Consider the following 57,671-nt stretch of genomic DNA (forward strand, 5'->3'; position numbering starts at 1 on the left):
GTATGGGGTTACGATGGAGGAAGGCGGGGTTTCCAAACTCGTATCTGTCAAGCTGGATAGTGACGAAGCTGAGATTGCCTGATAGCAAATAACATACTTTCAAATCAACGGAGGGAACCTATGAGCTTCTTTAGAAAATTAAAGGAAAGCATTGCAAGCAAAACGGAATCTGTCACAAAACAGTTCAAGGATGGACTGGAAAAAACAAGAAAAGGCTTTGTTGAAAAAGTAACGGATTTGATGATTCGCCGCAAAAAAATTGATGAGGAGTTTTATGAGGAACTGGAAGAAATTCTGATCGGAGCGGACGTAGGTGTCAATACGGTTATGAACCTCATTGAAGACCTGCGGGAAGAAGTAAAAAAACGCAAAATCGAGGATGCATCCGAGCTTCAGCCTGTATTGTCGGAAAAGCTATCCGAGCTGCTGCGAGGCAATGACAACAGTCAGCTCCAAATGAGTTCTAATGGAATTACAGTTATTCTATTCGTCGGGGTCAACGGTGTCGGCAAAACAACAACGATCGGCAAGCTGGCTCATCGTTTTAAACAGGAAGGTAAAAAAGTGATGCTGGCTGCCGGAGATACGTTCCGTGCCGGTGCGATTGAACAGCTGGAGGTATGGGGGCAACGGGCAGGTGTTGAGGTCATTAAGCAGCAATCCGGTTCCGACCCGGCTGCGGTTATGTTTGATGCCGTACAGGCTGCAAAGCAGCGTCAGGTAGATGTTTTGCTGTGTGATACTGCTGGACGTCTTCAGAATAAAAGCAATCTGATGGAGGAGCTGAACAAAATTTTTCGTGTTATCCAGCGTGAAATCCCAGACGCTCCTCATGAAGTGCTGCTGGTACTCGATGCCACGACCGGACAAAATGCACTTAACCAAGCCAAGCTGTTTGGAGAGAAAAGCGGCGTAACCGGACTGGTGCTGACGAAGTTGGATGGTACAGCGAAGGGTGGGATTGTTGTGGCAATCCGCCAAGAACTGAATTTGCCTGTTAAACTGGTGGGCCTAGGTGAAAAAGTGGATGATCTTCAGCCGTTTGATTCCGAGCAATTCGTCCACGCATTGTTTGCGGGCTTGATTCAGGAAGAGACTGGTGAAGCAACTGCTGCTGGCGAGGAAGAGCAGCGCTAATTTAGAGCGTGCAGGCTGGCGCGGGAATTTTGGAGGACGCATTGTAATCGTCTAGCTTATCAGGTTCGGGGCTTGGACTGGTCCTTCTGCTGTTCGAGATGGTGGATATATATATCGTCGAGATATATAATTAGAGCAATGGGTCTGTCGATGCCGGATATATATTTTTGTATATAAAATATCTTACGAAAGCGTGGGTGAAGAACTGATGGCGAACACCTATACTTATTCCCGACGGGAGGAAGTAGCCAACGCGATTACACATGGAATTGGAGTCGTTTTAAGTGTGGCGGCACTTGTGCTGCTCATTGTTTTTGCCAGCTTAAAAGGGACTGCTTGGCATGTGGTCAGCTTTACGATTTACGGGATAACAATGCTGCTGTTGTACACCAATTCCACGTTGCTTCATAGCCTGCGGGAAGGGAAATTGAAGGATTTGTTCGAAATATTCGATCATTCCTGCATTTACCTGTTCATTGCGGGCAGCTATACTCCGTTTATGCTCGTTGCACTGCGAGGGACTTTGGGCTGGACGCTGTTTGGAGTGGTTTGGGGAATCGCTTTGGTCGGTGTGCTGTTCAAGGCGTTCTTCACCAAACGCTTTCTGTTCATGTCTACCGTGTTTTACATTGTAATGGGCTGGCTTATTATCATTGCCTGGAATCCTCTGGTAGCGGTAGTTCCCGCGGCAGGGATGACGTTATTGTTCGTAGGTGGTCTTCTGTACACGCTGGGCACGATTTTCTATGTGTGGCGTGCATTTCCGTATCATCATGCAATCTGGCATCTGTTTGTTTTGGCAGGCAGCACACTTCATTTTCTAGCTGTTCTGCTGTATCTTACTCCAGTCAGGGTTTAAGAAATAGAGGAAAAAAGTCGATCCATAATTCTGTTTAAGAGTTGTGGAACGGCTTTTTTTTATATGACAAGGGATAACGCTTGACATCTTCTTTTCTTTTATGTATCATAAGGAACGTTGAAAAGAACTGTAAAGTGTTTTTCCTTGACGATGGAGGTAATGGAGGTATCGGTGATGAGTCAGGAGAATCGGCTGGAAAAAACAAACCGAATTAACCGACTGTTTGACTTCTATGAACCTCTCCTTACGGAGAAGCAACAGATGTTTTTGAAATATTACTTCCATGATGATTTTTCTCTGGGAGAAATTGCTTCGGAATTTGAAATTAGCCGTCAGGCAGTGTATGAGCATATTAAACGTGCCGAACAGGTACTTGAAATGTATGAGGAAAAGCTTGGATTGCTGAGTAAGCATGAACGCAGAAGCCAAGATCTGAAAGAACTAAACACGGCATTGCATGAGGCATTCGGTAAGATGGGCGAGGTCCATGAAGGCACTCTGCAGCATGTTCGTCAAATTATAAATCGCCTGCAGGAATTGTAGGTTATATAAATGAGTAGATAAACAACCCTGGTAGACAAGGAGGTGCGAAAGTATGGCATTTGAAGGATTATCGACACGCTTGCAAAATGTATTCAGTAAACTGCGCGGCAAGGGGAAAGTGTCTGAGGATGATGTAGCTCAGGCGATGCGTGAAGTGCGATTGGCTTTGCTTGAGGCGGACGTTAACTTCAAGGTTGTAAAGGACTTTATTGCCAAGGTGAAAGAGAAGTCCATCGGTAAGGAAGTAATGGACAGCTTTACGCCAGGCATGGTCATTATTGACATCGTGAACAAGGAACTGACCGAGTTGATGGGTGGTAGCCAGGCCAAGCTTGCCAAAGCAAACAAACCGCCTACAGTCATTATGATGGTGGGTCTCCAGGGTGCAGGTAAAACGACGACGTCCGGTAAACTAGCGAAGCTGCTGCAAAAGCAAAATCATCGTCCGTTGCTTGTAGCTGGTGATATTTATAGACCGGCCGCGATCAAGCAGCTCCAAATTTTGGGTGAGCAGATCAATGCCCCTGTATTTACTCTCGGAGATCAGACAAGCCCCGTCGAAATTGCAAAGCAGGGTTTGCAGCATGCTAAGGATAACGGTAACGATTACGTTATTATAGATACTGCTGGTCGTCTTCATGTTGATGAAGAGCTTATGGAAGAGCTGCGCCAGATTCATGCTAACGTCAAGCCAGACGAAGTTCTGCTCGTGGTAGACAGCATGACGGGGCAGGACGCGGTTAACGTTGCAGAGCACTTTAACAGCAGTCTGGAGCTAACAGGGGTTGTACTGACGAAGTTGGATGGTGACACCCGTGGTGGTGCGGCCTTGTCAGTTAAGGCTGTGACTGGCTGCCCGATCAAGTTTGCTACATTGGGTGAAAAGCTGGATGCGATGGAGCCCTTTCATCCGGAACGGATGGCTTCACGGATTTTGGGTATGGGCGATATGTTGTCCCTGATTGAAAAAGCGCAATCCAATATCGACGCTGACAAGGCGAAGGAAATGGAACGGAAAATGCGCAATGCCGAGTTTACTTTTGAAGATTTTCTGGAGCAGATGGATCAGGTTAAAAAGCTAGGCCCGATTGACCAGATTCTTGATATGATTCCCGGCATGGGTAATATGAAGCAAATGAAAGATGTCAAAGTGGATGACAAACAGATGGGCCGTATTGAGGCTATCGTGCATTCAATGACTACACAAGAAAAGCAAAATCCGGACATGATCAATCATAGTCGGCGCAAACGGATTTCTGTAGGCAGTGGAACATCGCTGGCTGAGGTAAATCGTCTGATCAAACAATTTGACGAAATGCGCCGTATGATGAAGCAGTTCTCAGATATGATGGGGCCTAAAGGTGGCAAAAACAAGGCTCTTAAGCAGTTGAAGGGTATGGGTAAAGGCTTGAAGTTTCCATTTCGTTAAGGCTTTGCGGCCGTTGGCATTATGGATAACAATATACAGTCTACTTTTTGAAGGAGGTGAATTTTCGTGGCAGTTCGTATTCGTCTGAAACGTATGGGTGCACATAAAGCTCCTTTCTATCGCGTCGTGGTATCTGATTCCCGTTCCCCGCGTGACGGTCGTTTTATCGAAGAAATCGGTTATTACAACCCTATTACAGTACCAGCGGTTGTAAAAATTGATGAAGATAAAGCGCTGAAATGGTTGCAAGATGGTGCACAAGCATCCGACACAGTCCGCAACTTGCTTAGCAAAGCGGGCGTGATGAAAAAGTTTCATGAGCTTAAACAACAGAAATAAGGTGCTGATTCGGAGGGTCAATTATGGAAGAATTAGTGATAATCATTGCTAAGGCTTTAGTCGATCATCCGGAAGATGTAACCGTGAAGACCTTGGAGAAGGATCGGCTTGTTGTATATGAGCTTAGTGTACATCCTGAGGATGTAGGCAAAATCATTGGCAAGCAAGGTCGCATCGCCAAGGCGCTTCGCACTGTGGTTGCATCAGCAGCCGTTAAGATGGATAAACGGGTTACCGTAGACATCATATCTTAAAGATATACGAAAGTGGGTTAGGATGTATGTCCTAACCCTTTTTCGTACATGATGAAGATGATATGGAGCGGACCGATTACATGCAGGAGGAACATGATGCAGCAATTGTTTAATGTCGGGAAAATTGTGAATACCCATGGAATTCGCGGCGAGCTTAAAATATTAGCGACAACTGACTTTCTAGAGGATCGTTTTGCCAAAGGTAGCGAGCTATTGATTGTTCCGGCGGATGGTAAAGCACCGATTCCCGTAACTGTCGAGACAGCGCGTTTTCAAAAAAATATAGTCATCGTCAAATTTAAGGAATATCACAATATCAATGATGTTGAAAAATATAAAGGTACTTTGTTGAAAGTATCTGCTGAACGTCTAGGTGAGCTGGAAGAAAATGAATTCTATTTTCATGAAGTTATCGGCCTGGAAGTCATTACAGAAGACGGAGAAAAGCTTGGTGTGGTCAAAGAAATTTTGACTCCGGGAGCCAATGATGTATGGGTAGTCAAAATGCCTAGTGGTAAGGAACTGTTACTGCCGTATATAGAGAGTGTTATTTTGAATGTAAACGTGCGCGAAAAACAGGCTACGGTACGGTTGATGGAAGGACTGCTGTAAATGCGGGTGGATGTGCTGACCCTGTTTCCTGAAATGTTTGATGGTGTATTTAGTGCAAGTATTTTGGGGAAAGCAAGGGATAAGGGAATAGTTTCACTACAAGCGATTAATTTTCGCCAGTATGCCGGAAACAGGCATGGACAGGTAGATGATACGCCTTATGGCGGTGGGGGAGGCATGGTATTGAAGCCTGACCCTATTTTTGCCGCGGTGGAAGCGCTGTTGGATGAATCAGAGCGTTCCATATTAGAGGGTGCCGATGAAGTCGTCCATAATGAAAAAAACGATGCGAACGCTGATTTGAAAGCTCCGCGTATCATTTTGATGTGTCCACAAGGAGAGACCTTTACGCAAAAGAAAGCGGAGGAACTGGCCAAAGAGGACCATCTTATTTTTATATGTGGACATTACGAGGGGTATGATGAGCGGATTCGCGAACATCTGGTGACTGATGAGCTTTCTATCGGCGATTATGTACTGACTGGTGGAGAACTGCCGGCGATGGTCGTTATTGATAGTGTGACACGGCTGCTACCGGGAGTGCTGGGCAATGAAACAAGTGCAATTACAGACTCATTTAGCACGGGACTGTTAGAGTACCCGCATTATACCCGGCCTGCAGAGTTTAGGGGCTGGAAAGTACCTGATGTGCTGCTGTCTGGACATCACGTTAATATTGATGCCTGGAGACGACAGGAGGCATTGCGCCGTACGGTCGAACGCCGACCTGACCTGCTGGAGAAGGCTGAACTGACAGGCAAGGAGCGCGAGTGGATTGAGGAGCAGTGCAAACCGGACTGTTCTGGGAACAAGCGTTAAAGCGCTTTAGCCATCAGTGGATTTGAAAGTAGGTAGTGACCTGTTCTATAATGAAGTCAATTAAATAAAATGTTTGGTCAAATCCCTTTTTGTTGTTGCAATGCGGTAACCTCCATGATACAATAAATCTGTTGTGTGTAATACGGTGGTCCTCTGTGGATGATGAAGGAAACGGATGTGTTTCCAGAAGAAGCATGAACACCTGTACGGAAGGAGGGAGTCATAGATGAATATCGTCCAAGCGATCACTGAAGAACAACTTCGTAAAGATATGCCTAATTTTCGTCCTGGTGACACTTTGAAAGTGCACGTGAAAGTTATCGAGGGAACTCGTGAGCGTATCCAGTTGTTTGAAGGTGTAGTAATTAAACGCCGTGGTGGTGGAATCAGTGAGACTTTTACAGTTCGTAAAATTTCTTACGGTGTAGGTGTGGAAAGAACTTTCCCGCTTCATTCCCCAAAAATCGATAAAATCGAAGTGGCTCGCCGTGGTAAAGTGCGTCGTGCGAAGCTTTATTATCTTCGTGAACTGCGCGGTAAAGCAGCGAGAATTAAAGAAATTCGTCGTTAATACAACGAATAACGAAAGGGGCTTGGTTACAAGCTCCTTTCGTTTTTTCTACGTACATAGGGAACTGTGGATTATTGACCGTAAAGAGAGGACAGTGAGCTATGGAGCAGGAAGTAGGACAAGGAACTGTACAGCAGCCAACCGATCAGGATGGTACGCCCAAACGTAAACCAAAAAATGAGATTTTTGAGTGGCTCAAGGCCATTATTATTGCGTTAGTGCTTGTCTTTTTAATCCGTTGGCTTCTCTTTAAGCCGTTTATTGTGGATGGACCGTCGATGCAGCCTAACTTTCATACCGGAGAACGCGTCATTGTAAATGAGATTTTGTATGATTTCCGTGCCCCTAAGCCGGGTGAAGTGATTGTGTTCCATGTTCCGGAAGAAGGAAGAGACTTCATTAAGCGCGTCATTGCCGTTGCGGGTGATACGGTCAAGGTAGAAGGTGACACGATTACAGTGAATGGTAAGCCAATTCAGGAACCTTATCTCAAGGCTCCTTTAGCAGAAGCGCATCAAAATGGTGAGCTTTACAACAAGTTTACCAATTTTCCAAATGAGAAGTTTAAGAATGGAAAAGTTCCAGAAGGGCATATTTTTGTTATGGGCGATAACCGTTCCAATAGCACAGACAGTCGGATGATTGGATATATTGATTTGAAGGAAGTCGTGGGCCGGGCTGACGTTATTTTCTGGCCAGCGAAGGATATGCAGTGGATTAACCACTAAACTAACTAATATGCAGCACAGCTGCCGTAATTCCAGCTAACGCCTAAAAGGTTAATGCTGGAGTTACGATCAATGAGGTGATGACGGTGACGATTCAATGGTTTCCTGGTCATATGACCAGAGCGCGCCGCCAAATTGAAGCAAAATTAAAGCTGATTGATTTGGTAATTGAGTTGATTGATGCTCGATTGCCGCTTTCCAGCCGAAATCCAATGATTGATGATATTTTGCAGGGGAAGCCGCGAATGATTATTTTGAATAAGGCAGATTTGGCAGACCCGGTAGTATCGCAGCAGTGGATTGCCTACTTTAAGGAGCAGGGGCATATAGCCTTTCAGGTGGATGCTACGACAGGGACAGGGATGAAGGAAATCCCGGTTCAGGCCAAGCTGTTACTTAAGGAAAAAATAGATCGGCAGATTTCCAAAGGAATGAATCCGCGTCCTATGCGTGCTTTGATTGTCGGTATTCCGAATGTCGGCAAATCGACACTAATCAATCGAATGGCAGGACGTAATATTGCAGCTACGGGTGATCGCCCGGGGGTAACGAAGGCACAGCAGTGGATCAAGACCGGAGAAATTGAGTTGCTGGATACACCGGGTATTTTGTGGCCTAAATTTGAGGATCAGAATGTCGGCTATCGTCTGGCAGTTACAGGAGCGATCAAGGAAGAAATTCTCAACGTAGAGGATATTGCCTTTTTCGCCACAAAATATCTTGTTCAATATTATTGGGATGCCATGGCAGAGCGTTTTGAACTTACCGAACCTCCTGAAGATACAGAAAATCCTGATGATGTTGTCAGTGTTATGGAAGCCATCGGACGTAAACGTGGCTGTATTGTTAGTGGCGGACGTGTAGATCTCGAAAAGGCGTCAAAAATTATTTTACGTGAGCTGCGTGCAGGGAAGCTGGGACGTTTCAGTTTGGAAGCTCCTTACTGATTGTGGTCGGTGTGCCCGAAACAGAACATAGTAAATTGCGGCAAGGAAGAACCTTCCCCATCTCTCCGGAGAGGAGGAAGGTTTTTTTGGTATGTGGCATAAATGAAGCGTTAAACTACATATAGATGGGCAGGTATTGAATGTGGAAGACAAAGAGGTAGTGGTGAAGGATATGCTGAACTATGAAAAAAAGTGCTGGGAGCAGTCCTGCGAGCGAATCGCTGGTATTGACGAGGTAGGTCGAGGATGTTTGTTCGGGGATGTTGTGGCTGCAGCCGTTATTTTACCAGTAGGTGAGTTGCTGGAGGGTGTAGATGATTCGAAAAAACTGACGGACAAAAAGAGAGAAGCATACTACGAGCTCATTATGGAGAAAGCCATTGCTATAGGAGTAGGCTATGTAGATTCGCGGACGATTGATGAGATCAATATTAAACAGGCAGCTCGTTTGGCCATGAAGCAGGCTATTGAAGCTTTATCTGTATCTCCTGATTATTTACTTGTGGATGCTGAAAAGGTGGATGTCCCCATTCCTCAGCTGTCCATTATTAAGGGAGATGCGAATAGTCAATCTATTGCGGCGGCTTCTATCATTGCGAAGGTTACCCGTGATCGGCTGTGCAAAGGCGAATGGGATGCAAAATATCCTGAATACGGAATTGGCATACATAAGGGCTACGCTACCAAGTTGCATAGGGAACAGATATTGGCACTAGGACCTACGGAGATGCATAGACGCAGTTTTTTGGGCAATTTGCTTACAGAGCAGCCAACGCTGTTTGATCTGTGAAGCCTTATTATGAAACGGAACTATGCCGATATAATGTATACCCAATAAAATAGGCCCTTTAGATAGAGGGATAAAGGGGAGGAGGGGCGATATGAACATCGGATCAGTATTTCGTGGATTACTTGGTGATGTGAAGGCGGGAGAGGTCAAAAAGCTCGATATGCAGCCAGGCCAAGTCGTGAGGGGCGTCGTATTAAAGGTGTCTGAGGACGGCGGTGAGGCTGTGCTGCAAATACAAGGCTCTCAAGTCAGAGCAAAGCTGGAAACCCCTCTTCAGCCTGGACAGACCACAACATTTCAGGTACAACCGGCTTCCCCCAGTGGAATGACGGTACTTAAGCCTTTGAACGATGCAGCTAATGCACCACAGCAAACCGTAGCTCTCGCCGATGTATTGGAATCGGTAGGATTGCTGGATACAGCTCAGAATAGAGCACTTATCCAGGCCATGCAAAAAAATGGTGTACCACTGACATCGGAAAATGCAGCTTCTTTGCAAAACGCTTTAGTGAAGCAGCCTGGTAACGTACAACCGGGAACGTTTGTACAGGCAGCAGCCGTTGCTTTTCAGCGGGGACTTCCATTGACGGCAGAAAGCATTAATGGCCTGCGCCAAGCGATGTTTGGTCCTCCTTTAAATGATCTGCTGTCATCATTGGAGCAGGAGCTCGACACGGTATTAAAGCAGCTGGGACAGGGAGCATCATCTATAGACCAGACAGCTAGAGAAGCAACAGCGATAAAGGGTGCTGACCGAGCATCAGCTAGTCCGGCAGGCACCTCTACCATTGGGGTTGTAGTTACGCCGGAAGGTCAAGCGCCTGCATTATCCAAGGACACCTCTGCTCCTGTAAAACAGGGAGAAGCTGGACAAGCAGCAGGAGGCAAGGAGTTGCTGAAAGGGACACAGGCAGCCAACCTTGTTGTTGCTGCTGCGGGGAATGAAGCGAATGCTTTGGCTACAGAGCCGGATGCTCCGACCAGGGATGCATTTGGAGCCCTAGGGACTGCTCCAGAAGAAGCGGAGGCAGCCAATGGGCGTGGAGCGACAGCGGCTTCGGACACTGCCACAAATGCGTCTGAATCGGGCGCTGACGCATTAAGCGGCTCCCGTGCCAGAGCGGAGCAGGGGCAGCAAGCTGCCACGACAAGCACGCAGCTTAAGGATGCTAATGGCGCTCCAAGGGCGGCAACGACAGAGTCTGCCGGGGCGAAGCCAGCGACAACCGCTATACCAGCTGAACGCGCAGCTGCACAGCCGGCTGATGGCCCTGTGCCGCAATCCACGGCGGGCAACGGGGCTGCGACGGAGGCGCCGCTCCAGCGGCTGCACACGCTGCTGCAAGAGCTGCGTGCAGCGGTCCCACCCGCGCTAGGCACGGCCGCGCCGGAGCAGCCCGCACCGGAGGCGTCGCAGCTGGCGGCGAGCGCTCCGCGGGCTACAGACACCGTGGCTTCGCAGCCAGCGGCGTCTGTAGCTTCCAGCACGCAGCTCACCCCCACGGAGGACCCGTGGGTGGGCCGCGTGCTAAAGCTGCTCGGTGCAGAGCACGAGCAGCAAGTTCACCGCGCGGCTGCGCAGCCCGCGCAAGGAACGGCGGCACGCTTGGAGCCGCCGGAGGGAGCGCCGCAGCCACTGCCGGGGTTAACGGCTGCGGCAGGCGGCGCGGTGTCAGCAGATGCAGACACCGTAAAAGGGGCGCTGCTCCAGCTGATGAGCAGCGATGACCTGCCGCCCGCTTTGAAAGAGGCGGCCCAGCAGGTCGTACAGCACCTGACAGGTCAGCAGTTGCTGCTAAATACAGACCGGACGGCTCCTTTTGCACAAGTACACATGTTTATTCCGTTTGTCGGACCGGACGGTCGTGAAACAGCTGCAGTTCAGATTCAGTCTCGTCGTGGCAAACGGGGGGAGCTGGATTCATCCAACTGTCGTCTTTGGTTTGATTTGGACATGAAGGGGCTTGGACCGACGTTAGTGGATGTACAAGTCGTGGACCGGATTGTGAGTCTCAAGCTCCATAATGATCAGGAGTGGGCCGCTTCGCTGTTAACCAGCGGGCGTGAATCCATAAATGCGGCGCTGGAGTCATTAGGATACCAGCTTCTATCGCTTCGTACCGAGCCTATGCCCATCAGAACTGAACCGGACAGTCCCGTCTCTTCCGAGGTACAAAGCTATGTACCCCAGCCGTATAAAGGAGTCGATCTTAAAATATGAAAGAGTCGTTGGAAGCTCCCTCTCCTTCCAGGAAGAAGGCGGTCGCTCTTAAATATACGCCCGGTGAGAACGAAGCACCGCTTGTCGTTGCCAAGGGGAGCGGCCGCATTGCAGATAGCATTTTAGAAAAAGCCAAAGAGCATGGTGTTCCCGTACAGGAGGATGCTGCGCTGGTTGAGGTATTGTCCAAGCTTGATTTGGACGAACAAATTCCTGCGGAGCTCTATCAGTTGGTAGCAGAAGTGCTTACCTATATATACCAAATGGATAGGCTTGCTCCGAGGGATGATGGGTGATGGGAAATGAAATGAGGGCCGGAGGCAAGGATCAGCGAAAAGCTAGAGGAACGATGGGTGAACAAGCAGCGGCTTTATTTTTGGAAGACCTGGGTTACCATATCATAGCGCGTAATTGGCGTTGCCGAAGCGGTGAACTGGATTTGATTGCCAAGCAGGAGGACACATTTGTATTTATTGAAGTACGTAGTCGAAGCAGCTCCAAATATGGAACCCCAGCAGAATCGGTCACCGCACGTAAAATAACCCAGGTTCGCCAAACAGCCGCTGTATATTTATATATGAATGGGATTGGAGATGCTCCAATCCGTTTTGATATGCTGGCTGTACGATTGACCGAGGAAGCGGCTGTTGTTACGGACCATTTCATTGATGCGTTCTAAAATGCGTTCTAAAAGGGGCGAGAACCTTATTATAAGGTTAACAGGCGAACTTGAAATTCCATATATACAGGTTGACAGAAAGGAAAGCTAGCGGTATATTTTATTGATAATGGTTATCATTTTCATAATCTAATGGATATCTGAAAGTTGTATCTATGAAGGAGGATATACGTGACAAAGCAGGCTTTTAGTGAACATGTCATAGATGTAATTCAGGAACGCCGCACAATTAAAAAATTCAAAGCTGATTCCATTCCGGTGGACACCATCCAAGAACTGCTGGACATCGCTGTATGGGCTCCTAATCATAAAATGCGTGAGCCGTGGCGTTTTTTGCTGTTTGCTGGTAAAGGGCGGAAAAAGCTTGCAGAAGCTATCGCGGCCGATGTGGGTAAGGATAACAAGTTTGAGAGCGGTATTTTGCACAACCCCATTCAGCTTTTAGTTGTGCTGGAAGAAGATCCGCGTCAGGCGGTTTGGGATGAGGATTTTGCAGCGGTCAGCGCTCTTGTGCAAAACTTTATGCTTGCTGCATGGAGTAAGGGAATCGGAACGTTTTGGGTGACAAAACCATTTTTGTATTCGCCTAAATTCCGTGAACCCTTGGGAATTCAACCGGGTGAAAAGGTTATCGGGATGATCTATGCAGGCTATCCTGAGGTTATCCCTGAACCAAGACCACGTACATCGGCAGCTGATAAGCTGACCCTGTTTGACAAATAATCTGTGGTCAGATAATCTTAATTAAGACTTATAAAAGCCTGCTTTGGAATTGAATTTTGGAACATTATATTTGCAATGAATGAAAATTTGGAAGCACCTTTTTTCATATATGCAATGATTCCTATTTGGGAGACATTTCAATATGAGGAGAGGTGCTTTTTTGTTATGTATGGAAAACTGCACGGAGCTTGTTTGTATGGAATAGATGGTGTTCTGATTGAGGTAGAGACGGATTTGTCCAATGGCTTGCCACAGACTGCCATTATCGGATTGCCGGATTCGGCGATTCGGGAGGCAGTGGAGCGTGTGCGAGCAGCAATCAAAAACTGCGGCTTCAAATATCCGTCCCAGCGTGTAACGATTAATTTAGCCCCTGCTGATTTGCGTAAGGAAGGCTCGGCTTTCGATCTTGCTATCGCTCTAGGGTTGCTGACAACCAGTGGACAGGTTGCTTTACCCGTAGGGGAAAGGACGTTATTTATTGGTGAGCTGGCGTTGGATGGTAGCATTCGTCCTGTGAACGGGGTGCTGTCCATGGTTGATCTTGCTAAGCGAGAAGGGTTCCATTCGGTGCTGCTTCCTGAGGAAAATGCGAGAGAGGCCCGTCTGATCACGGATATACGTATTTACGCTATTCGTCATCTGACAGACCTCATCCCGGTTAAAGATCATGAACAAAGCACTGTCGGGGGCCAAGCGACTGATCTAAGTTCTCATTCTGTACCTCATCCAGCTTACGATCAGGATATGAACGAAGTCACGAATCAAATGACAGATCAAGCCTCTAAAACAGCTATGAACCACATTGCGAAGTCTAGTCCAGAAAAGCCTACAGTCAGACAACAGGTGATAATTCATTCCTATGACCATTTAACTCAGGCAGAGCATGTATCGCTGCGTGAGGAACAAGAGATCCTCAGCAATATGGAGGATTATAGCGATGTGCTTGGCCAGCTACACGCCAAACGTGCGTTGGTTATCGCTGCGGCTGGAATGCATAATATCATTCTTATGGGACCACCAGGTGCCGGAAAAACGATGCTTATCCGCAGGCTGCCGTCCATCCTGCCGCCCTTGACTGAAAAGGAGGCGCTAGAAGTGACCAAAATATATAGTGCCGCCGGGAAGTGGAAGGAGTCATCGCCCCATCTGATGAACATTCGACCCTTCCGTTCTCCTCATCATACGATTTCTGCTGCTGGATTGGTGGGAGGTGGAGGTATCCCAAAGCCGGGAGAAATCAGCCTTGCCCACCGGGGAATTTTATTTCTGGATGAGCTGCCTGAGTTTAGCCGCCATGTACTAGAGGTGCTGCGTCAGCCGTTGGAGGACCGCAATGTTACAATCAGTCGATCACGTGCTGTTTTTAAATATCCGGCGCATTTTTTACTTGCCGCCTCCTTAAATCCATGTCACTGTGGCTTTTTCGGCAGTGAAATGGAACATCAGCGTTGTACCTGTTCACCTTCTGCGGTAGCCCGCTACCGTTCGCGTATTTCCGGTCCGCTATTGGATCGGATTGATCTTCAGCTTGAAGTATCGCAGCCGAAGGATTGGCGGGAGGAAAAAGAATCGTTGTCGTCGGCAGAAATGCGAAGGCAGGTGCTGGCTGCACAAGCGATACAAATCCGCAGATACGGCAAGCTTTCTTTTTCATGGAATAGTGAGTTGTCGGGGCAGATGCTGCGTAAATATGCGGTATTGGAACAGAGCGCGGCTGAGCTGCTAAATCAGACGATGGATGCACTTGGTTTAAGTATGCGTGCATATGATCGAATTCTCAAGCTGTCTCGTACCATTGCGGACTTAAATGAGTCAGAAAAAATCAAAGCCTCGCATGTTGCCGAAGCTATTCAATATCGGAATATGGACAGGGCAAGCGCTGGTATTACCGAGGACTAATATGAAATAAAGTGGTTGCACTCCATCATTTTTTAAATAAACAACTTTGCATGTCGAATTGGAGAAATATAAGGGCAAAAAAAAGCTCCAGACGCAAAGTTCTGGAGAAGTAAAAAAAATTATGACAATGTGATTATACTATAAGTATATCAAATTCGTATATACGATTATGCATCATCTACCATGTTACTTGATGGAAAAAACATTAGCTATGAGCCCTCTGATGAGCAGGCAGCCGAAAGGATAAAAAGCCTCTCAACCGGGAACGGCTAAGAGGCTGTGCTGTGAATTCGTTTATTCATAATATTGAATCAACTAGAGAAGAAACTGGCCTCCTGCTCAATAAAATCTCAATTACAGGACGTTCAGCTTCACTTCAATATTTCCGCGGGTAGCGCGGGAGTATGGACATTGGTCATGTGCGCCTTCTACCAGTTTTACTGCTGTCTCATGGTCTACACCTTTAACCAGTACGTCAAGATTTACTCCAATACCGAAGCCGCCGTCTTCCACTTTACCGAATTGGACTGTAGCTGTTACTTCGGTACCTTCGTGCTTAACACGTTGCATACGGGCAACCATATTTAAAGCACTGTCAAAGCAGGCGGAGTACCCTGCCGCGAACAATTGCTCCGGATTTGTTCCTGCACCGCCTGCGCCACCCATTTCTTTTGGCGTATCAATATTTAAACGAAGTTCAGGAGAGGAAGACTCAATATATCCGTTACGGCCACCAACCGCTTTTACTGTTGTTTCATACATTTTTTGTTGAATGGTCATCATAATCCAATCACTGCCTCTCGCTCAATTTATATTTTGCACAATTTAGTTTAACAAAATAATTATTACTTGTAAAGTATTTTGTGCAATTAGCATGTATTTTGCTATATAATGTGTTAAAATAGTGACGAAAGTAGGTGATCTTACAACATGGACCATAACCATAATGAAGGTGCAGCATTAAAACTTGATAATCAGTTATGTTTTGCCATATATGCGTGCTCCAGAGAGATTACGAAGCTGTACCAGCCCTATCTGGATAAGCTTGGTGTGACGTATTCACAATATTTGGTGCTCATCGTGCTCTGGGAGCGTGAAGAATGTACTGTGAAGGAATTGGGTGAAGCGTTGTACCTGGATTCCGGCACACTGACTCCGCTATTAAAGAGATTGCAAAACGCCGGGCTGATTGATCGCAAGCGTTCGACTCAGGATGAGCGAAAAGTGCTGATTTCTTTGACGACAGAGGGAAGTGCATTGCGAGAAAAAGCTCTATCTGTACCGGGATGTATTCAGGAAAAAACGAATATGACCCACGATCAATTTGGTTCGCTTCTACTGCAGTTCAATGATCTGTTGGATCGTGTCCATCAGGCGAATGCGAAAATTGAAAAATCATAGTAGGCACTTTCAGTTACAATTAAAATCTGATTGCATAAGTCGAGCTTAGCTGAAAGAAAGAATGCCTGATAAAATAAAGTGCCTCTCAATGGTGGATGAGTAACCATTTTGAGAGGTCCTTTTTTGTGTACCGTTATATTAAAATGTTTAAAAATAAATACCCATTAATATCCAAACATTCGATTTTGGGAATGATAATGATATCAAAATACTGTAATTCATAAGGTTAAATTATAAGGAAAGCGTTTTAAAAACATGTTACAATGATGTAGGTTTAGTATAGATTTCCTTGTGAACCACCCTTGTTGCAGTCATGTTGATAGGAGGATTCCAGAATGAATATCCATGAATATCAGGGTAAAGAAGTATTAAAGCAGTACGGAGTGGCTGTACCGAATGGCAAGGTTGCCTATACGGTGGAAGAAGCCGTAGCCGCGGCAGAAGCGCTTGGAAGCGCTGTTACGGTGGTAAAAGCACAAATTCATGCTGGTGGACGTGGTAAAGCGGGTGGCGTGAAGGTAGCCAAAGGCTTGGATGAGGTGCGAACATTTGCCTCTGAAATTTTGGGGAAGGTGCTGGTGACGCATCAGACCGGACCTGAAGGTAAAGAGGTCAAACGCCTTTTGATAGAGGAAGGCTGCGATATTCGCAAAGAATACTACGTCGGTGTTGTTGTAGATCGTACAACCGGACGTATCGTGATCATGGCCTCGGAAGAAGGCGGTACGGAAATCGAAGAGGTAGCTGCGGCTACTCCGGAGAAGATTTTTAAAGCAGTCGTTGACCCAGCGATTGGGCTTCAAGTGTATCAGGCCCGGAAGCTGGCTTATGACATTAACATTCCTAATGAGCTGGTAAACAAAGCAGTCAAGTTTATGCTGGCATTGTACGAGGCTTTTGTGGACAAGGACTGTTCGATTGCAGAAATTAATCCTCTAGTCGTTACAGGTGATGGGAATGTAATGGCGCTGGATGCCAAACTGAATTTCGATTCTAATGCGTTGTTCCGCCACAAGGATATTTTGGAGTTGCGTGATTTGGATGAAGAGGATGAAAAGGAGATTGAGGCATCCAAATACGATCTGAGCTATATCGCCCTCGACGGAAATATTGGCTGTATGGTCAATGGTGCTGGCTTGGCGATGGCAACGATGGATATTATTAAATATTACGGTGGCGATCCTGCCAACTTCCTGGACGTAGGGGGCGGTGCGACGACGGAAAAGGTCACCGAAGCGTTTAAAATCATTTTGGCCGATCCGAAGGTAAAAGGTATTTTCGTGAACATTTTCGGCGGAATTATGCAGTGTGACATTATTGCGAACGGTGTTGTGGAGGCTGCCAAGCAATTGGGGCTGACTCGTCCGCTTGTTGTCCGTCTTGAAGGGACGAATGTCGGGTTGGGCAAACAGATTTTAGCGGAATCCGGGTTGAATATCGTGGCAGCTGATTCCATGGCGGATGGCGCACAAAAAATCGTTGAACTTGTTCAATAGCCTGTTTGCATTCCGATATGCCGAATAAACGATAGGGGATGTGAAGATCGTGAGTATTTTGGTCGATAAGCATACAAAGGTGATTACACAGGGGATTACGGGAAAAACGGCGTTGTTTCACGCTAAGGGTGCGCTTGATTATGGCACACAGATGGTAGGAGGCACCTCTCCGGGTAAAGGCGGCACTGAGGTGGAAATTACACTGGAGAATGGACAACAGGTCAAGTTGCCGGTGTTTAACACAGTGAGCGAAGCAAAGGAAGCTACGGGTGCAACTGCGAGCGTTATTTACGTACCGCCGGCTTTTGCAGCGGATTCCATTTTGGAAGCCGTGGATGCGGAACTAGATCTCGTCATATGTATTACCGAGGGCATCCCGGTGCTGGATATGATCAAGGTCAAACGTTTTATGGAAGGTAAAAAGACTGTTCTGATTGGCCCGAACTGTCCTGGTGTTATTACGCCGGGTGAGTGTAAAATCGGCATCATGCCTGGTTACATCCATCTGCCAGGACATGTAGGTGTTGTGTCACGTAGTGGTACATTGACCTACGAGGCAGTGCATCAGCTGACAACCCGGGGCATAGGACAATCTTCCGCGGTTGGTATTGGCGGTGATCCTGTGAAAGGCTCTGAATTCATTGATATTTTGCAACGCTTCAATGAGGACCCCAAAACTCATGCTGTTATTATGATCGGGGAAATCGGTGGTACTGCCGAGGAGGAAGCTGCCGAGTGGATTCGGGATAATATGACAAAGCCGGTGGTTGGTTTTATCGGCGGTGTGACTGCACCTCCGGGCAAACGAATGGGGCACGCTGGTGCCATAATTTCCGGTGGGAAAGGGACAGCCAAGGAGAAGATTGCTACACTTGAAGCCTGCGGGATCAAGGTGGCACCGACTCCCTCCGAAATGGGCTCGACGCTGGTTAGTGTGCTGGAGGCACGTGGAATTTTAAATTTGTGTACGACACATTAAATCGTGTTTCTTCATTAATATGCGGGCTGTAAAACACATCGAAATTTGTTGCCTGCTAGTGTATAATGAAGGAAAGGTAAGCAACCTTTTTGTCTTCTGAAACAGGGGATGAAAAGGTTGCTTTTTTTTGCGTTGAGACAGGCTTGCAAGGGAAACGCTTGCAAAATGATTCAATGTGCCACAAAATAAGGGAGGGTTCACTCTTCCCGTGAATGGGGGAACCGCAGGTTGGAAGAAAGATGGCTTTTGGTAGGTTTACATGAACTAGAGGGAATCGGAAGGAAAACAATTCAGCGTATTTGGTCGAGTGATTATCGACTGCACGAGCTGCTGGATTTTAGTGAGCAGAAATGGATGGAGATAGGATTAAGTTCTGCTCAGGCTCGACTAGCGGCACAGTGTTACAACGAAGAATGGGTTCATGAACGATATCAGCAAGTTCAATCCGGTGATATTGGAACGATAACTTATGTAGACGAGGATTATCCCTTATTAATGAAGGAAATGATTGACCCACCTTGGGTAATGTATACAAAAGGGGATAAATCACTTTTGCATACGTGCGCTGTAGCCATGGTAGGAACCCGCGTTCCTACTGCTTATGGACGCAGAGCAGCGGAGATACTAACAGAGGGATTGTGTAATGCTGGGATTACGGTGGTTAGTGGATTGGCGAGAGGAATCGACAGTATTTGCCATGAAACAGCGCTGCGCCGGGGAGGAAACACAATTGGCGTGCTTGGAACAGCGATAGATCAAATTTATCCGCCCCAAAATGCGTCTTTATTTGCAGAAATGGCAAGCAGAGGCTTGATCGTATCCGAGTATCCACCAGGCACAAGGTCGCATCCGGGAATGTTTCCGCAGCGTAACCGGATTATTGCCGGCTTGACGAAGGGGACGCTTGTCGTCGAAGCAGATGCAAGAAGTGGCTCTCTGATTACAGCGGACGCTGCACTGGAGGCAAATCGAGATGTGTTTGCTGTTCCCGGACCGATTACGTCACCGAAGAGTAGAGGGACGCTGAATCTGATTAAGCAAGGGGCCAAAACGGTCACTGAAGCTTCGGATATTATCGAAGAGTATGCAGCAGATTTGCGTACAAGTGATGTTTCTTCATACAATAGAGAGCAGGGCCTCAATGCAAGTGAGATCTCGAAAGCACCAGAAAGTGAAACTCCCGAGGAGAATCGTGTCGTGCTGTTGCTGGAGCAGGGGACCATGACACTGGATGAACTGCTTGAAGCCACTACATGGGATTTTGGACTTTTACACGCAGTTCTGTTATCGTTAATCATAAAAAAAAGGATCGCCCAGCTCGCGGGCACAAAATACAAGCTTATTTAATAGTTGATTTTGCAAAGTCCTTAGTTGGTAATTGTACAAATTCAATTTTAAACATCAGGTGGAGGGAAGTACTGCATTCATCCGCACCGCGGGTTCCTGTTCCCTCCGCACTTCCTGAAATGTGTTGAATTTATAGCTCGTACTAGCGCGAAGCATTGAATTTGAATCTTGAAAAGCAACAGCAATTGTAAGATCAAATCTATCGCGCAGCTTCTCACGAACTATAGCTCACCACATTTCAGGAAGACTATCCTATTCATGTATGTAATCGAGAGGAGGAAAGGCCTATGGCGGATTCACTCGTCATCGTGGAATCGCCTTCCAAGGCGAAGACGATCGGCAAATACTTAGGCAGCAAATATATCGTCAAGGCTTCCATGGGTCATATCAGGGATTTACCGAAGAGCCAGATCGGCGTAGAGGTCGAAAATGATTTTAATCCCAAATACATTACCATTCGAGGTAAAGGCTCAATTCTAAAAGAATTAAAGGATGCCCGGAAAAAAGTAAAAAAAGTATATCTGGCGGCTGACCCGGATCGCGAAGGCGAGGCTATCGCTTGGCATTTAGCGCATGCGCTGGAACTGGACGATACAGCGGATTGCCGTGTTGTATTTAATGAAATTACAAAGCAGGCTGTTAAGGATGCTTTTAAAACACCACGTAAAATCAATATGGATCTGGTCAATGCCCAGCAGGCCAGACGTATCCTGGATCGGCTTGTCGGATATAAAATCAGTCCGCTTCTGTGGAAAAAGGTAAAGAAAGGTCTATCTGCAGGTCGTGTGCAGTCCGTTGCGGTGAAAATTATTTTGGATCGGGAGACCGAGATTAGTGAGTTTGTACCGGAAGAATACTGGACGATCACAGCCAAGCTAGCTATTAAGGATAGCACCTTTGAAGCAAAATTCCATAAGCTGCGCGGTGAAAAGAAAGAGCTTTCCAGCGAAGCAGACGTACAGGAGGTATTGGAGGCGATCGGCAAATCGTCCTACAAGGTACGTGATGTGAAGGAGAAAGAGCGTCTGCGCAATCCTTCTCCACCCTTTACAACAAGTTCATTACAGCAAGAGGCGGCTCGAAAGCTTAACTTCCGTGCATCCAAAACGATGTCTGTAGCTCAGCAGCTATACGAGGGTGTTGATTTGGGTAAAGAAGGAACCGTGGGTCTGATTACGTATATGCGTACGGATTCCACACGGATCGCCGCTTCGGCTCAAGAGGAAGCAAAGGAAATCATCATTCAAAAATATGGCGAAGATTTTGTGCCAGAAAGTCCTCGTCAGTATTCCAAAAAATCGGCCAACGCTCAGGATGCACATGAAGCGATTCGTCCAACCTCCGCCTTGCGTGATCCGGAAACCGTTAAGCCGTTTATGAGTCGGGATCAGTTCCGGTTGTACAAACTGGTATGGGAACGTTTTATGGCGAGCCAGATGGCTTCCGCTATTATGGATACCTTGTCTGTTGATATTGAAGCAGGTGAGACGATATTCCGGGCAGCCGGTTCTAAGGTTCGTTTTCCAGGCTTCATGAAAGTGTATGTAGAGGGGAATGACGACGGTAAAACCGAAGAAGATAAGCTGCTGCCACCACTTCAACCGGGCGATAAGCTCAAAAAAGAATCGGTTGAACCCAAGCAGCATTTTACACAACCGCCTCCTCGTTATACGGAAGCACGACTGGTCAAAACGCTGGAAGAATTGGGTATAGGACGCCCGAGTACGTATGCACCTACGCTGGAAACCATTCAGAAGCGCGGTTACGTCGCTATTGAGGAGAAGAAGTTCTTCCCTACAGAGCTGGGGGAATTGGTTATTGAGCAGATGGAGGAGTTCTTTCCTGAGATTCTGAATGTGGAGTTTACAGCCAATATGGAAGATGATCTTGACCACGTAGAAGAAGGAGAAGGAAATTGGGTTAAAGTCTTGAGTGACTTTTACGAGTCATTTGAGAAGCGTCTGGAAGTGGCAGAGGAAGAGATGAAGGAAATTGAGATCAAGGATGAAGTGTCTGATGTCATCTGTGATAAATGTGGCAGCCCAATGGTGTATAAGCTAGGCCGCTTTGGTAAATTTCTGGCCTGCTCTGCCTTCCCGGATTGCCGCAACACCAAGCCAATTGTCAAGGATATCGGGATCACTTGTCCTACATGCGGTGAGGGCCATGTCGTTGAACGACGGAGTAAAAAAGGACGTGTATTCTATGGTTGTGACCGCTACCCGGAATGTGATTTTGTATCGTGGGATAAACCGTCCATTAAGCCTTGTCCAAGCTGTAGTGGTCTAATGGTTGAAAAACGAACGAAACAGGGAACGAAGCTCAACTGTACCGTCTGCGATCACAGCGAAATGCTGGAAGAGAGCGATGAGAGTGTAGAGACTTCATAAGAACAACAATAGCAGGGGGATTTAAACGTGAGTGAAATGCAAAAGGTAACGGTCATCGGGGCAGGTTTGGCGGGCAGTGAAGCTGCCTGGCAAATTGCAAGCCGTGGAGTACCTGTTAAGTTGTATGAAATGAGGCCGGTGGTAAAAACACCGGCACATCATACAGATAAATTTGCCGAATTGGTGTGCAGTAATTCCTTACGTGCGAGCGGCCTAACGAACGCGGTAGGCGTGCTGAAGGAAGAAATGAGAATGCTGAATTCCTTGATTTTGAGCGCAGCGGATCGTCATGCTGTTCCTGCCGGTGGCGCGTTGGCAGTGGATCGTGACGGGTTTTCCGACCATATTACAGATACGCTTCATCAGCATCCGCTGATTGAGGTTGTAAATGAAGAGCTTCAGGAAATTCCACAGGATGGCATTGTGGTCATTGCAACGGGGCCTTTAACTTCTCCGGCTTTGTCAGAACAGATTAAATCGCTGATGGGAGAGGAGTATTTTTATTTTTACGATGCTGCAGCTCCGATTGTCGAAAAGGACTCCATTGACATGAGCAAGGTTTATCTGGCTTCCCGTTACGATAAGGGAGAAGCAGCTTACTTGAATTGTCCAATGAACGAGGCAGAATTTGACGCTTTTTATGAGGCCTTAATTACGGCAGAGGTGGCACAGGTTAAGGAATTTGAAAAAGAAATATATTTCGAGGGCTGTATGCCTATCGAAGTGATGATGCAGCGTGGAAAACAGACGGCATTGTTCGGACCCATGAAGCCAGTTGGCTTGGTAAATCCACATACAGGCGAACTGCCGTATGCAGTTGTTCAGCTTCGTCAGGATAACGCTGCAGGCACGCTGTATAATCTGGTTGGTTTCCAGACTCACCTCAAATGGGGGGAGCAAAAACGTGTATTTTCCATGATACCGGGACTCGAAAATGCAGAGTTTGTACGTTATGGTGTCATGCATCGTAATACCTTTATTAATTCTCCTCAGCAGCTTCATCCAACTTATCAATTCAAGGGGAGAAGCAATTTGTTCTTTGCCGGGCAAATGACTGGCGTAGAGGGGTATGTAGAGTCAGCAGCTTCAGGTTTGCTCGCGGGAATGAATGCGGCACGTGCGGCACGTGCACAGGAAATGTTTGTATTTCCTGCAGAGACGACACTGGGCAGTATGGCGCGTTATATTACGACCGCAGATTTCAAGCATTTTCAGCCGATGAATGCAAACTTCGGTCTGCTGCCTAAACTGGAGACACGAATTCGCAATAAGAAGGAAAAAAACGAAGCGCTCGCTAATCGCGCGCTGGAAAGCTTGCGCCGTTACATTGGTGAAACGGGAGTTATGTCAGCTGAAGTACAGGCATAAGGATGAAGGAAAAGGAGGAGCGCGTTATGGATATGTCCTTTCATGCTACCACCATCTGCGCTGTACGCCACAATGGCAAAGGAGCTATTGCGGGTGATGGACAGGTAACGTTCGGTAACAGTGTTGTAATGAAGCAGACGGCTAAAAAAGTACGCAGACTGTATCGCGGGCAGGTTGTTGCAGGATTTGCGGGTTCGGTGGCCGATGCCATCACATTATTTGAAAAGTTTGAAAGTAAGCTGGAAGAGCATCACGGCAATTTGCAACGGGCTGCTGTGGAACTGGCCAAGGACTGGCGACAGGATCGTATTCTGCGCAAGCTGGAGGCGTTGATGATTGTAATGGATGCCTCCGGGATGCTGCTCATCTCCGGGGGTGGAGAAATTATCGAGCCGGACGATGATGTGCTTGCGATTGGCTCAGGTGGTAATTTTGCATTGGCAGCCGCTCGGGCGTTCAAACGTCATGGAACTGATATGGATGCAAAGGATATGGCACGGGAGGCTTTAGAAGTCGCTTCAGAAATATGCGTATATACAAACAATCAGATTATCGTGGAAGAACTGTAAATCGGCTCTGAGTATTCAAGGGTGGAGGAATGCAAAATGAAAAATCAATCGTTGACGCCCAGACAAATTGTATCCGAGCTGGATAAGTATATTGTCGGACAAAAGCAGGCTAAAAAATCTGTGGCTGTTGCTTTGCGCAACCGATATCGTCGTAGCAAGCTGCCGGATGATGTCCGGGATGAGATTGTGCCTAAAAATATTCTGATGATTGGGCCGACAGGTGTAGGTAAAACGGAGATTGCTCGTAGACTTGCACGGCTCGTGGGAGCTCCTTTTGTCAAGATTGAAGCGACCAAATTTACAGAAGTGGGCTACGTCGGTCGTGATGTGGAGTCCATGGTACGTGATCTGATGGAAACCTCCATACGCATCGTTAAGGCGGAACGAACAGAAAATGTGAAGGACAAAGCAGAGGATATGGCCAATGAACGGATTGTCAATATCCTCGTACCTGCCGAGAAGTCCAACAAATCGCAGCGTAATCCCTTTGAAATGCTGTTCGGTAACAACCCGGGAACTTCAGTTGAAGAAGAATCACCACAACAGGATGCTTCCTTGGCAGAAAAACGACGTAAGGTTAAATTCGATCTGCTATCCGGTAAGCTTGAGGATGAGGTCATAGAGATTGATGTGGAGGATACCGCACCCAATATGCTCGATATGTTTGCCGGGCAAGGAAATGAACAAATGGGTATGAATATGCAAGAGATGTTCGGAAGCTTTCTACCCAAGCGAACTAAAAAACGCAAGTTATCCGTGAAGGAAGCCCGTAAGGTTCTGATTCAGGATGAGGCCGCCAAGCTGATCGACATGGATGATGTGATCCAGGAGTCCGTGAAACGTGCTGAACAGTCCGGTATTATTTTCATTGATGAAATAGATAAGATTGCGAGTCAGGGCAAGGGTAGTGGACCCGACGTTTCGAGAGAGGGCGTCCAGCGTGACATTTTGCCTATTGTCGAGGGATCTACCATTATGACTAAATACGGTCCGGTAAGAACGGATTACATTCTGTTTATTGCAGCTGGGGCCTTTCATGTCGCCAAGCCATCTGACCTCATTCCTGAGCTTCAAGGCCGTTTTCCTATCCGTGTCGAGCTGAGCAGCTTGACCCTGGATGAGTTTGTGTCGATATTGACAGAGCCTAAAAATGCGCTGACTAAGCAATATACGGATCTGCTCCGTACTGAAGAGATCGAGGTTGAATTTTCAACGGATGCGATCCGCGAGATTGCAAGCATTGCCGAGTCCGTAAATCGGAACACGGAAAATATCGGAGCACGCCGCCTGCATACCATTTTAGAAAAGCTGCTGGAGGATCTATCCTTCGAAGCTCCTGAGCTTACATTGGATCGTATGATTATTACTCCCGAATATGTACGTGAGAAGCTGGGTGATATTGCCCAAAACAGGGACCTTAGTCAGTATATTTTATGAGTTATGTTTCTAAAAATAGGGTGCGGGGTCCAGAATAACACTATCTTGCACCGTTATATAGACCTAGATGAAAGTCAAGTTGATGATTTATCTGTCTATTCCAAAAGTAGGACGTGTAATCTTTTACAGGTGTAAAGTGCTAAAAAAACGTCCATTTCCATGAAAAAAACCTGAAAAATTTAACATTTTATGCATCTAAAGCCCTCTTTTTTAAAAAAGATAGGGCTTTTTTCTTATTGTAATTAGGTCTCAACTCTACGAAACTTAGAATATATGACAGAAAGCAATTATTTTCTACTTAAGACCTAAGAGAAATGTATAATTATGAAATTTAATTGTCGAAAAAAAGTAAAAAATCTTGTTTTATTGAATCTTACTTTGGAGTAGACGTTGGAAGGGAGGAGCTAAATGAATCTGCTAGGTGATGTGAGCTTCCAAAAGCTTCAGGCAGGTGTACAGGCGGCAAATACGAGACAACGTGTGATAGCCGACAACATTTCCAATGCGGATACCCCGTATTTCAAGCGTTCGGAGGTTTCATTTGAAGAACTGCTTCAGCAGCAAATGGACGGTAATGTAACACCACTGCATGGAAAGGTTACCAATGCAAGACATTTTCAAATAGGACCTGTGAACTCCATTCCGGATGCTGTGGTTACCAAAGATGGGTACTCAGTCATGAATAATAATATGAACAACGTAGATGTTGACAGAGAAATGAGTCTTATGGCTGAAAATCAACTGAGATATAATACCTACATCCAGGAAATTTCTGAACGTATCAAAATGATGAGAACAGCGGTGGAAGGGAGATAGGACTAGGTGAAGATTAACAACGGCTTTGATATTAGCGCATCTGCACTTACGGCCCAACGCCTGCGGATGGACGTTATATCAAGTAACATCGCCAACGCAGAGACAACTCGGGCCAAAGTGGAGAATGGACAAGCAATTCCATATCGGAGAAAAACGGTTGTTTTGGAGCCGAACCAATCTGGCTTTGCCGATGTTTTAAAGGCTCAAATGGAAGGAAACAGCACAGGTGCCGCCGGCGTTAAGGTTGCGCAGATTCAGGAAGATCAGTCACCTTTGAAGCCTGTGTACAATCCGGGTCACCCGGATGCTGATAAAGATGGCTATGTATATATGCCAAATGTAGACATTATGAAAGAAATGGTTGACATGATTTCCGCAACACGCTCGTACGAAGCCAATGTAACAGCTCTGAATGCATCAAAAGCGATGGTTTCCAAAGCGCTTGAAATCGGTCGCTAAGTTCCAGGACTACTAACTATTGAATAGGGAGAGTAAAGCATGATTCAGAACGCCATGTTTAATGTACAGACACCGGTAATACAGCAGATTCAATCGCCTAACAATGAGTTGACAAAAGCGACGCCTTCCGAATCCATAAAGGATTTTGGCTCCTTCCTAAAGGATGCTCTCAATGAAGTAGGGCAGCAGGAAGCCGCTACACACCAGATGTCCGACCAATTCATGGCAGGCAAAGTTGATGTGGATCAAGTCATGATCACTTCCCAGCAAGCGTTGCTTTCCCTGCAGCTTACTACACAGGTCCGAAACAAAGCGATTGAAGCCTATCAGGAGATCATGCGTACACAGATGTAAAGAGGGTCTAGCAAAGTTTCGGATGGGGTGACGGAGTGAACGAGAGAATCGCCCAATATCGGGATAGAATTACCGGATATTGGAATAATTTTAGCAAAAAACAGAAAATACTACTTGTTTCGACATTAGCATTCATCATTATTGCAATTGTAGTGCTAACGATGCAGTTTACCAAAACTGAGTATGAAGTGGCTTTCCGGGACTTAAATGCAAACGATGCGGCCGGAGTCATCAAATATCTCGATTCAGCGGGTATACCTTATCAGCTCAATGCTGGTGGGACGCAAATCTCAGTCCCGACCGCAAGTGCGGATAAAGCAAAGGTAGATGTTGGGTCTCAAGGCCTAATTCAAAAGGGTTCAATCGGCATGAGCGCTTTTGACCAGTCTTCCTCGGCAATTGGTATGACGGAAAACGAGTTCAATGTGAAGTATAACAACGCATTGAATGGCGAAGTACAGCAGCTGTTGGAACGGATGGATGGTGTCCAAAGCTCCAAAGTTGTCATTAATATGCCGAAGGAAAACATTTTTGCCGGACTTGAAGAGAAGGATAAAGCTTCTGCTTCAGTACAAATGGAATTCGAACCTGGCTTCACGCCAAATCAACAAGCTATTGATGGATACTTTAATCTGGTGAAAACGGCTGTGCCGAATTTGCCAGTGGAGAACATTACGATCACCAATAAGGAATATGAGTTGATTCCAACAGCCAAGGGCGGCCAAGGAGGACTCACTAGCGGTGTTCAGGAAAACATGGCTCTACAGAAGAAGTTTGAGAGCGATGTTAGGACTAATGTTCAACAATTTTTGTCGAAAATTGTTGGCGACGACAAGGTCAATGTACTGGTCATGTCCCAGTTGAATTTTGACAAAGTAACATCCAAGGAACAAATGGTCACCCCTGTTGACCAAGCGAAAATGAAGGGCATTGAAATCAGTGCTCAACAAATTCAGGAAAGCTATACGGGCAACAGTGGACAAACCGGAGGAGTTGCAGGAACTGGGACGCAGGATATTCCAGGCTACCCTGGGGGAGCCAATTCTGGAAACACCAGTTCAGATAAGAGCTCAAGTACAATTAACTATGAGGTTAACCGAATTGCCAGGGATATTATCCAAAGTCCGTACACTGTAAAAGATTTAACCATTAATGTAGCGGTTGAACCACCAACAGGGCAACAAACGTTGGATACTGCAACTCAGACAGCAATTCAAAATATTTTGGTTAATATTGTAAGAGCCTCGTTGGCGAATTCCGGTACTACCTTTACAGACGCTGATTTGGCCAAAAAGGTTTCAGTTTTTTCTCAACCTGTCCCGGCACCAGCGAGCACCAACACATTCTTCTCTGCTTCCAATCCGTGGGTTTGGGGCATCGGAGCTGCAGTCCTGGCATTGTTGGCGGGTGTAATCTTCCTGATCGTGCGTGGTCGTCGTAAGCAGGAAGAAGATCTGGAGGAAGATTTGGAACTCATGCCAACACCGACGGAGTTCCCGTCTATTACCATGGAAAGTGTGACAAGTGAAAGTCAAGTGCGTAAACAGCTTGAAAGTCTGGCGAAAAAGAAACCCGACGAATTCGTCAATCTGCTTCGTACATGGCTGGCTGACGAATAGAGGTGAGTTCATTGGCAAAGGCAAGCAGTCAAGGTTTAACGGGAAGACAGAAAGCGGCTATTCTTTTGATCACAATGGGGCCAGAAGTTTCTGCTCAAATATTCAAACATTTGCGTGATGAAGAGATCGAGCAGCTTACATTGGAAATTGCCAATGTGCGGAAGGTCGATGCCATTGAAAAAGACTCCATTATGGCCGAGTTTCATCAAATTTGCCTGGCTCAGGAGTACATTTCCCAAGGCGGTATCAATTACGCGAAAGAAATATTGGAAAAAGCACTCGGATCGCAAAAGGCGGTTGAAGTCATTAACCGTCTGACAGCCACATTACAGGTGAGACCATTTGATTTTGCCCGCAAGGCTGATCCGAACCAGATTTTGAATTTTATACAAAATGAAAATCCACAAACGATTGCTCTCGTGCTTTCGTACTTGCAATTCGAGCAGGCGGCGGCGATTCTGTCGTCTCTGCCACAGGAAAAGCAAGCAGATGTGGCCCGGCGTGTCGCTGTCATGGACAGCACGTCTCCGGAAGTCATTTCACAAGTGGAACGTGTGCTGGAGCAAAAGCTGTCGGCAACCGCGACGCAGGACTACACGAATGCAGGCGGTATCGAGTCCATCGTTCAGATTTTGAATGGTGTAGACCGAGGAACCGAACGTACTATTCTCGACTCGCTTGAGATTCAGGACCCTGAACTGGCCGAGGAAATCAAAAAGAGAATGTTTGTATTCGAGGATATTGTCAATGTGGACAACCGTTCCATTCAACGCATTATCCGCGATATCGACAACTCGGATTTGCAATTGGCGCTTAAAGTATCCAGTGAAGAAGTACGCGATGTGATTTTCCGAAATATGTCGAAACGTATGGCAGAGACCTTCAAAGAGGAAATGGAGTACATGGGACCGGTGCGGCTGCGTGATGTGGAAGAAGCACAAACACGTATCGTATCGACGATCCGCAGATTGGAAGAGGCCGGTGAGATTATAATCGCACGCGGCGGAGGAGATGACATCATTGTCTAACTTGATCAAATCTTTCCAATATGTGCCTGTAGAGGCTTTGAAAACGATTGACGTGGCACATACCTATGCGCCAGAAACGACGGATGACAAAATCACAATGGAATATATGGAGCCGGAGCCTCAAAGAGATCATGAGGCTGAACGGCTCCGGGATGAAATGCTGAATGATGCCAAAGATTTTGCCGAACGGCAGGTCCGTGAAGCGGCTGAAGAAGCGGAACGGATGCTTCAGGAAGCACAGCAGCAGATTGAAGACTGGTGGCAGGAACGGCGTGAGAATGACGATCAGTTAACCCAGTCGTTAAAAGCCGACGGATTCCAGCAAGGCTATGAAGAAGGTCAGAAGCTGGCTGAGGCCGAGCTCCAGACAAAATCGGAACAAATGATGGAAGAAGCACAGGAAATTCTGCGTCAGGCCTATGAGATTAAAGAGCAGCTGATTCAGGAAGCTGAGCCGTTTTTGGTCGAATTGAGTAGTGCTATTGCTGAAAAGGTCATTGAAAAGCAGCTTAGTCTTGCGCCTGAATATACGATTGAGCTAATTCGCAAAAATTTGGCCCGCAAGCGGGAAAAAGGAACAATCACGTTATGTGTGTCGCCTCAGCATTTCGCATTTGTGCAAGGCGCGCGCGAAGAACTGTCGCTAACTGTTGATTCGCAGGCAGAACTACAAATTATTCCTGATGGTACTGTGAAAGATCGTGGTTGTGTCATCCGCTCTTCCTTTGGAAGCGTGGATGCACGGATTGATACGCAATTAGCGGAGATCAAAAAAGAACTGCTGCGTCTGGCACATGAGGATGAGGAGCGAAGACATGAAGGGGCTTAATGCGCAGCGCTACATGGATCATTTGCGACAGCTGGACCCGGTTCGGGTAAACGGCAAGGTTACACAGGTTATCGGTTTGATGGTGGAATCAGAAGGTCCAGACGCCAGCATCGGGGATGTTTGTTACATTTATCCGGGTAAAACAGCCAAGCCGCTGCAAGCGGAGGTTGTGGGCTTCAGAGACAATAAGGTGCTTCTGATGCCACTGGGAGAACTGCAATCCATAGGTCCGGGTTGTGATGTTGTAGGGACTGGGAAACCACTCAACGTGCAGGTAGGATCAGAGCTGCTAGGCAAAGTGCTGGACGGATTGGGTCAGCCCTTGGATGGTTCGTTGATTCCCTCGAGAATGGCGAGATATTCGACCTTTAATATTCCTTCCAATCCGCTAAATCGTCCGCGTGTGCAGGAACCGATCAGTATCGGAGTACGGGCTATTGATGGATTGTTAACCATTGGAAAAGGACAACGGGTTGGTATTTTTGCAGGATCTGGTGTAGGAAAGAGTACCCTCATGGGAATGATTGCACGTAATACGGAAGCCGATGTCAACGTAATTGCGCTGATCGGAGAACGTGGACGCGAGGTACTGGACTTTATCGAACGGGACTTGGGCCCAGAGGGACTCGAACGTTCTGTAGTCATTGTGGCCACTTCCGACCAACCTGCGCTGATTCGAATTAAGGGTGCGCTCATTGCGACGACGATTGCAGAGTACTTTCGGGATCGAGGGTTGAACGTCATGCTGATGATGGACTCCGTTACCCGGTATGCCATGGCTCAGCGTGAAGTAGGACTGGCCATAGGGGAGCCTCCGGCAATGAGAGGATACACTCCTTCCGTATTTGCCAGTCTGCCAAAGCTGTTGGAACGTGCAGGAACGGGACCTACTGGCTCTATAACCGCCTTCTATACAGTGCTGGTCGATGGTGACGACATGAACGAGCCTATTGCGGATGCTGTGCGCGGGATTTTGGATGGTCACATTGTATTGAACCGGGGGATTGCGAACAAAGGGCATTTTCCCGCAATTGATGTGTTAGCGAGCATTAGTCGGGTCATGAAGGACATTTCGCCGCGTGATCAGATCGAAGCTGCCGAAAACATCAAGCGTTTGATGGCCATTTACAAGGATTCGGAGGACCTGATCAATATCGGGGCCTATCAGCAGGGTTCAAATGCAGAAATTGACGAATCCTTGGAGCGCATACGGGATATATGGGATTTTACAAGACAAAGAACAGATGAAAAGACTGAGCTGGATGAGGTACGAGAACGTTTGATTTCTGAATTTACGAGGAGATGAAGGTTGAACGATGAGATTTCAGTATTCCTTTCAGAAAGTTGTAGACTTGAAAACGAATGAAAAGTCACAGGCCGAATGGATGCTTTCCAATGCTGTTGGACAATTGCAGGCTGAAGAGCAGACATTATTACAGCTTGTAGGCGAAAGGAATCGGGTCATATCAGCCATTCTAAAGGCTGCCGAGGAATGTGCGCCACTCTCTACCATTCAGGAATTACAAGCTTATGTTAATCATCTGGACCAATGTATTACACGAAAGCATAAGGACGTTCAATATGCGCAGCAAAATGTGCAAAGCAAACAAACCGTTTTGACCGATAAAATGCTGGATGAACAGGTTTGGCTGAAAGCAAGAGAGAAGGCCAACGTGAAATTCCAACAGGAAATGCTCCTGCGCGAGCAGAACGAGCTGGATGAAATGGCTTCCGTGCGATTTGCCATGAAAGCCCGGTAAGCGGAAAGTCATAGGAATACGCATATCAGCTGCCTGAGGAGGAAGACGATGGCACAGAAGTTAGCAGAAAATGAACTTGATATGGATTTAGAAAAAGAATCAGGCGGGGGATTTGAACGGTTTATGTTTTTCCTGATCCCGATTGTTTTCACAATCGTTCTGGTCGGGGTCCTGCTTACACTGTTCAATATGGATTTCAGAAGCGAAATGATTTCATTGGGGAACAAGATACCAATTGTAAAAAATTGGCTCCCTGAATCGAAAGATAAGGCTACTCAGACGAAAGAGGCAGATCAGAAGGCCCAGTCTGAAAGCTCTGAAGCAACCATTCAGCAGTTAAAGGCAGATTTGGCCAAACAGACGGAGGAGCTTAAAAAGGCTTCTGCTGCCAAAACGGCCCAGGATAAAAAGGTTTCAGAACTGCAGAATCAAGTCAATACGATTCAAACGCAACAATCACAACAGACACAACAGTCGCAAACCGGTCAGCAGGGACAGACAGGTGCGCAAGCCACAGGCACTACTTCTAGCGGAACAGCGAATGAAGATCCATATGTAAAGCAGGCGAAGGATCTCGCTTCCATGTATGAAGGAATGACGGCAAGCAAGGCGGCACCGATTATGGAAAACCTGACTACGGAAGAAACTGTACAACTATTAAGCTACATGGATCCTGCAAACAGTGCGAAAATCCTGCAAAAGATGGATGCCAAAAAGGCAGCTGATATTACCATGGCACTGAAAAATGTAACGCCATCTACGGATTTGTCAGTAGCTGCGTTGCAGTCGCGTCTGAAAAAGGATCAAGGTAGCACAGCAGGGACGACAAGTAAAAGTTTGCAAAGCACGAAAATTGGCAGCACATTTGCTTCCATGGATAAGAAAAGCGGTGCTGAACTTATTTTACAAACTTACAAAATTAGTCCGGACAAGGCATTAAACATATTAAATACAGTAGATGATTCAACACGTGCTTCTTTACTGCAAAATATGTCTGCCAAGGATGCGGGCCAAACTGCAAAAATTTTGAACAAGCTGATGGGTAGCAAGTAATGTAAATGAAGGGAGGTGAAAAATAAATGACCCTTATTTCTCAAAGCGTATCTCTTGGTTCCAGTCAGACAGTGGGTAGCACGACGTCAGCATCAACAACGAATACAGCAGCAGCTGGAGCGACAAACGGTGCTTTTAATCAAACACTTACGCAAATGATGACAGGCGGGCAAACGGGCTCAGCTGGGGCAGATGCTAACGGTTCCCCGTTAGTTATGGTACTTCCACTTATTGCAGCTGGAGAATCAGCGGAAGCTCCAACCGCACCACTGGTCGAAACATTGGCTCCTTTGCTTCAAAATCTTGACAAGCTGGATGAACAGATAGCTGCTGATCCTGCTCTGCTTGCAGCTCTGCAATCGTGGATTCAGCAAGTCCAACAGTTTTTGCAAGGTAGCGGAACAAATCAACAGACAGTTGGTGGAGAAACGACAGAGCCAACAGGCTTAACGGCTTTGGCAGCTAATCCGGCTACACTTCAATTTGCATTGCAGGATGCTTTGTCACAGCTTGCTAATGTAGCTGAGCAGGCCTCGGGAGAACAAAAATCCCAGGTGTCACAGCTGCTACAATCGCTTCAAAGTGTGACGGCGGGTACGGGAACTATTACCGATGAGCAGTGGAATGGTGTAATGAAGGCTGTGGAACTTGCTGATGGTGGAGATTCACAAACGGCTCAACCTTCTGCAAATCGGGCTAATGGTACTCAGACATTAACAGCAGCTTCTACAGACAAACAGGTTGTTGCTCCTAAGCAACAAGCGAGTCAAGGTGGAACAAGCCAACAAGGCTCGGAAGGACAACGTGCATCAACTAATCTTCATGTTCAATCTGCAGCTAAAACGACAGCAACGGATGAAGCTGGTACATTCGTAGACGCAACTGAGCAAGCGGATCCGGCAGCAACTGACAATCAAACTCCAATGATCACGACTGCAGGACAGCTTTCGGTACAGACACAAGGAACAACACCTTCGGCTCCGGCTCAACCCGTGGTACATGTACGGCAATTTGCCAAGGAAATGACTGAATTTGTAGTGCAGAAGCTTGATATTGTAAAGCATTCCGGCATGACGGAAGCGACGATCATGCTTCGTCCAGATCATCTCGGTCAGCTGGAAGTTAAGCTGACGATGCAGAATGGGCATCTGGTTGCCCAATTCATGACCGAGCATAGCGGAGCAAAAGATTTGCTGGAGCAGCAAATGTCACAGCTACGTGCCAGCTTGCAAAGCCAAGGCATTCAGGTGGATAAGGTGGAAGTAACACATAATGAATCACTTTCCTCCCATATGTATCAGGATGGCCGCGGCTCTGGTGCTAATCAACAACAGCAATCCAACCAGCGTTCCAAGGCTCAAAGCAGAGAAGAGAACGAGGATGCTATGAAGGTAGCCGAAATGGCAGAAGAGCTGCGCAACTGGACAGCAGAACAACGTGCAGATGACGTGAATCGGACAGGTTCCTTTACAGCACAAGCGTAATGATGGAGGTGAGAACACAGGTGACGATTACAGACAGCAATGTATCCACCAGTAACGTTTGGCCGAATTACAATGTGAATAATGTCAAGACAGCAAGTGCCAAGGATACCAAAACGATGGGGAAGGATCAATTTTTGAAAATTTTGATCACCCAGCTGCAAAATCAGGACCCGATGCAGCCTTTGGAGGATAAAGAATTTATCGCTCAAATGGCCCAGTTTTCTTCGGTGGAACAACTGATGAACATTTCTACGCAGTTGAATGCATTGGGACAGTCTTTAGGCACAGCTTCCGGATTGATAGGGAAGGAAGTTAGCTGGATTGAAGCAGGTAAAAAAAATCCCCTGACGGGTGAAACTGCGGCAAGTGCGACGAAAAGTGGAATCGTAGATTCCATCGTTATTCGCGACGGTGTGCAGTATGCCAAAATGGGAGCGTCCGAGGTAGCATTAAAAGATGTTACATCGGTAAGCCAGGCCAACTCGACGGCTCCGGCAACAGAAACGTCAGATACTACACCTTCTTCCTCTACTGGAAGCGGTGAGAACTCATGAATGACAGGATAACGGTTGGGCGTCTTTTTCCCGCCAATGTTCCTCCGGTAGCAATCCCGCAGAACCGAGCCAATTCAGTGTCGAAGGATGCCAAACCATTCGATCAGGTGCTGCAGGAACAGGTGCTCAAGCTGAGCAACCATGCAGCCAAGCGGCTGGAGCAGCGAGGAATAGAGCTGAGAAGTGACCAGATGGCAAAGATTAACTCCGCTGTCGATAAAGCAGCTGCCAAAGGTGCTAAGGAATCATTAATTTTGATGCAGGATATGGCTTTGATTGTAAGTGTACCCAATCGAACAGTTGTTACCGCGATGGATAAGCAATCCATGGAGAATAACGTATTTACGCAAATAGACAGTGCTGTAATTATTTCATAGAAATTGTATACGATGTGGCTGGCCCGAACAGGAAAGCCATGAAAAAGCCGCGGATCGACTGATGCGGTTAACCAAGCAGCCAAACAGAGGAGGATTTATACTCAATGTTGAGATCAATGTATTCAGGTGTATCGGGCATGAAGGGCTTTCAAACGAAGCTGGACGTTATCGGCAACAACATTGCAAACGTAAATACTACAGGCTTTAAGTCCAGCCGGGTGATGTTCAAAGACATTTTGAGCCAAACAAGCTCGGGAGCAAGCGCACCGGACGGTACGACAACTGCTGGGCAAAATGCCAAGCAGGTTGGACTGGGGGTATCCGTCAGCTCGATCGATACATTACATCTTGCAGGAAGTGCAATGACCACTAATAATCCGACAGATTTACGAATTAACGGTGACGGATTTTTCCTGGTCAAAATGAATGATGCACAGGACATTCCTTATCTGACTCGCGCAGGTGATTTTCATGTAGATGCGAACCGAAATCTGGTTACTTCTGATGGATTTTTCGTAGTGGATTCAGGCGGAACTCCAATCACGCTCGCAGACAATGTTACTTCGTTCTCTATCTCGCAGGACGGCACGATTGTACAGCAATTGGATGATGGTACGACGGATAGCAATACCAAAATCGGTGTAGCCAGAGTCACCAACCCGGAAGGTTTGGAGAAAATCGGCGGGAGCTTGTATCGCACTACAGTAAACTCCAACATTGATGCCATTGAGCCTGGAGAAGCGAACGCTAATGGCCTGGGAGCTATCATCGCAGGTCAGTTGGAAATGTCCAACGTTGACCTGACTGGCGAATTTACCGAAATGATCGTAGCGCAGCGTGGCTTCCAGGCGAACTCGCGTATCATTACGACTTCGGATGAAGTGCTTCAGGAAGTTGTAAACTTGAAACGATAATCTCATTTAAACGCGGAGGAGTAGAGGCTCCTCCGCACCTATCAGGAGGTTGGTGTTACGATGATCCCGTTAACGCGGCTGAACGGCTCGCCTATGTGGCTTAATGCGCTGCTCATTGAGACTGTGGAGGAAACGCCGGATACATACGTCACTTTGGTGACGGGGAAACGGTTGATTGTATTGGAAAAAGCGGCAGATGTCGTCTCCTTAATCAAGGGTTACAGCCGTGAAATCGGCATCCATGCCGCCACGATAAAAGTGCAACAAATGGAGGAAGACGAATGAAGAAGATGCTGCCATGGCTCATTACAATTTTACTCGCGATTACTTTGATTGCAGGCGCGGCCTTTGTACTTGTACCAGCGCTTAGCGGGAAGAAGTCGGAAGTCACTCCGAATGCGCAAGCTGCTCAAGCAGAACAGCTTCCAAGATTGTCAGCAGATGAACTGGTGGAAGTGAGTTCTGAAATTACCGGCATCAAAACAAATTTAGCGGACGCCGATTACATTGTACAGATGAATCTTTCTTTCCAATTGAACGATGCCAAAGCAAAAGAAGCTTTTGAAAAAATCAAAGACATTAGTATCAAGCCGATTGTTATTCAATTACTTGCAGACACCAAACCTGATGAGCTCAGAACGGCTAAAGGCCGTAGCCAATTCAGTGACAGGCTGACGGATCTCATCAACAAGTCGCTCCCTGAAGGTCACCTGGGGAACGCCAAAATTACAGACTTTTTGCTGGCATCCATTTGATTCCAGGTGAACTTGTCAGGACACGTAAGGGGGTGAATAACATTGGTGGATGTACTGTCACAAGGGGAAATTGATGCCCTTTTAGCAGCTCTTTCGTCCGGTGAAATGGATGCGGAAGAACTTAAAAAGGAAGATACCCAGAAGAAAGTTCGCGCTTATGATTTTAAAAGAGCGCTTCGTTTTTCCAAGGATCATATTCGGAGTCTGACGCGGATACACGAAAATTTTGCGCGGTATCTGACCACTTATTTTTCAGCACAGCTCCGTACATTTGTCCAAATTAATGTCGTTCAGGTGGAGCAGCTTCCATATGATGAATTCATTCGCTCCATTCCGAAAATGACTATTCTGAACATTTTTGAAGCTGAACCGCTGGAAGGCCGAATGGTGCTTGAGGTTCACCCGAATGTAGCTTATGCCATGCTGGACAGGCTTCTCGGAGGAACAGGCTCGGCGCCGTCCAAGGTTAGCGCGTTGACGGAAATCGAGACGACAATCATGGAGCGGATTTTCAGTCGTACCTTTGACAGCCTGCAAGAGGCTTGGAAAACGGTACTGGACATTGAACCGCGTCTGGAGGCGATGGAAACCAACCCGCAGTTTATGCAGATTGTTTCGCCGAATGAAACGATTGCTCTCATTTCGCTCAGCACCAAAATTGGTGATACCACGGGGATGATTAACCTCTGTATCCCGCACGTGGTATTGGAGCCCATTATGGCCAGACTGTCCACGCACCAGTGGTTTACATCCGAAAAGAAATCAAGGGCGCCTGAAGAGATTGACGCCTTGAGATTACGGGTCACCAAAGCAGAGCTTCCTATTATTGCTGAGTTAGGTGAATCCCGGATAAATGTGGCTGAGTTTCTTGGCCTTTCGGTAGGGGATGTCATTTCATTGAACAAACCTGTTAAGGAAGGACTGTCCATCCGGATAGGCGAGAAATTGAAGTTTATGGGAAGTCCCGGCATGGTAAGAGATCGTGTTGCCGTACAAATTGATGAAATTGTCAACGAAGGAGTTGAAGAAATTGACGAGTAAAGACTATTTGTCCCAGGAGGAAATTGATGCCTTGCTGAAACAGTCTGAAGCGGGGACGGATTCTACTCCCGCAAGCAAGACCGTTGACGATTTTCTGACTCCTCTGGAGCAGGATGCTCTTGGGGAAATCGGTAATATAACGTTCGGCAGCGCAGCGACGGCTCTTTCCACACTGCTCGGTCAAAAGGTGGACATTACGACACCAAAGGTTTCAATTATTACCCGTTCTGAATTTGAAACGGCATTTCCAAAGCCGCACGTAGCAGTACATGTGAATTACGTCGATGGATTTGAAGGTATTAACTCGCTCGTAATCAAGAAGCGCGATGCGCAGGTTATTGCGGACTTGATGCTTGGTGGAGAAGGAAACCCGGCAGATGAAGAATTAAACGAAATTCATATCAGTGCCGTACAGGAAGCGATGAACCAGATGATGGGCTCGTCAGCAACCTCGATGTCTACCATGTTTAACCGTTTTGTGAATATATCTCCACCGGGGATTGATATTTTAGACCCCATGCATGGAGATGGAGTATCCAGCTTGCCAGATGAAGAGACGCTTATTACAGTATCCTTCCGTTTATTGATTGGGGAACTTATTGACTCTACACTGATGCAGCTGTTACCTGTAAACTTCGCCAAAAAGATGGTAAGCATCCTGATGAATGGCGGAGAGGACGACGAGCAGCCGCAAGTTCCAGCAGAGCAGGTAGCTGCAGCAGCGGCTGCAGAAGTGCCGCAACAAGCCCAGGCTCCGCAGCAACCGCCAGCACCAACCTACCAGCAGCCGCCGACATATCCTCAAGACCCGGGATATGGACAGCCAGGGGCTCCAGGCTATGGATCACCGGGTTATGGAATGCCAGCTGGTGTACCGCCGCAAGCTCCTTATGGGACGCCTCATCATTACGGTGCAATACCGGGACGTAATGTAAATGTACAGCCTGTACAATTTTCTAACTTGCAGTCTGGTGCATTTGCGCAAGTGGATGAAAACAATTTAAATTTATTGATGGACATTCCCCTTAGAGTCACCGTAGAATTAGGAAGGACCCAAAAGCAAATTAAAGATATTCTGGAGCTCTCACAAGGTTCAATTATTGAACTGGACAAACTTGCCGGGGAGCCGGTCGACATCCTAGTTAACAACAAACTGATTGCTAAGGGCGAGGTTGTCGTAATCGACGAGAACTTTGGCGTGCGTGTAACAGATATTGTAAGCCAATGGGACCGTATTCAAAAATTACAATAATAGCATAATTTAGGGAGGATTTATTTCAGATGGCAAACCGTATTTTGATCGTGGACGATGCTGCATTTATGAGAATGATGATTCGGGACATCCTGTCCAAAAATGGATTTGAAGTAGTAGGAGAGGCCCAGGACGGATCACAGGCGATTGAGAAATTTAAGGAGCTTCGTCCGGACCTGATTACGATGGATATTACGATGCCCGAAATGGACGGCATTGCCGCTCTGAAGGAAATCAAACAAATTGACGCCAACGCAAAGGTTATTATGTGTTCTGCGATGGGACAGCAGGCGATGGTTATTGATGCTATTCAAGCTGGCGCAAAAGATTTTATCGTTAAGCCTTTCCAATCGGATCGGGTTATCGAAGCCATCAACAAAACACTGGGTGTCTAAGGCGCACCCGGTATGGATACAAAACAGGGTGCCTCTGACGCATTGAGTACATCCAGCAATATAGGCAACATCGCCTGGGTCCTTTTCGTGCTAATCTTGATCATCGTACTGATCGTGTACTTGATACGGTTTTTGAGTAAAAGAAATCAGAGCTGGTTCAGCAACCGCTCCGTTCGCATACTGGGAGGCGTGGGGCTGGGCCCCAATAAATCCCTTCAGCTTGTTGAAGTTGGTAGCAGTGTGTACCTCATTGGTGTAGGAGAGGATATCCGGCTTGTTGACAAAGTATCCGATCCTGAAGAAGTGGAGCAAATTTTGGCCGCACTGGAGCAGGAAGCTTCTCTGCAGCGCGGCCCAATTGCCCCGCTATTCGCTAAAATTGCGGATAAGCTTCGCCGGAACAACGCGGCACAGCAGCAATCTGAAGAAGAAACGTCGTTTCACGAGATGTTTGAATCCAAGCTTCGGCAGATGCCGAATCGCAAGGAAAAACTTGAAAAGCTGCGCAATGAGGAGAATACTACAGATCGGTCGGGAGATTCATGAGAAAAAAGATTATACTAGCATGTTTGCTGCTTGTCTTGTTCAGCTTCATTTCGGTGACGGCGGCCTCTGCAGAACCGATTCCGAACATTGATATTCAAGTCGGCAATTCGGACAAAGGACAGCCCGGTGCCACCTCGCTGTCTATTATTTTACTTATAACAGTCATTAGTGTAGCGCCAGCGTTACTTGTGCTTATGACAAGTTTTACACGAATTGTGATTGTGCTTGGCTTTGTGCGAACCTCGCTGGGAACGCAGCAGATGCCGCCCAATCAGGTGCTTGTCGGTCTGGCTTTGTTTCTCACTTTATTCATCATGGCACCGACGTTCTCGGCGATGAACGAAACTGCGCTTCAGCCTTATCTCAAGGGAGATATAACACAGTCTCAGGCGCTGGACAAGGCATCGGTACCGATCAAGACTTTTATGTTCTCTCATACACGTGAGAAGGATCTACTGCTTTTTATGAAATACACCAAGATGGAAAAACCAAAAAATTATCAGGAAATTCCATTAACGGTAATGGTTCCGGCTTATGCAATCAGTGAGTTGAAAACGGCATTTCAAATGGGCTTTATGATTTTTATACCATTTTTAGTTATAGACATTGTAGTGTCGAGTACACTCATGGCTATGGGGATGATGATGCTGCCACCGGTAATGATTTCACTTCCTTTTAAAATACTGCTGTTTGTGCTTGTAGATGGTTGGTATTTGGTCGTCAAATCATTGCTTCTAAGTTTTAACACATGAATATTTCCTGCAAGGACAGCAATCAAGGAGGACGGCAATGACTTCGGAGTTTATTATTTCCCTGGCTGGACAAGCGGTGTACATTGTACTCAAGGTGAGCGCTCCGATGCTGATTTTGGGGCTAGTCGTGGGTTTGATTATCAGCATTTTTCAGGCGACAACCCAAATTCAGGAGCAGACACTGGCCTTTGTTCCGAAGATTGTCGCCGTATTGCTGGCGTTGCTTTTGTTCGGACCCTGGATATTGACCACATTAGTGGACTTTACGTATAACATTCTGGACAATTTGTACAAATATATAGGTTAGGCTGAAAGCTATGAACATAGTGTTACAGAGTTTTCCTGTTTTTTTGCTGATTTTTTGTCGGATTGCCTCGTTTTTTGTAGTAGCGCCTATCTTTTCAACCCGAGGAGTACCTAATATCTTTAAAGTTGGAATTTCAGGCTTTTTGGCTTTGATTGTGTATCTTACCTACGGTACACATCAACAGGTACCGACCGATGTAGCGTATGTACTGTTAGTAGGTCGTGAAGTGCTGATTGGGTTGCTGTTGGGGTTTACTGCATATTTGTTCATAACAGCGATCCAGACCGCAGGTTCATTTATTGATCTACAGGTGGGTTTCGGGATGGCCAGCGTGTTTGATCCCATGACAGGGGCTTCAACGCCTTTAACGGGGAATTTCAAGTTTGCCATCGCTGTATTGTTCTTTTTAAGTATAAATGGGCACCATCATCTGTTAAATGCAATCTTATATAGCTATGATTGGGTACCGCTGACAAATGATTTTTTTGTGAAGCTGTATGGTGGCAGTGTAACAGAATTCCTGGTACGTTCCTTTGCGGAATCATTTTTGCTAGCCTTCCAAATTGCTGCCCCCATTGTAGTAGCGACCTTTCTAACGGATGTGGGACTCGGCTTTTTAGCAAAAACAGCCCCTCAGTTTAACATTTTCGTCATTGGTGTACCGCTTAAAATTATTGTGGGGTTGTTCATGTTATTGCTTCTCATGCCAAGTTTTGCTTTTATTTTCGAAAAATTGTTTTCTGTGATGTTCGAATCCATGCGCAACTTGTTGGATATTATGGGCAACCGTCCTTAATATCTGGTTTGGAGGAACGTAGTTTGTCATTTAAATATGCTATGAACCTGCAGCTGTTCTCAGGGGAAAAAACGGAAAAAGCTACACCCAAAAAGAAGCAAGATGCAAGACAGAAAGGCCAGGTTGCCAAAAGCATGGAGTTGCCCGCCTCTGGCGTCCTGCTGATTACGTTTCTTTGCCTTATGATTTTTGGCGGGTATTTTAAGGATCATGCGGTCCGCTTGTTTCGGGATATATTTATGAATCGCCTCACTATGGAGGTAACGCCAAACACAACGCTGCTGATGATGGGTGAGTATGGCGTGCAAATCATCATTATGCTGGCACCAATTTTTATTGGGGCGATTGTCATCGGGATAGCGGCGAATTACATGCAGATCGGTTTTTTATTAACCGGAGAGGGCATCACGCCCAAGTTTAGCAAGATTGATCCGATTAAAGGCTTCAAAAACATTTTTTCCATGAGATCATTGGTTGAATTCCTTAAATCTGTTCTAAAGATGACCGTCATTGGTTATCTGGTGTACAGCGTACTTTGGAAAACAAAGGCCGATCTCCCCAAGCTGGCTGAAATGTCAGGCGATCAAATGTTGAGTTTTACAGCTTCACTAACGATGGAACTGGGGCTCAAAATTGGTGTGGTGCTGTTCATTTTAGCGGTATTGGATTATATGTATCAACGCTTTGAACATGAGAAAAATCTGAGGATGTCCAAACAGGACATCAAGGATGAGTACAAGAAGATGGAGGGTGACCCGCTGATCAAAGGGAAAATCCGCGAACGGCAGCGCCGTATGGCCATGCAGCGTATGATGCAGGAGGTTCCCAATGCAGATGTCATCATCACCAACCCTACGCACTTTGCTGTGGCTTTGAAATATGACGGTTCGGAGATGGAAGCCCCTCAGATTATTGCGAAAGGGCAAGATTACGTAGCACTCCGAATTAAGGAAATTGCCAAGCAAAACGGCGTTATAACGATGGAAAACAAGCCGCTGGCGCGGGCGCTGTTTCAAAGGGCTGAAATCGGAGATGCGATACCAGCTGATCTGTTTCAGGCCGTTGCCGAAGTGCTGGCGTATGTATATAAATTAAAAGGAAAAGTGAAATAAAGGGATCGGAGGCCTAGAGACCCGTGAAAATAAAAGAAATAACTGTCCTTGCAGGCGTCATCGGCATCGTTCTTATGATGATTCTCCCGATCCCTTCATGGCTGCTCGATATTTTACTCGTCATCAATATATCAATTGCTTTGATGATTCTACTTGTTTCTATGAACACGAAGGAAGCTTTGCAATTCTCTATTTTTCCTTCATTGCTGCTTATCACCACGTTATTTCGTTTGGCGCTTAATATTTCCACGACCAAGCTCATTTTAGGTGAGGGACATGCAGGGGAGGTCGTGGCTACGTTCGGTAGCTGGATTGCAGGGGGACAAATTGCGGTCGGTTTTGTAGTCTTCCTGATTCTGGTGGTTGTGCAGTTTATCGTTATCACCAAGGGGTCTGAGCGGGTTGCTGAGGTAGGCGCACGGTTTACATTGGATGCGATGCCGGGTAAACAAATGAGTATTGATGCTGATCTGAATGCAGGTCTGATCAATGAGCAGCAAGCCCGTGAACGACGCAGTAAAATCGAACGTGAAGCGGATTTTTACGGAGCGATGGACGGTGCGAGTAAATTCGTTAAAGGTGACGCTATCGCCAGTATTATCATTTTGATCATTAACCTGGTCGGCGGCTTTATTATCGGTATGGCCGTTCAGGGAAAAGGATTTCAAGAGGCACTGTCGACTTATTCTGTTCTTACCATCGGTGACGGACTGGTTAGTCAGATTCCTGCACTCCTCATATCCACAGCGTCAGGCTTGATAGTTACGCGAGCTACGTCGGATGGAAACTTGGCAGAGGATTTAACCGGGCAGCTCTTTTCATATCCAAAGCTGATCTACATTGTAGCTGCTACGATTGCATTATTGGGCTTTTTCACGCCAATTCATATTATTACAACCCTCCCATTGGCCGTTCTGCTATTTTTCGCGGCCCGCAGGATGCAGGGCAATATGGAACGCAAGCAAATAGCGGATGAACAACTGGAAGAGGAGCAACAAATTGAAGAGGTACGTAGTCCGGAAAGTGTCATTAATTTGCTTCAAGTTGATCCGATTGAATTTGAGTTCGGGTACGGGCTGATTCCGCTGGCTGATACACAGCAGGGTGGGGATTTACTGGATCGGATTATCATGATCCGCCGTCAATGCGCCCTGGAGCTGGGTTTGGTTGTACCGGTCATTCGTATACGGGATAATATTCAGCTCAAGCCGAACGAATATGTAATTAAAATTAAAGGCAATACGGTAGGCGGCGGAGAACTGCTGCTGAATCATTATCTGGCTATGAGCCCGGGATATGACGACGATTCCATTACTGGTATTGAAACCACGGAGCCGGCCTTTGGATTGCCTGCGCTCTGGATTGATGAGAATACCAAGGATGTTGCGGAGCTATCAGGCTATACCGTTGTTGACCCACCTTCAGTCGTAGCTACTCATCTAACGGAAACGATCAAGAAACATGCTCATGAGTTGCTTGGCAGACAGGAAACACGGTCGTTGGTCGACAATCTCAAGGAAAATTATCCAGTGCTGGTGGACGACCTTATTCCTTCCGTGCTGGCAATTGGAGATGTACAAAAAGTATTGGCTAAGTTATTGAAGGAAAAAATCTCCATACGCGATATGGTGACTATTTTCGAAACGCTGGCTGATTACGGTACTTATACAAAGGATCCCGATGTGTTGACTGAATATGTACGTCAGGCGTTGTCTCGTCAGATTACACAGCAGTTTGCTCAGCAAGGTGAGACGCTGCGTGTCATTACCGTAGGACCGGGACTGGAGAAGAAAATTGCCGAAAGTGTGCAACAGTCTGAGCAAGGAAGCTATTTGGCCCTTGATCCGGTGTCCACGCAAAACGTGTACCAGAAGATGATGGAGCAAATCAATCGTCTCATTCAATCAGGACAGCAGCCGATCGTATTAACGTCACCAACAATCCGCATGTATTTGCGGCAAGTGATGGAACGGACAATGCAGGATGTCCCGGTGCTGTCGTATAGTGAGCTGGAACCGAACGTTGAAATTCAAAGTGTCGGGGTGGTGAACTTATGAGAGTGAAACGATATGTAGTGGATACCATGCCGGAAGCCATGCTGCAAATCAGAGGTGACTTAGGAACCGATGCCGTCATTTTAAGCACGAAGGAAGTCAAGGTCGGCGGCTTTATGGGGATGTTCAGCAAAAAGAAAATCGAAGTGGTCGCTGCGGTAGAGGAGAAGCAGTCTCAAAAGCCTCAGCGGATGGGAACACCACGACAACGGCCCCTTTCTATAATGAAGGAACCTGAGCAGCCGGAGGTGCCGTCCACGCCTGTGGTTCCCAGACAAACCGCTCCAGAAGCTTACCGACGGGTTACGCAGATGACGGCCAGTCCCAGAGAGGGAATGGGTGATTTAACAGCTGGTTCGGAGCAAACAGCATCAGACAAAGACCATTCATCAACCGTGTCTGATTATAATCAGGAAACAACTGCTCAGCTCCTTAAAAAGGAAGCCTCGCTTTCGAACATGGAAACGACCAGTGAGCTATTGAAGCAACCAATCGAAACAAGGCTTCCAGACAAGAACGGAGCAGCGGAAAATCAGGCTTTGCTCAATGAATTACGGGAAATGAAAGCTATGATGACTCGCTTTTCCCGCAACTCTTCGCTGGAAAGTACTTGGCCGGAGCCATTGCAAGAGATTTGTGAGCGATTGTTGGAACAGGAAGTGGAACGTGATCTGCTAGAGTATTGGGTCGAACGAGTATATGAGCGTCGTAGTGAGCACCCTTTTGCTCCGGAGTCTTTTGATTGGGAACAAGCCCTTCGTGAAGAAGTGACCGAATTTATTCAGACCAGACTGGACAAGGGCATCTCAAAAGATACCAAAATTGTGTATGTGGCGGGCCCTACGGGGGTGGGAAAAACAACGACCATTGCCAAGCTGGCGGCGGAGCAGTTGTTTAAGCATCATCGCAAGGTTGGATTTATTACCTCTGACACATATCGTATTTCAGCCGTCGAGCAACTGCGTACATATGCTACGATTTTGAATGTACCGCTTGAGGTTGTGCAATCTCCCGGGGATGTTCACAGAGCCATTCAGCGTCTGGAGCATTGTGACCTGATCCTTATGGATACTGCAGGACGAAACTATCGTAATGAATTGCTTGTTTCAGAACTGCAAAGTCTGCTTTCACCTATTAAGGAAAGTGAGACGTATCTGGTGCTCAGTCTGACGTCCAAAAGCAAGGACATGCTCAATATTACCAGTCATTTCAGTAAATTCGGTCTTGGTAAAGTAGTATTTACGAAGATGGATGAGACAGGTAGCTGTGGTGGAGTGTTTAATCTATTGCATCATTTTCCGATGCAACTGGCCTATATCACTAACGGTCAAAATGTTCCTGACGATCTTCTTCATCCAGATACAGAAATGGTGACAAGTATGCTGCTCGGAGCCAAAGCATCATCAGGAGATAACGGAGATTCTGTATGAGTGACCAAGCCCAATCACTTAGACAAATGGTTTCGGCCTTGGATAAATACCGATTGCCCCCACGTGATCGCCAAGCGAAAATTGTAACGGTTACCAGCGGTAAAGGCGGGGTAGGAAAATCCAATTTCACGCTCAACTTTGCTCTGGCTTTGCAATCCCTTGGTCGAAGAGTACTTGTATTTGACGCTGATATTGGTATGGCCAACATTGATGTGCTGATGGGGGCTAACTCACAATACAATCTTCTTCACCTGCTGAAACGTGAAAAATCAATTGATGAAATTATTCAAACGGGTGTAGGTGGTCTGCCTTATATTGCCGGAGGATCGGGCTTGAGCGAGCTGTTTTCGCTATCAGATGATGACCTGAATTATTTTGCCGATGAAGTGGAGAAAATGGCGGCAAATTTGGATTATATTTTGTTTGACACCGGTGCGGGTTTGTCCAAAGAAAACCTTAGATTTATCACTTCAGCTGACGAATGTATAGTTGTAACCACACCGGAATCGACCTCCTTAACAGATGCCTATGCGCTAATCAAAGTCGTGAGCGGGTTGCAAAGGGATACGGTATTCAAAATTATAGTCAATCGTGCCGATAACGATAATGAGGCCCGTCAAGTTGCCGATAAGATTGCACTTGTAGCGAGACGCTTTTTGAAGATCGACATCCCGTTGCTTGGACATATCAGTGATGATACTCATGTCATGCAGGCAGTCAAAAGGCAAGTCCCTTTTTGGGTTGCCTTTCCGGGATGTGCGGCTTCCAGGGATGTACTGAATCTGGCGCATCGTTTTGCAGCAATGCCGCAGGCTCCGCAATCTGGTACATTGAGCGGAATTAAAGGTTTTATGCAAAAATGGCTGCGACGTTCTGTCCATTGATTTTGATGAGAGGAAACAGAGGTGTTTAACATGTGTGCTTACCGGGTGCTGGTTGTAGATGATTCGGCCTTTATGCGCAAAATTATTTCAGATTTAATTGTAAGGGATGAGTCGTTCAACATCGTAGGTACAGCCGCCAACGGCAAAGAGGCTGTAGAGAAAGTAAAGGAGTTGCAGCCGGATCTGGTTACCCTGGATGTTGAAATGCCTGAAATGAATGGGCTTGAAGCGTTGCCGCTGATTATGGCTGCCCATCCGTTGCCTGTCATTATGCTGTCTGGTATTAATGAGCAAGGCATGAAGGAGACCATCATGGCTCTGGAGGCAGGAGCTTTCGATTTTATAAGAAAGCCATCCATATCTCATGCGCAAGACATTGGGCAGGTAAGCAAGGCGCTGCTAGAGCAGATGCATACGGCTATGCAAGCAGTACGCAGCCGTTTGGAGCGTGAGGAAGCGAATGGGCGCAAAGCTGCGTTGGAGCAAGTGGAAAAAACGCCACTGGAAAAACCTTTAGAAGGACAGGCTGTGACTGAGAAACAAGTGGAAAGTAAAGCGCCGGCTGACAAGGCATCTATAACTCCGCTTGCTTCTCCGCCTGCTCGATCAGTACAGCCTAAGCTAGATGCTGGCAAGCTTGTTCAGGCCAATCCCAAGCCGGAAACGCAACGGCAGCAGTCAGTGCCATCTATGGCGGTCGGTCGCAAAGACCCATCAGCGGTTCAGCCAAGCAAGCCAGTGAAAGCACCTGCTGTGCAGCCGAAGCGGGAACCATCCAAGGATACGGGACGAAAGCAAGGCCAACTGAATATTTCCGATACGGCTGCTGCCAAATCGCTGCAGAATACGGATAAGGCAGGGCTGGTTAAGCCGGAGCATCGGAAGACCGTAACTTCATCCACTCCTACGGCGACAACTCCTCCAGTAACGGCATCTGCAGCTCCATCTGCCCCCAAGGAGCCGTCTTTTAAAAAAGGTGTGCATACGTCCAACTTTCGCAAGCTGGTGGCGGTTGGATGCTCTACAGGCGGCCCGAGGGCGCTGAAGACGTTGCTGGAGCGCATTCCTGGGGATTTTCCCGCCCCTATCGTCATCGTTCAACATATGCCGCCAAACTTTACTCGCTCGCTGGCGCAACGTCTAAATACGTTGAGTCCTCTTCGAGTGGTGGAGGCAGAGCAGGGAATGACGCTTGAGACCGGTACCGCCTATATCGCTCCAGGAGGTTATCAGTTAAGAATTGTGTCAGGAGCGGGCGGTAAATACACCGTATCACTGAAGATGGAAGAAGCTCGTAATGGCCACCGTCCGTCTGTAGATACGATGTTCGAATCTTTGCTCTCGTTAACCTCGCTGGAACGGCATCTAGTGTTGTTAACCGGTATGGGAAGCGACGGAGCCAAAATGATGAAAAAGCTGTATGATGCAGGGGTGCAGTCCACATTTGCTGAAAATGAGGAAACTTGTGTAGTGTATGGAATGCCCCGCTCAGCGGTGGAGTTAAAATGTGTGCGTCACCTTCTGCCTATGCAGGAGATCGCCCCCAAGCTTGTACAAGTTGTGAAATAATCGGAGTGTAACTCATGGAGGAGGTGTCTCACAATGGACATGAACCAATATTTAAACATGTTTATTGATGAGTCGAATGATCATCTGCAATCTCTTAACGAAAATATGCTTCAACTGGAAAGCAACCCTACAGATCTAGGCATCGTTCAGGTGATTTTCCGTTCTGCCCATACCCTCAAAGGAATGGCTGCTACGATGGGGTTTGAAGATCTGGCATCGCTCACTCACCAAATGGAAAACGTTCTTGATCTGGTACGTAACAACAAGCTGGCGATGCATGAATATATATTCGATACCTTATTCAAAGGATTGGATGCTCTGGAGTCCATGGTGCAGAACATTACAGAGGGCGGTGACGGAAAAGCGGATGTTTCCTTCATTGTAGCTTCACTGCAATCCATTGTGAGTGGTGATTTCCAAAAGTCCGGTACGGGCGCTGCTTCTGAGGCTTCTCCATCTACAAAAGTGGACAGTAGCGAAAGTGCTGGGCTTGTTCTGGATCAATTTCAGTATTCTGTACTGGAGCAATCTATTTCCGAGGGACATCGCGTTCACTATATACAGGTGACAATCAGCTCAGAGAGCCAGTTGAAGGCGGCACGCGCTTTTATGGTATTCAACACGCTGGAAAACTCCGGTGAAATCGTGAAAGCTTATCCGTCCGTTCAGGATATTGAGCAGGAGAAATTTGAACAAAGCTTCTCGTTATATTACATAACGCAGAAAGAAGTCGGGGAGCTTGAAAAGGAAATTGCAGGTATTTCCGAAATCGACACTGTCTCCGTAGTTCAGCTGGATCAGGAATCTCTTAAACAAATGAGCGAAGTTACTGCCGGACTGGCAGAGGCTGCTGCGGTGCAGGAGGCTGTTGCCGTACAACAACCCGCTCCATCCCAGCCGCAGTCTCCAACTGCGGCCTCTGTCGCTAAGCCAGCCGCGGGTAAAGCACCAGCTGCCAAGGCTCCTGCTACACATAACCGTACCATTCGTGTAGATATTGAACGTCTGGACGTACTGATGAATTTATTCAGCGAGCTGCTCATTGACCGAGTGCGGTTGGAGCAGTTGGCGAGTGAGGCCTCCAATCCGGCACTGACAGAAACGGTAGAACACATGAGCCGTGTGAGCAGTGATTTGCAAAACGTCGTGCTTAAATTACGGATGGTCCCGGTGGATACGGTTTTCAATCGTTTTCCGCGAATGGTGCGCGATCTGGCCAAATCACTGGATAAAAAACTGGATCTGATTATTACTGGTGCAGAGACTGAAATGGACCGCACCGTTATCGACGAAATTGGCGATCCCCTGGTGCATTTGCTCCGTAACTCCGTGGATCATGGAATTGAGTCGGTAGCAGATCGTATTGCCGCTGGCAAGCCAGAGACAGGAACGGTGCAATTGCGTGCCTTCCATAGCGGGAACAACGTATTTATCGAGATTGAAGATGACGGGAATGGCATTAATCGCGATAAGGTACTGAAAAGTGCTATTTCCAAAGGAATTTTGACAGAAGAACAGGCAGCCGTCATGACCGATGAAGAAGCCTATCAGGTGCTGTTTGCTCCAGGCTTCAGTACAGCGGCGGTGATTTCAGACGTATCAGGGCGCGGTGTTGGTCTGGATGTTGTAAAATCCAAAATCACCGCTTTGGGTGGCAATGTTACCGTTCACTCTACCCTGGGCAAAGGCACCAATTTCTCTGTACAATTGCCACTGACCCTGTCCATTATTGCAGCAATGATGATACAGATCGGCTCTGAAAAATATGCAATTCCTTTGTCCTCCATTGTGGAGACCGCCATCGTCAAACGAACACAAATTCGTTCGGTACATGGCAATAAAATGATCGCTTTCCGTGAATCCCATATCCCGCTAATCTCCTTGAGTCAGCTGTTTGAGGTACCCGACTTCAATGAAGATGAAGAAGAAGAGACTGAGGTCGTGGTCATCCGCAAGGGAGACCGTCTGGCAGCACTTTCCGTGCAGGACTTTTTGGGACAAAGTGAAATTGTCCTTAAAAATTTGGGCAAGTACCTTCCAAACATTCAAGGAATTTCAGGTGCCACGATTCTGGGTGACGGTCAGGTTGCTTTGATCATTGACCCGAATGTCTTCATTAAATAATGTCTTCATTAAAAATGAAAGAAATGTGAGATTGCTGACATCAATAAGGAGGGTTTTTAGACATGGGAGAAGAAATTAAAGTTATCGTATTTAAGCTTGGTGAAGAGGAATACGGTGTTGAAGTAGAAAAAGTCCAATCTATTGAACGCATGGTGCCAATTACCCGGGTTCCGAGAACATACGATTTTGTTAAAGGCGTATTCAATATGAGAGGTGTAGTTATCCCGGTCATTGATCTTCGCGGCCGTTTTGGATTGCCTGAAGCTGAATATACGGATCAAACCCGAATCATTATCGTTGCGGTAGGTGAGATGCAAGTCGGCTTTATCGTAGATTCGGCGAATGACGTTATTGACCTGAACACCGATAACATTGAGACACCACCGGAAGTGGTCGGGGGAGTCAAAGCTAAGTACCTTCGCGGAGTTGCTAAAATCGGTGAAGAGCGCCTGTTGATCATGCTGAACTTGTCCGAAGTCCTGAATCGGAGTGAAATGAACCAACTGGAAGGCTTAGAGGATTAATCTATGGAGAATCTTGGTAACCTTGAAGAGTTTAAGTTGGATGTTCTGAAAGAAGTTGGCAATATTGGTTCGGGGAACGCTGCTACAGCGCTCTCCCGGCTTCTCAATAAACCGATAGATATGGGTGTGCCCAAGGTACAAATGCTGCCCTTTGAGGAAATTGCTGAAAAAGTCGGTGGAGATGAGCAGCTTGTTGTTGCCGTGTTTTTTAGGGTCGAAGGGGAAGCCCCTGGCAATCTATTTTTTATATTGCAGCCTCAGGCGGCCAAAAGTCTGCTTTCCCGTTTGGCGAATATTCCCTCAGATGATGAGGACAGCTTTAACGAAATGGAGCATTCAGCCCTGTCCGAAATCGGAAATATTTTAGCAGGTTCATACCTGTCCTCGCTGGCGGATTTCACACGCTTGTCTATGTATCCGACAGTCCCTGCGCTGGCTTTGGATATGGCCGGAGCCATTCTTAGCTACGGACTGCTCCAATTTGGGCAAATGGGGGATGCGGCTTTATTGATTGACACATCGTTTCTGGAAGGTCAGAATCAGATTGAGGGTCAATTTTTCCTGATTCCTGATCCAGAATCGTTCGGGAAAATTTTTAGGTCGTTAGGAGTCCCGATGAACGATGATTGAGGATAAAAGCGTCATTAAGGTCGGTATGGCAGACTTAAATGTAACCAGCAACCCGAATTCGATTCGTACGACAGGACTTGGCTCCTGCGTCGGATTGACCCTCTACGATCCTCATTTGAAACTAGCAGGCATGGCCCACGTGATGTTACCGTCCTCGGATATTGCACGTGAAGGGCAATTAAACATTGCTAAATATGCGGATACAGCACTGCCAGAGCTATTTGAGCGAATGCTGAAATTGGGAGCCGAACGGCGCAGGTTGATTGCCAAAATGGCAGGGGGAGCCCAGATGTTTGCCTTCGCCGGTAGTGGAGATACCATGCGGATTGGTCCGCGCAATGTAGAATCATGTAAGGAAATGCTCGTAGATCTTGGTATCCCTTTGATTGCCGAGGATACCGGTGGTAATTATGGACGAACGATTGAGTTGGACTGTGAAACCGGCGTTTTGAATATTCGAAGCGTACAAAAAGGTGTAAAGGAATTATAATCATGTTATTTGGCAGCTTACGCATTAATCTTTGGTCTGGAGTAGTCGGATTTGTTCTGACTTTTGTGTTGTCCGTTGGCAGCAATCTGCTGACCACGAGCTTAATTCGTGGCTTGATCGCCTTCGTTTTTTGGTTCCTGCTTGCATTTGTGCTGCGCTGGACGCTTGGTGTTGTAGCGCGGCCAGATCTGGGGAATGCCCAAAACCGGGCAAGCTCTCAGGTAGATGGCGTAGGTGAGAATCTGGACCTGACGACACCAGACGAAAATGAAAATCTGAATGAATTGCTGAAACCAAAACCAGAGCAGACGGACGGGGAAGAAAATGGTTTCGCACCTTTAAACCCGCCTAAGCTGGTTTCCAACAAGAACCCTGAAGAATTGGCCAAGGCCGTTCGTCACCTGACAGACAAATAAGGAGGGTGAAGCCGATGAACGAGCGAAAAGCCGCTCATTTAAACCATTCCGAGCTGTGGGAGCAATGGAAAGAACACGGTGACAAGGAAGCAAAAAAGCAGTTAATTGAAAAGTATCTTCATATCGTAGAATATGTGTCAGGTCGGCTTGCAGTAGGCTTACCAAAAAATGTATCCAAAGACGACTTGGCGAGTAACGGTGTCATGGGTTTGATTGATGCTTTGGAGAAATTCGATTATGGACGTGGTTTACAGTTTGAGACTTATGCTTCTTGGCGTGTTCGGGGAGCGATTTTGGATGGTCTTCGTCAAGGGGATTGGGTCCCACGTTCAGTTAGGGAAAAAGCGAAGAAAATTGAAGATGCCTATCAGCATTTGGAACAGAGATATTTGCGCACGGTAAGCGATGAAGAGATGAGCCATTATTTGGATGTTTCCGAAAAAGAGTTTCAAAATATGATTCAGGAAGTCGCCGTTATGTCGATCGTTTCACTGGAGGACCCAATCCGCGAGGAAGAGTCGGAAACACGGCTTTCTCTTTTGGTGGACGAAAAGGCGAAAAATCCGGATCATAAAGTCAATGAATTTACACTTCGTGATGCTCTTGCACAAGGCATTGACAAATTGACTGAAAAAGAGCGTATCGTTGTTTCTTTATTGTATTACGAGGATTTGTCACTCAGTGAAATTGCTGAGGTCATGTCGCTCTCTCCATCGAGAATTTCACAGTTGCATTCCAAGGCAATATTACGCCTGAGAGCGACATTGGACAAACAACGGGATTTGCTAATGCGTAAAGATTAACGTACGGGAGGTTACAGTAACAGTTAGACGGAAGGAGCACCCCTGTGGAGAAGCAATATGCTTTGGACCAGTTTTTAAAAGTGGTTGTCTCACCTGACAAACAAACCGCCTATTTGGAGTTTGCCAAACGTGAAGAAGGCTTTAACTGCACTGTGGAAGAACTAGAGCGTTTTCTGAGCAGCCAAAAAATATCCTATGGTTTAATTACTGATGCGATTCATGCATTTGTGGCACGGCCGGAAGATCATTTCTTCACCAAATTGTTAATCGCTCAGGGAAAGCAGCCGATCCATGGCAAAGACGGAAAAATTAATCTGGCCGAGATCGTGACTGGAGAATATGCACATAAGCCGCTCGAAACCATTGATGGACGGGTGGACTATAAAGAATTAACTCGTTTGAGAAATGTAAAGCGTGGACAACTGATCGCCGAACGGGTTGATCCTCTGCCGGGTGTACCGGGTATTGCTGTAACTGGAGAGGAAATTCCTTTTCTTCCGGGTAGAGAGGCTCGCTTTAAAATTGGAAAAAATGTAGTGATTCATCCAGAAGGCGTTGCGATGTATGCGGCCATTGATGGATTGGTAACTACAACTGAAAAGGGCAAACTTAATGTCTTCCCTGTATATGAAGTGAATGGGGATGTAGATTATAGTGTAGGTAACATTGATTTTGTTGGAACCGTCGTCATTCGTGGGAATGTTTTGACAGGTTTTCGTGTTCGGGCTGCTGGCGATATCCGTGTCATCGGTGGTGTGGAAGGTGCTGAATTGGAAGCGGAAGGTTCAGTGGAAATCAGTGGCGGCATTATTGGATACCACAAGGGTTTTGTCAAAGCAGCACAAAATGTAAAATGCTCCTTTATACAAGATGGTAATGTCATTGCGGGAGGCGATATTCTCGTATCCCAGAGCATTATGCATTCCCAGATTAAAGCGAGTAAAAATGTAATCTGTGAGGGGACAAAAGGACTCATCGTGGGTGGCAATGTACAAGCAGGTGAAAAGGTAGTGGCGCGTACCATCGGTAATACGATGTCCACAGCTACCATTGTCGAAGTGGGGGTGCTTCCAGAACTGCGTGATGAGCTGACAGAGCTGCGTGCACGTTTGAAGCAACAGACAGACAGCCAGGATAAAACCAATAAGGCCCTCACCATATTGGATCAGCTGGCTGCCAATGGACAGCTTGCACCTGACAGAATGGCCATGCGAATTAAGCTGACATCTACTAAAAAATCTAATGAACATGAGCTTTTGGAAACCAAGTCCAGGATGCTGGAAATTGAACGAACATTGGAAGATACGAGCCGTGCACGGGTAGAAGTAAAAAATGTAATTTACGGCGGCTCTAAAATAGTTATCGGCAGATATACGAAATTTATTAAAGATTCAGTGGAAAGAATGGCGTTTTATTATCATGAGGGAGACATCAGCATGTCCTCTTATGTATAATTTGGTATACAGATTCTAACTCAACATTGTATTCCTCGGAAAACATACACGGATGCTCAATCGGAAAGGGTGTGGTCCAATGAGCTTGAAAGCTGTTGAATTGCAAATTGCTGTGCCTCGTACCAGTGAAGCAGGTAGATACCAAAGTGAGTCCCAGCAGCGGCCGATGAATGACCAGGCACTGCTAGGACAAAAGACCGCGCTGGAGACGGAGAACATGCGTCAGCGAAGCAGTGCGGTAGATGAGTCTGCGGAAACATTTGTTGATGAACGGCAAACAGGAGCCCAGAGCAGGGAATCTTCACAGCAGAACCGTTCACGAACTGCTGAGAACGAGCTGCCAAAAGAGCATCCGGCAGAGCATCCGGCAGAGCATCCGTACAAGGGACACCACATTGATTTTTCGCTCTGATGACAACAGGGGAGAAGCATAATTAAAGGAGACGATGGGCAGTGGACCAACCATGGATTTATATTGTTCTGCTGGGCGTTGCAGCTGTTGTCTACGCCTGGCTGCTGCCTAAGCGTCAGCCGGATCGGGGAACAGAAGAGGTCGTCGTCCAAAAGGTCGAGGCTACACTGGAGCAATACATGGCCGATATTGAAAGCGATAATGACGAGCTGATTGAACTCGTATCTGGTATGAAGCAGGAACACGCAGCTAAGCAGGCTGCATTACAGGAGCAGGTGGCTGAGCTGCGGAACCGAATCGTCGAGCTCGAGCGACAGACTGCGATTGCTGCGGCCTCTGCTCAAATGGAGCCTGTGTCTGAGGAAATACGCTATACAGGTATTTCTCAACAGGCAGCGGCTGCCTATGGCCAGTTCCACAGACCGAAGTCTTCTATGTCCATACAAGAAGAGCATTCTGTTTCAAACGCTCCTCTTATAGCTGGTCATGACCAGACGGCGTTGCAAGAGCCTGAAACTGAACAGGAGCCAGAATCAATCCGTGATCGTTATCAAGAGCTGTTTGCGCTCTATGAGCAGGGGAAATCGGTGGATTACATAGCTAAGCAATCAGGTATCCAGCGGGGTGAGGTACAGCTCATATTGCAACTGGCAGAACGGGAGGATCTGAAGTGATCAAAAATCGTTCATTTATGCTGGGCATGGGTACCGGACTTGTAACAGGCGCACTGCTGCTGCAACTGGCGATGATCGGTCAGGGACAATCACAGCCATCCTCAATGGATCCGAAAAACATGACCCGTGAGCAATTGGAGAAGGCGGCAGCCGGATTAAATCTTCAGATCAGTGACAGTTCTGATCCGAAGATGACGGAAGAGGAATGGCGAAATAAGGTGATCAAGGAAGGCAGCAAAACACCGAATACACCCCAAAAGGCAAAACCAGCCCAAACGCCATCAACACCAAAAGCACCTGTGAACAGCACGCCTTCGACTGCTTCCAAGCCTGCGGCCAGTACGACTATAATGAAAAATCCGGAACAGCCGCAAACGAAAGGATCTGGTGCTGCAACTACTCCAGATACTCCTAAGCAGCCTGCTACTCCGCAAGTGCGATATAGCATTGCATCGGGAAGTAAT

64 protein-coding genes (2 of these 64 only partly in view) are annotated in these 57,671 nt (G+C 46.8%); 63 read left to right on the forward strand and 1 reads right to left on the reverse strand.

The window, feature by feature from the left end:
- The 18 genes from smc to GCU48_RS20885 form a co-directional block, all read left to right on the forward strand.
- A protein-coding gene (smc, locus tag GCU48_RS20800) for a chromosome segregation protein SMC (RefSeq protein WP_152381318.1) crosses the window boundary here: on the forward strand, window positions 1-82 show its end. Its footprint begins 3,488 nt before the window's first position; the window shows 82 of its 3,570 coding nt (coding positions 3,489-3,570); its start codon lies off the left edge, out of view; its stop codon occupies window positions 80-82.
- A gap of 38 nt (window positions 83-120) precedes the next feature.
- On the forward strand, window positions 121-1,137 hold the full coding sequence (gene ftsY / locus GCU48_RS20805; RefSeq protein WP_152381319.1) for a signal recognition particle-docking protein FtsY: 1,017 nt from the start codon (window positions 121-123) through the stop codon (window positions 1,135-1,137).
- A gap of 208 nt (window positions 1,138-1,345) precedes the next feature.
- On the forward strand, window positions 1,346-1,996 hold the full coding sequence (trhA, locus tag GCU48_RS20810) for a PAQR family membrane homeostasis protein TrhA (protein ID WP_152381320.1): 651 nt from the start codon (window positions 1,346-1,348) through the stop codon (window positions 1,994-1,996).
- A gap of 174 nt (window positions 1,997-2,170) precedes the next feature.
- A complete protein-coding gene (locus GCU48_RS20815; RefSeq protein WP_152381321.1) occupies window positions 2,171-2,539 on the forward strand; it encodes a putative DNA-binding protein in 369 nt (122 codons plus the stop codon).
- Window positions 2,540-2,591: 52 nt separating this feature from the next.
- The gene (gene ffh / locus GCU48_RS20820; protein ID WP_152381322.1) at window positions 2,592-3,968 is read left to right on the forward strand and encodes a signal recognition particle protein; all 1,377 of its coding nucleotides are present in this window, start codon (window positions 2,592-2,594) and stop codon (window positions 3,966-3,968) included.
- 66 nt (window positions 3,969-4,034) lie between these two features.
- Window positions 4,035-4,307 carry a 30S ribosomal protein S16 gene (rpsP, locus tag GCU48_RS20825; RefSeq protein ID WP_014281051.1) on the forward strand — a complete coding sequence of 91 codons (273 nt, stop codon included), beginning with the start codon at window positions 4,035-4,037 and terminating at the stop codon, window positions 4,305-4,307.
- Between the two features lie 23 nt (window positions 4,308-4,330).
- Complete coding sequence (locus GCU48_RS20830; RefSeq protein WP_013309863.1) at window positions 4,331-4,561, forward strand: KH domain-containing protein; 231 nt, start codon at window positions 4,331-4,333, stop codon at window positions 4,559-4,561.
- Between the two features lie 96 nt (window positions 4,562-4,657).
- Window positions 4,658-5,173 (forward strand): ribosome maturation factor RimM, encoded by a 516-nt coding sequence (gene rimM / locus GCU48_RS20835; protein WP_025717226.1) that lies wholly within the window; start codon window positions 4,658-4,660, stop codon window positions 5,171-5,173.
- On the forward strand, window positions 5,174-5,992 hold the full coding sequence (trmD, locus tag GCU48_RS20840) for a tRNA (guanosine(37)-N1)-methyltransferase TrmD (RefSeq protein WP_152381323.1): 819 nt from the start codon (window positions 5,174-5,176) through the stop codon (window positions 5,990-5,992).
- 226 nt (window positions 5,993-6,218) lie between these two features.
- The gene (rplS, locus tag GCU48_RS20845; protein WP_025717224.1) at window positions 6,219-6,563 is read left to right on the forward strand and encodes a 50S ribosomal protein L19; all 345 of its coding nucleotides are present in this window, start codon (window positions 6,219-6,221) and stop codon (window positions 6,561-6,563) included.
- A 101-nt stretch (window positions 6,564-6,664) separates the two neighbouring features.
- Window positions 6,665-7,291 (forward strand): signal peptidase I, encoded by a 627-nt coding sequence (gene lepB, locus GCU48_RS20850; RefSeq protein WP_152381324.1) that lies wholly within the window; start codon window positions 6,665-6,667, stop codon window positions 7,289-7,291.
- An 86-nt stretch (window positions 7,292-7,377) separates the two neighbouring features.
- On the forward strand, window positions 7,378-8,238 hold the full coding sequence (ylqF, locus tag GCU48_RS20855) for a ribosome biogenesis GTPase YlqF (RefSeq protein WP_152381325.1): 861 nt from the start codon (window positions 7,378-7,380) through the stop codon (window positions 8,236-8,238).
- Window positions 8,239-8,380: 142 nt separating this feature from the next.
- Window positions 8,381-9,028 carry a ribonuclease HII gene (locus GCU48_RS20860; protein WP_152381326.1) on the forward strand — a complete coding sequence of 216 codons (648 nt, stop codon included), beginning with the start codon at window positions 8,381-8,383 and terminating at the stop codon, window positions 9,026-9,028.
- A 91-nt stretch (window positions 9,029-9,119) separates the two neighbouring features.
- Window positions 9,120-11,249 (forward strand): DNA ligase, encoded by a 2,130-nt coding sequence (locus GCU48_RS20865; protein WP_152381327.1) that lies wholly within the window; start codon window positions 9,120-9,122, stop codon window positions 11,247-11,249.
- Complete coding sequence (locus GCU48_RS20870; protein ID WP_152381328.1) at window positions 11,246-11,545, forward strand: EscU/YscU/HrcU family type III secretion system export apparatus switch protein; 300 nt, start codon at window positions 11,246-11,248, stop codon at window positions 11,543-11,545. The genes GCU48_RS20865 and GCU48_RS20870 overlap by 4 nt, the downstream gene beginning before the upstream one ends.
- Window positions 11,545-11,928 carry a YraN family protein gene (locus GCU48_RS20875; RefSeq protein ID WP_025718448.1) on the forward strand — a complete coding sequence of 128 codons (384 nt, stop codon included), beginning with the start codon at window positions 11,545-11,547 and terminating at the stop codon, window positions 11,926-11,928. The genes GCU48_RS20870 and GCU48_RS20875 overlap by 1 nt, the downstream gene beginning before the upstream one ends.
- A 171-nt stretch (window positions 11,929-12,099) precedes the next feature.
- Window positions 12,100-12,651 carry a nitroreductase family protein gene (locus GCU48_RS20880; RefSeq protein WP_025718450.1) on the forward strand — a complete coding sequence of 184 codons (552 nt, stop codon included), beginning with the start codon at window positions 12,100-12,102 and terminating at the stop codon, window positions 12,649-12,651.
- Between the two features lie 165 nt (window positions 12,652-12,816).
- Window positions 12,817-14,553 (forward strand): YifB family Mg chelatase-like AAA ATPase, encoded by a 1,737-nt coding sequence (locus GCU48_RS20885; protein ID WP_152381329.1) that lies wholly within the window; start codon window positions 12,817-12,819, stop codon window positions 14,551-14,553.
- A gap of 354 nt (window positions 14,554-14,907) precedes the next feature.
- Here GCU48_RS20885 and GCU48_RS20890 read toward each other — a convergent pair whose 3' ends face one another.
- Window positions 14,908-15,336, reverse strand: a complete 429-nt coding sequence (locus tag GCU48_RS20890; protein ID WP_025718453.1) for an organic hydroperoxide resistance protein — start codon at window positions 15,334-15,336, stop codon at window positions 14,908-14,910.
- Between the two features lie 147 nt (window positions 15,337-15,483).
- On the opposite strand from GCU48_RS20890, the gene GCU48_RS20895 reads away from it, so the two are divergent.
- The 45 genes from GCU48_RS20895 to GCU48_RS21115 form a co-directional block, all read left to right on the forward strand.
- Window positions 15,484-15,954: a MarR family winged helix-turn-helix transcriptional regulator gene (locus GCU48_RS20895; protein ID WP_025718455.1), complete on the forward strand. Its 471-nt coding sequence runs from the start codon at window positions 15,484-15,486 to the stop codon at window positions 15,952-15,954.
- A gap of 335 nt (window positions 15,955-16,289) precedes the next feature.
- Window positions 16,290-17,450 (forward strand): ADP-forming succinate--CoA ligase subunit beta, encoded by a 1,161-nt coding sequence (gene sucC, locus GCU48_RS20900; RefSeq protein WP_025718456.1) that lies wholly within the window; start codon window positions 16,290-16,292, stop codon window positions 17,448-17,450.
- A 49-nt stretch (window positions 17,451-17,499) separates the two neighbouring features.
- Window positions 17,500-18,429 (forward strand): succinate--CoA ligase subunit alpha, encoded by a 930-nt coding sequence (sucD, locus tag GCU48_RS20905; RefSeq protein WP_025718458.1) that lies wholly within the window; start codon window positions 17,500-17,502, stop codon window positions 18,427-18,429.
- A 228-nt stretch (window positions 18,430-18,657) separates the two neighbouring features.
- The gene (gene dprA / locus GCU48_RS20910) at window positions 18,658-19,776 is read left to right on the forward strand and encodes a DNA-processing protein DprA (RefSeq protein WP_152381330.1); all 1,119 of its coding nucleotides are present in this window, start codon (window positions 18,658-18,660) and stop codon (window positions 19,774-19,776) included.
- Window positions 19,777-20,063: 287 nt separating this feature from the next.
- Window positions 20,064-22,166, forward strand: a complete 2,103-nt coding sequence (gene topA / locus GCU48_RS20915) for a type I DNA topoisomerase (RefSeq protein ID WP_152381331.1) — start codon at window positions 20,064-20,066, stop codon at window positions 22,164-22,166.
- 27 nt (window positions 22,167-22,193) lie between these two features.
- Complete coding sequence (gene trmFO, locus GCU48_RS20920; RefSeq protein ID WP_152381332.1) at window positions 22,194-23,534, forward strand: FADH(2)-oxidizing methylenetetrahydrofolate--tRNA-(uracil(54)-C(5))-methyltransferase TrmFO; 1,341 nt, start codon at window positions 22,194-22,196, stop codon at window positions 23,532-23,534.
- Window positions 23,535-23,560: 26 nt separating this feature from the next.
- On the forward strand, window positions 23,561-24,103 hold the full coding sequence (gene hslV / locus GCU48_RS20925) for an ATP-dependent protease subunit HslV (RefSeq protein ID WP_025718466.1): 543 nt from the start codon (window positions 23,561-23,563) through the stop codon (window positions 24,101-24,103).
- A 36-nt stretch (window positions 24,104-24,139) separates the two neighbouring features.
- Complete coding sequence (gene hslU, locus GCU48_RS20930) at window positions 24,140-25,540, forward strand: ATP-dependent protease ATPase subunit HslU (RefSeq protein WP_025718468.1); 1,401 nt, start codon at window positions 24,140-24,142, stop codon at window positions 25,538-25,540.
- Between the two features lie 408 nt (window positions 25,541-25,948).
- Window positions 25,949-26,356, forward strand: a complete 408-nt coding sequence (gene flgB, locus GCU48_RS20935; protein ID WP_152381333.1) for a flagellar basal body rod protein FlgB — start codon at window positions 25,949-25,951, stop codon at window positions 26,354-26,356.
- A 6-nt stretch (window positions 26,357-26,362) separates the two neighbouring features.
- Window positions 26,363-26,815 carry a flagellar basal body rod protein FlgC gene (gene flgC, locus GCU48_RS20940; protein ID WP_152381334.1) on the forward strand — a complete coding sequence of 151 codons (453 nt, stop codon included), beginning with the start codon at window positions 26,363-26,365 and terminating at the stop codon, window positions 26,813-26,815.
- Between the two features lie 39 nt (window positions 26,816-26,854).
- Entirely contained in the window at window positions 26,855-27,169 is a 315-nt protein-coding gene (fliE, locus tag GCU48_RS20945; RefSeq protein ID WP_025718474.1) for a flagellar hook-basal body complex protein FliE, read from the forward strand.
- A gap of 35 nt (window positions 27,170-27,204) precedes the next feature.
- A complete protein-coding gene (gene fliF / locus GCU48_RS20950; protein WP_152381335.1) occupies window positions 27,205-28,788 on the forward strand; it encodes a flagellar basal-body MS-ring/collar protein FliF in 1,584 nt (527 codons plus the stop codon).
- Window positions 28,789-28,862: 74 nt separating this feature from the next.
- Complete coding sequence (gene fliG, locus GCU48_RS20955) at window positions 28,863-29,816, forward strand: flagellar motor switch protein FliG (protein ID WP_425280877.1); 954 nt, start codon at window positions 28,863-28,865, stop codon at window positions 29,814-29,816.
- Window positions 29,809-30,645: a FliH/SctL family protein gene (locus GCU48_RS20960; protein ID WP_152381336.1), complete on the forward strand. Its 837-nt coding sequence runs from the start codon at window positions 29,809-29,811 to the stop codon at window positions 30,643-30,645. The genes fliG and GCU48_RS20960 overlap by 8 nt, the downstream gene beginning before the upstream one ends.
- On the forward strand, window positions 30,632-31,951 hold the full coding sequence (gene fliI / locus GCU48_RS20965) for a flagellar protein export ATPase FliI (RefSeq protein ID WP_152381337.1): 1,320 nt from the start codon (window positions 30,632-30,634) through the stop codon (window positions 31,949-31,951). The genes GCU48_RS20960 and fliI overlap by 14 nt, the downstream gene beginning before the upstream one ends.
- Before the next feature lie 10 nt (window positions 31,952-31,961).
- A complete protein-coding gene (gene fliJ / locus GCU48_RS20970; RefSeq protein WP_025718480.1) occupies window positions 31,962-32,405 on the forward strand; it encodes a flagellar export protein FliJ in 444 nt (147 codons plus the stop codon).
- Between the two features lie 48 nt (window positions 32,406-32,453).
- Window positions 32,454-33,458 (forward strand): MotE family protein, encoded by a 1,005-nt coding sequence (locus GCU48_RS20975; protein ID WP_152381338.1) that lies wholly within the window; start codon window positions 32,454-32,456, stop codon window positions 33,456-33,458.
- A 26-nt stretch (window positions 33,459-33,484) separates the two neighbouring features.
- Window positions 33,485-34,942 (forward strand): flagellar hook-length control protein FliK, encoded by a 1,458-nt coding sequence (locus tag GCU48_RS20980; protein ID WP_152381339.1) that lies wholly within the window; start codon window positions 33,485-33,487, stop codon window positions 34,940-34,942.
- A gap of 20 nt (window positions 34,943-34,962) precedes the next feature.
- Entirely contained in the window at window positions 34,963-35,496 is a 534-nt protein-coding gene (locus GCU48_RS20985; RefSeq protein ID WP_025718483.1) for a flagellar hook capping FlgD N-terminal domain-containing protein, read from the forward strand.
- On the forward strand, window positions 35,493-35,873 hold the full coding sequence (locus GCU48_RS20990) for a TIGR02530 family flagellar biosynthesis protein (RefSeq protein WP_025718484.1): 381 nt from the start codon (window positions 35,493-35,495) through the stop codon (window positions 35,871-35,873). Before GCU48_RS20985 ends, GCU48_RS20990 begins: the two co-directional genes overlap by 4 nt.
- Before the next feature lie 104 nt (window positions 35,874-35,977).
- Window positions 35,978-36,787 carry a flagellar basal body rod protein FlgG gene (gene flgG / locus GCU48_RS20995; RefSeq protein ID WP_152381340.1) on the forward strand — a complete coding sequence of 270 codons (810 nt, stop codon included), beginning with the start codon at window positions 35,978-35,980 and terminating at the stop codon, window positions 36,785-36,787.
- Between the two features lie 60 nt (window positions 36,788-36,847).
- On the forward strand, window positions 36,848-37,072 hold the full coding sequence (locus GCU48_RS21000; RefSeq protein ID WP_014281086.1) for a flagellar FlbD family protein: 225 nt from the start codon (window positions 36,848-36,850) through the stop codon (window positions 37,070-37,072).
- On the forward strand, window positions 37,069-37,542 hold the full coding sequence (locus GCU48_RS21005) for a flagellar basal body-associated FliL family protein (RefSeq protein ID WP_025718486.1): 474 nt from the start codon (window positions 37,069-37,071) through the stop codon (window positions 37,540-37,542). Before GCU48_RS21000 ends, GCU48_RS21005 begins: the two co-directional genes overlap by 4 nt.
- A 42-nt stretch (window positions 37,543-37,584) precedes the next feature.
- Window positions 37,585-38,583 carry a flagellar motor switch protein FliM gene (fliM, locus tag GCU48_RS21010; protein ID WP_152381341.1) on the forward strand — a complete coding sequence of 333 codons (999 nt, stop codon included), beginning with the start codon at window positions 37,585-37,587 and terminating at the stop codon, window positions 38,581-38,583.
- A complete protein-coding gene (fliY, locus tag GCU48_RS21015; protein ID WP_152381342.1) occupies window positions 38,573-39,835 on the forward strand; it encodes a flagellar motor switch phosphatase FliY in 1,263 nt (420 codons plus the stop codon). Before fliM ends, fliY begins: the two co-directional genes overlap by 11 nt.
- Before the next feature lie 29 nt (window positions 39,836-39,864).
- The gene (locus GCU48_RS21020; protein ID WP_010346372.1) at window positions 39,865-40,230 is read left to right on the forward strand and encodes a response regulator; all 366 of its coding nucleotides are present in this window, start codon (window positions 39,865-39,867) and stop codon (window positions 40,228-40,230) included.
- A gap of 12 nt (window positions 40,231-40,242) precedes the next feature.
- Window positions 40,243-40,776: a flagellar biosynthetic protein FliO gene (locus GCU48_RS21025; protein ID WP_025719811.1), complete on the forward strand. Its 534-nt coding sequence runs from the start codon at window positions 40,243-40,245 to the stop codon at window positions 40,774-40,776.
- Window positions 40,773-41,528 (forward strand): flagellar type III secretion system pore protein FliP, encoded by a 756-nt coding sequence (gene fliP / locus GCU48_RS21030; RefSeq protein WP_025719813.1) that lies wholly within the window; start codon window positions 40,773-40,775, stop codon window positions 41,526-41,528. The genes GCU48_RS21025 and fliP overlap by 4 nt, the downstream gene beginning before the upstream one ends.
- Window positions 41,529-41,565: 37 nt before the next feature.
- Entirely contained in the window at window positions 41,566-41,835 is a 270-nt protein-coding gene (gene fliQ, locus GCU48_RS21035) for a flagellar biosynthesis protein FliQ (protein WP_007430038.1), read from the forward strand.
- 10 nt (window positions 41,836-41,845) lie between these two features.
- Window positions 41,846-42,631, forward strand: a complete 786-nt coding sequence (gene fliR / locus GCU48_RS21040; RefSeq protein WP_025719815.1) for a flagellar biosynthetic protein FliR — start codon at window positions 41,846-41,848, stop codon at window positions 42,629-42,631.
- Window positions 42,631-43,743: a flagellar biosynthesis protein FlhB gene (gene flhB, locus GCU48_RS21045; protein WP_152381343.1), complete on the forward strand. Its 1,113-nt coding sequence runs from the start codon at window positions 42,631-42,633 to the stop codon at window positions 43,741-43,743. Before fliR ends, flhB begins: the two co-directional genes overlap by 1 nt.
- A 23-nt stretch (window positions 43,744-43,766) precedes the next feature.
- On the forward strand, window positions 43,767-45,800 hold the full coding sequence (gene flhA / locus GCU48_RS21050) for a flagellar biosynthesis protein FlhA (protein ID WP_152381344.1): 2,034 nt from the start codon (window positions 43,767-43,769) through the stop codon (window positions 45,798-45,800).
- Window positions 45,797-47,227, forward strand: coding sequence for a flagellar biosynthesis GTPase FlhF (gene flhF / locus GCU48_RS21055; protein ID WP_152381345.1), 1,431 nt, complete (start codon window positions 45,797-45,799; stop codon window positions 47,225-47,227). Before flhA ends, flhF begins: the two co-directional genes overlap by 4 nt.
- Window positions 47,224-48,111 carry a MinD/ParA family protein gene (locus GCU48_RS21060; protein ID WP_152381346.1) on the forward strand — a complete coding sequence of 296 codons (888 nt, stop codon included), beginning with the start codon at window positions 47,224-47,226 and terminating at the stop codon, window positions 48,109-48,111. The genes flhF and GCU48_RS21060 overlap by 4 nt, the downstream gene beginning before the upstream one ends.
- A gap of 30 nt (window positions 48,112-48,141) precedes the next feature.
- Window positions 48,142-49,680 (forward strand): chemotaxis protein CheB, encoded by a 1,539-nt coding sequence (locus GCU48_RS21065; protein ID WP_152382219.1) that lies wholly within the window; start codon window positions 48,142-48,144, stop codon window positions 49,678-49,680.
- A gap of 33 nt (window positions 49,681-49,713) precedes the next feature.
- On the forward strand, window positions 49,714-51,804 hold the full coding sequence (locus GCU48_RS21070) for a chemotaxis protein CheA (RefSeq protein ID WP_152381347.1): 2,091 nt from the start codon (window positions 49,714-49,716) through the stop codon (window positions 51,802-51,804).
- Between the two features lie 62 nt (window positions 51,805-51,866).
- Entirely contained in the window at window positions 51,867-52,328 is a 462-nt protein-coding gene (locus GCU48_RS21075; RefSeq protein WP_013370696.1) for a chemotaxis protein CheW, read from the forward strand.
- A 3-nt stretch (window positions 52,329-52,331) separates the two neighbouring features.
- Window positions 52,332-52,958 (forward strand): chemotaxis protein CheC, encoded by a 627-nt coding sequence (locus GCU48_RS21080; RefSeq protein ID WP_025719827.1) that lies wholly within the window; start codon window positions 52,332-52,334, stop codon window positions 52,956-52,958.
- The gene (locus tag GCU48_RS21085; protein WP_025719828.1) at window positions 52,951-53,448 is read left to right on the forward strand and encodes a chemotaxis protein CheD; all 498 of its coding nucleotides are present in this window, start codon (window positions 52,951-52,953) and stop codon (window positions 53,446-53,448) included. Before GCU48_RS21080 ends, GCU48_RS21085 begins: the two co-directional genes overlap by 8 nt.
- 2 nt (window positions 53,449-53,450) lie before the next feature.
- Window positions 53,451-53,864, forward strand: a complete 414-nt coding sequence (locus GCU48_RS21090) for a hypothetical protein (protein ID WP_025719830.1) — start codon at window positions 53,451-53,453, stop codon at window positions 53,862-53,864.
- Window positions 53,865-53,878: 14 nt separating this feature from the next.
- Window positions 53,879-54,667, forward strand: a complete 789-nt coding sequence (locus GCU48_RS21095; RefSeq protein ID WP_007430050.1) for a FliA/WhiG family RNA polymerase sigma factor — start codon at window positions 53,879-53,881, stop codon at window positions 54,665-54,667.
- A gap of 44 nt (window positions 54,668-54,711) precedes the next feature.
- A complete protein-coding gene (locus GCU48_RS21100) occupies window positions 54,712-56,121 on the forward strand; it encodes a flagellar assembly protein A (protein WP_152381348.1) in 1,410 nt (469 codons plus the stop codon).
- 79 nt (window positions 56,122-56,200) lie between these two features.
- Window positions 56,201-56,533 carry a hypothetical protein gene (locus GCU48_RS21105; RefSeq protein WP_152381349.1) on the forward strand — a complete coding sequence of 111 codons (333 nt, stop codon included), beginning with the start codon at window positions 56,201-56,203 and terminating at the stop codon, window positions 56,531-56,533.
- A gap of 41 nt (window positions 56,534-56,574) precedes the next feature.
- Entirely contained in the window at window positions 56,575-57,207 is a 633-nt protein-coding gene (locus GCU48_RS21110) for a hypothetical protein (protein ID WP_152381350.1), read from the forward strand.
- Window positions 57,204-57,671 carry the 5' portion of an endolytic transglycosylase MltG gene (locus GCU48_RS21115; protein ID WP_152381351.1) on the forward strand. The gene runs 180 nt beyond the window's last position, so the window shows 468 of its 648 coding nt (coding positions 1-468); the start codon lies at window positions 57,204-57,206; its stop codon lies beyond the right edge, outside the window. Before GCU48_RS21110 ends, GCU48_RS21115 begins: the two co-directional genes overlap by 4 nt.

The sequence above is a fragment of the Paenibacillus brasilensis genome, from assembly GCF_009363115.1.
Taxonomy (GTDB): domain Bacteria; phylum Bacillota; class Bacilli; order Paenibacillales; family Paenibacillaceae; genus Paenibacillus; species Paenibacillus brasilensis.

Coding starts and splice junctions, on each gene's coding strand:
- flgG (WP_152381340.1), top strand. CDS start 35,978: ATGTTGAGATCAATGTATTCAGGTGTATCGGGCATGAAGGGCTTTCAA.
- GCU48_RS21025 (WP_025719811.1), top strand. CDS start 40,243: ATGGATACAAAACAGGGTGCCTCTGACGCATTGAGTACATCCAGCAAT.
- fliJ (WP_025718480.1), top strand. CDS start 31,962: ATGAGATTTCAGTATTCCTTTCAGAAAGTTGTAGACTTGAAAACGAAT.
- hslU (WP_025718468.1), top strand. CDS start 24,140: ATGAAAAATCAATCGTTGACGCCCAGACAAATTGTATCCGAGCTGGAT.
- fliI (WP_152381337.1), top strand. CDS start 30,632: ATGAAGGGGCTTAATGCGCAGCGCTACATGGATCATTTGCGACAGCTG.
- ftsY (WP_152381319.1), top strand. CDS start 121: ATGAGCTTCTTTAGAAAATTAAAGGAAAGCATTGCAAGCAAAACGGAA.
- GCU48_RS20980 (WP_152381339.1), top strand. CDS start 33,485: ATGACCCTTATTTCTCAAAGCGTATCTCTTGGTTCCAGTCAGACAGTG.
- GCU48_RS21070 (WP_152381347.1), top strand. CDS start 49,714: ATGGACATGAACCAATATTTAAACATGTTTATTGATGAGTCGAATGAT.
- fliE (WP_025718474.1), top strand. CDS start 26,855: ATGATTCAGAACGCCATGTTTAATGTACAGACACCGGTAATACAGCAG.
- GCU48_RS20830 (WP_013309863.1), top strand. CDS start 4,331: ATGGAAGAATTAGTGATAATCATTGCTAAGGCTTTAGTCGATCATCCG.
- trhA (WP_152381320.1), top strand. CDS start 1,346: ATGGCGAACACCTATACTTATTCCCGACGGGAGGAAGTAGCCAACGCG.
- GCU48_RS20865 (WP_152381327.1), top strand. CDS start 9,120: ATGAACATCGGATCAGTATTTCGTGGATTACTTGGTGATGTGAAGGCG.
- GCU48_RS20890 (WP_025718453.1), bottom strand. CDS start 15,336: ATGATGACCATTCAACAAAAAATGTATGAAACAACAGTAAAAGCGGTT.
- GCU48_RS21065 (WP_152382219.1), top strand. CDS start 48,142: ATGTGTGCTTACCGGGTGCTGGTTGTAGATGATTCGGCCTTTATGCGC.
- GCU48_RS21005 (WP_025718486.1), top strand. CDS start 37,069: ATGAAGAAGATGCTGCCATGGCTCATTACAATTTTACTCGCGATTACT.
- GCU48_RS20870 (WP_152381328.1), top strand. CDS start 11,246: ATGAAAGAGTCGTTGGAAGCTCCCTCTCCTTCCAGGAAGAAGGCGGTC.
- GCU48_RS21000 (WP_014281086.1), top strand. CDS start 36,848: ATGATCCCGTTAACGCGGCTGAACGGCTCGCCTATGTGGCTTAATGCG.
- fliP (WP_025719813.1), top strand. CDS start 40,773: ATGAGAAAAAAGATTATACTAGCATGTTTGCTGCTTGTCTTGTTCAGC.
- GCU48_RS21020 (WP_010346372.1), top strand. CDS start 39,865: ATGGCAAACCGTATTTTGATCGTGGACGATGCTGCATTTATGAGAATG.
- fliG (WP_425280877.1), top strand. CDS start 28,863: ATGGGGCCAGAAGTTTCTGCTCAAATATTCAAACATTTGCGTGATGAA.
- GCU48_RS21085 (WP_025719828.1), top strand. CDS start 52,951: ATGATTGAGGATAAAAGCGTCATTAAGGTCGGTATGGCAGACTTAAAT.
- GCU48_RS20885 (WP_152381329.1), top strand. CDS start 12,817: ATGTATGGAAAACTGCACGGAGCTTGTTTGTATGGAATAGATGGTGTT.
- GCU48_RS21075 (WP_013370696.1), top strand. CDS start 51,867: ATGGGAGAAGAAATTAAAGTTATCGTATTTAAGCTTGGTGAAGAGGAA.
- GCU48_RS20990 (WP_025718484.1), top strand. CDS start 35,493: ATGAATGACAGGATAACGGTTGGGCGTCTTTTTCCCGCCAATGTTCCT.
- lepB (WP_152381324.1), top strand. CDS start 6,665: ATGGAGCAGGAAGTAGGACAAGGAACTGTACAGCAGCCAACCGATCAG.
- sucC (WP_025718456.1), top strand. CDS start 16,290: ATGAATATCCATGAATATCAGGGTAAAGAAGTATTAAAGCAGTACGGA.
- GCU48_RS20815 (WP_152381321.1), top strand. CDS start 2,171: ATGAGTCAGGAGAATCGGCTGGAAAAAACAAACCGAATTAACCGACTG.
- GCU48_RS20895 (WP_025718455.1), top strand. CDS start 15,484: ATGGACCATAACCATAATGAAGGTGCAGCATTAAAACTTGATAATCAG.
- trmD (WP_152381323.1), top strand. CDS start 5,174: ATGCGGGTGGATGTGCTGACCCTGTTTCCTGAAATGTTTGATGGTGTA.
- GCU48_RS21080 (WP_025719827.1), top strand. CDS start 52,332: ATGGAGAATCTTGGTAACCTTGAAGAGTTTAAGTTGGATGTTCTGAAA.
- ffh (WP_152381322.1), top strand. CDS start 2,592: ATGGCATTTGAAGGATTATCGACACGCTTGCAAAATGTATTCAGTAAA.
- GCU48_RS20975 (WP_152381338.1), top strand. CDS start 32,454: ATGGCACAGAAGTTAGCAGAAAATGAACTTGATATGGATTTAGAAAAA.
- GCU48_RS21090 (WP_025719830.1), top strand. CDS start 53,451: ATGTTATTTGGCAGCTTACGCATTAATCTTTGGTCTGGAGTAGTCGGA.
- fliR (WP_025719815.1), top strand. CDS start 41,846: ATGAACATAGTGTTACAGAGTTTTCCTGTTTTTTTGCTGATTTTTTGT.
- GCU48_RS21060 (WP_152381346.1), top strand. CDS start 47,224: ATGAGTGACCAAGCCCAATCACTTAGACAAATGGTTTCGGCCTTGGAT.
- fliQ (WP_007430038.1), top strand. CDS start 41,566: ATGACTTCGGAGTTTATTATTTCCCTGGCTGGACAAGCGGTGTACATT.
- GCU48_RS21105 (WP_152381349.1), top strand. CDS start 56,201: ATGAGCTTGAAAGCTGTTGAATTGCAAATTGCTGTGCCTCGTACCAGT.
- flhF (WP_152381345.1), top strand. CDS start 45,797: ATGAGAGTGAAACGATATGTAGTGGATACCATGCCGGAAGCCATGCTG.
- GCU48_RS20875 (WP_025718448.1), top strand. CDS start 11,545: ATGGGAAATGAAATGAGGGCCGGAGGCAAGGATCAGCGAAAAGCTAGA.
- flgB (WP_152381333.1), top strand. CDS start 25,949: ATGAATCTGCTAGGTGATGTGAGCTTCCAAAAGCTTCAGGCAGGTGTA.
- rimM (WP_025717226.1), top strand. CDS start 4,658: ATGCAGCAATTGTTTAATGTCGGGAAAATTGTGAATACCCATGGAATT.
- rplS (WP_025717224.1), top strand. CDS start 6,219: ATGAATATCGTCCAAGCGATCACTGAAGAACAACTTCGTAAAGATATG.
- hslV (WP_025718466.1), top strand. CDS start 23,561: ATGGATATGTCCTTTCATGCTACCACCATCTGCGCTGTACGCCACAAT.
- GCU48_RS21095 (WP_007430050.1), top strand. CDS start 53,879: ATGAACGAGCGAAAAGCCGCTCATTTAAACCATTCCGAGCTGTGGGAG.
- topA (WP_152381331.1), top strand. CDS start 20,064: ATGGCGGATTCACTCGTCATCGTGGAATCGCCTTCCAAGGCGAAGACG.